This is a genomic window from Streptomyces sp. NPDC051104 (genome assembly GCF_040682835.1).
In the GTDB taxonomy this organism is placed as follows: Bacteria; Actinomycetota; Actinomycetes; order Streptomycetales; family Streptomycetaceae; genus Streptomyces; species Streptomyces cynarae.
In genome coordinates this window covers 1-56,164 of the sequence record NZ_JBFBBS010000032.1, presented here as the reverse complement: position 1 = coordinate 56,164, position 56,164 = coordinate 1, and the positions used below count along the sequence as shown (strand labels likewise).

Below are 56,164 nucleotides of genomic sequence, written 5' to 3'. Positions count from 1 at the left end.
GAGCAGCAGATCGAAGGCGACCGTGCCCAGCCCCAGCCACAGCGTCCGGTAGGAGGAGGCGAAGGGCAGCACCACGTCCAGCAGCGTGACGTTCACATAGGTGTCCGCGACGGTGGTCAGGACGTGCAGGACGAGGAACGCCAGCGTGAGCAGCGAGAGGTTGCGGTGCAGCGCGCTGATCTCGAACCTGGCGATCCGTTTCGGCGCGTACTGCCCGCCGACGGTGATGCCCAGCACCACGGTCGCCGTGAGCAGGATGAGGGCGATGGTGCCGCCCGCCCGCGTGGCGAACCACAGGGGGCTGGGGCCCGCGGCGAGAAAGGTGGCGGTTGGGTGCATGCTCAGTCTCCGGGTTCGGGATCGGGCGGCCAGCCGCCGAGGGTGAGCACGCTGCCGTCGGTCCGTACCAGCCGGGCGGGCAGCCGGTGGTGGCGCAGCCAGTCGGGCGCCCCCTGCGCGCGGACGATCGCGGCGGTGGCCGCGGTGTTGGCGTCCACGCAGCTGGCCGCGGCGACGCTGACGGTGCGCCAGACGGGCGGTGGGACGTCGCCGGTGGCCGGATCGACGAGGTGGTGCAGGGTACGGCCGCCGCGCCGCCAGGTACGGGTGGTGACACCGGAGGTGGCCAGGCCGCCGCCTCGTACGGCGACGACCGGCGCGTCCGGATGCCAGGGCCCGGCGTGGTCGTCGGCGATCCCCACCTGCCAGCCCTGCTCCGGGGGTTCACCCGCCACCGACAGGTCTCCGCCCAGGCTGACCAGCACACCGCAGCCGACGGCGCGGGCGGCACGCGCCGCGGCGCGGTCCGCGCACAGCGCCTTGGCCGTCGCGCCCAGGTCGAGGCCGGCCCCGACGGGAAGCCGAAGCCGCCGCTCGCCCGGATCCCACTGGACGCTGCGCCAGCCGGCCGGCCGGACCACGGCCGCCGGCCGGACGTCCTCGGGGCGCACACTTGCGAAGGTCCGGTCGTAGCCGAGGGCCGACACCGCGGGCCCCACGGTGGGATCGACTGTGCCATCGGAGAGTTCGGCGGCACGGAAGGCCGTCTGAAGCGCCTCGGCGAACAACAGGCTCACGGTCACCTCGCGGCCCGCAGCGGCGTTGGCCCGCGACAACTCGGAGTCGTCGCGGAAGCGGCTACAGGCCAGATCGATCGCGGCCAGCTCGGTCTCCAGCACCCGCCGCGCGTTGTCCAGCGCGGCGGGATCAGTGACCAGCAGCACCGCGGTCGTGCCCAGGGCCGGGAAGCTGACCGTCGCCGGAGCGGCGGCGGTGATGGTCATGAGTTGCCGGAGGTGACGGGCGGTGCGGCCGGCGCGGGCTGGGCAGGCACGGCGGTGGGGGGCTGCGCGGGCCGGCGCAGCTTGTGGGGCGAGGTGCCCTGCCGGGTGTGGTCGGAGTTCGGGTCGGCCGAGCGTGCCGACGGCTGCTGCGCGCCGTCGTGCCCGGTCGTTGGCGAGGTGGCGGCGGGACGCTGGGCCGGGACGCTCGCCGCGGTCGGCACCGACTGGGCGTAGCCGGTGCCCAGGGCGAGGGAGCCGGCGGCGGCCGCGACCGAGACGCCGATGGTGGTGAGACCGACGCGCCGCAGGCCTTGGCTTCGCTTGTGCTCGGCGCGGACCCCGGATACTCGCTCGTGCTGCGACATGCGTGGTGCTCCTTCGGAAGGGCATCAAGGGGACCTGTCTGCACACCAGCGTCCGGCATGGCCCGTCGAGGACCCGTTCAGAAAGTCTTCAAAACCGGTAAAGGCATGCATCGCCCCAGGTGGGGGCCATATCCGGGTACGAACGAGGAGCCCACGGACCCACCGGGCCCACGCATCGCGGGCGCACAAAAAGGGCAATCCGGATGTGGCTACTGAGCCTGCCCGTCGCCGCGGGTATGGGCGCGGCGGAACGGGGGCAGTTCCACGACGACGGTCAGACCGCCTCCCGACGTCTCCGCCAGCTGGACGGATCCGCCGTTCGCGGTGACCAGGCGGTGAACGATGGCCAGCCCGAGACCGCTCCCCTTCGCCTCGGGATTGCCGAAACGGCGGAACGCCGCCGCGCGTGCCGCCGTACTCATGCCGGGCCCGTCGTCGATCACGCTGATCCGCACCATGGTGCGCTGTCCGGCCGAGCCGGGCGCGGTGGTGCCCTCGATGCGCACCCGGCCGCCGACGGGGACGGCGTCCACGGCATTGGCGATGAGGTTGTCCAGCACCTGCTCCAGATCCCCGGCGCCGACGAAGGCACTCAGGTCCGCGCCGCACCGGGTGGTCAGTGTCACCCGGCGTTCGCGGGCCACCGGCTCCCACGCCCCGCGCCGCTCGGCCACCACCTCGTCCACCCGGACCCGCACGGGCCGGGGTACCGCGCTCTCCGCACGGGCCACCGCGAGCAGCCCGTCCACCAGCCGGGACAGCCGCGCGATCTCCTCCTGCGCACCGGCCAACTCCGCGGCCGTCTCGACGTCCTCGGTCTCCTCGGCCAGCACGTCCAGGCGCAGCCGCAGCGCGGCCAGCGGGGTGCGCAGCTGATGCGAGACATCGGCGATCACCGTGCGGTGACCGTGGACGAGTCCCTCCATCCGGCCCGCCATCGTGTTGAAGGACGCCGCCAGCCGGCGCACTTCCTGCGGCCCGCGTCCCACCGGCGCGCGCACCTCCAACGAGCCCTCACCCAGTCGCTGAGCGGTTTCGTCCACCGCCTTCAACGGGCTCCCCACCCAGCGGGCCAGCCGGACCGAGACGAAAGCCCCCGCCGCGAGTACCACGGCGGCGGTTCCGGCCAGCCAGCCCCACACGGCGAAGATGCGGTCGTGGAGCGGGTCGAGGGAGCGGCTCAGCACCACCGCGCCCGCGGGGTCGTCGGTGTCGCCGACGGACGTGCCCACCACCAGCCGGTCCGCCGCCTCGGCCACATGGGTGCCGGGATCGGCGAGCGATTCCCGGATCAGGGAAGCCACCTCGTGGGCGGGGACCGCGACAGGGCACGAGGTCGTGGCGATCACCCGGCCCGCGGAGTCGTAGACCGCCGCGCACTCCCTGTCCTGATGGGCCTCGTGGAGCTGACGGTCCATCGAACCCGCCGGCTTTCCGTCGGACATGTGCTCCTCTGCAGCGGCGGACACGGAGCGCGCACTGGCCTCCAGGGCGCTCCTGAACGAGTCGTCCTCCCGGTCCGTCAGCAGCACGCCCAGCGGCACCACGGCGCTCACCAGCAGTACGGTGATCAGCGCCAGGACAGTCAGCGCGATACGGCGGGTCACGCTCGGTCGACCCCACCGGCCGGCTCACCGAGCCGGAACCCGCGCCCGTAGACCGTCTCCACCAAACCCGGCACGCCCAGCTTGCGGCGCAGCGCGGCGACGTGCACGTCCAGCACCTTCGTCGGGCCGTACCAATGCGCGTCCCACACCCGTTCCAGGATCTGCTGGCGGGTGACCACCCGGCCCGGGTCAGTGGCCAGGCACTCCAGGATGTCGAACTCTTTGGGTGTGAGCGTGACGTCTACGCCGTCGACCGTGACCTTGCGGGTCCGCAGATCGACAGCGAGCGGGCCGTGCTGCAGCACTTCGGGCGCGGCCGGCCGGGTGCGGCGCAGCACCGCCCGCATGCGTGCCATCAGCTCCGCGAGTCCGAACGGCTTGACCAGGTAGTCGTCGGCGCCCTCGTCCAGCGCCGAGACCCGGTCGCCTTCCTCACCGCGGGCCGTGATGACGATGATGGCCACGTCGGAGCGCCGGCGCAGGGCCCGGCAGACCTCGACACCGTCCGTGTCCGGCAGTCCGAGGTCCAGCAGGACGACGTCCGGCACCGGCTCGGCGGCGAGCGCCCCGCTGCCGGTGTCCACGCCGGCGGCGGCGTATCCAGCCCGCGTCAGCCCGCGCATCAAGGAGCGGGCGATACCAGGGTCGTCCTCGACCACGAGCACCCGCACGGCATCGCCGCCTGGTCCCCCGTCGCCTATCGCCTCTGTCCGCATGACCTCAGCGTAACGGCGCGGCGCTCAGGCACCGCCGGTCAGCGAGCCGGCGCACCAGAGGGTGTGCCCGGCATCACCGCCCGACGGGACCGCCGCGCCCATGGGAACGCCATGGGAACGGAAGGCCGGGTAAAGGCAGGGAACGATCAGGCAGGGACGGAAGACTGCAACCCGCTGAACGGCAGGAACGGGGAAGTCAGGGAAAGGCCGGCACAGACGGGTGAGGCCATGGGGTCTCTCCTGAAGCGGGTGTCGCAGGTTCGAATCCTGCCGGGGGCGCACTGCCTGACCAGGTCAGGCGGTGTGCCCCTCGTGCGGGTCGTCTGCTGAGGCCGTGTCCATGAGCCGTTCGGCTTCCGCCTCCGTTGCGGCCGGTGGCACGACGAGCAGGTCCCAGCGGCCGTGTCCCGGGGCGAGCAGGCAGACGGTGTGTTCGGCTCGTGGCGTGTCCGTCCGGCGCAGGTGCACCATCTGGTCCGCGACGAGCATCCCGTCGCCGGGCAGCGACCACATCGGCCCGTTCACGAGGACACTGCTGATGTGTCCCCAGTGGTGCGGCAGCCCGGCGAGCAGTCCGGGGAGTTCGACAGTCAGGTCGTACGACCTCGGCCACCAGGCCCCGTCGATACGCCGGGCCGAGCCGCCCTGGCGAGGCTCCGCTTCCAGCCGCAGCCGGGCGGCAGACGGGTGGAGCGAAGAGGTGGTCGTCATGAGGGCTCCTGGCTGGTGCGGACGGGAGACCCGCCACGGTCTGGGATTCGGCGGGCGGTGGCCGGTCCGGCGGGCGCCGGCCGCAGCCCGGCAGGGGCACGCGTCACGCGGTCTCGCCCGGATGCGTCCGGTCGACGGGCGGTCTGCTGGCGTCCAGCCAGGAGCGGAGGGGGCCGGCGTCCCGCGCGGGATCGAGCGTGAGGTGCAGACGCGTCCCTCTCCCCGACGTGAACGCCGGATAGCTGCGCTGCTCGTCCCCGGCGAACAGCAACCGGAGAGCGTCCGCGACGTGCCGGGCCGCTTCCGCATCCATGGAGACGATGCGCACCTCGACCGTGCCCTCGGCGGGAACGTCGTCCGGAAAGTTTTCGGTCAAGGGTGAGTGCGACTGCAGGGATTCGGTGGTCATGAGCGCCCCTGCCCCGGGCCGTGCACGGCTCGTGTCGTGTCACGCGGCCCTACCGTGCCGCGCGCCGAGGACGAGACCAGTCCTGTCACCGGTGTACGAAATACCCTCGACACTCCCCACCGTACTCCTGGCAGGCCCGGCGCAGCCGCTTCCAGTCGCGGGCGGCGTACGGTTGGAACACCGAGGGCATCACGCACTCCGGCCGCCACGCCGGGTCGTCCTCGGCGAGAGAGGAACCCCGAGCCACCCCAGCGGGCGGCGCGGAGACGGGTCGGCATCATGTCCGCCGCAGTCGAAGCAACTCCACGCAAGCTCGTCATGGCCGCCCGCGTACCGCGTACCCGTACCGGCCCGCGCTTCTGCCGAGGGGAGGCGTGATGGTCCTTTCCCGGCTGGACATCCACCGGCGGAACCAAGGGGAGGGGGCACTCGTCACGCTCGCCGGTGAGATCGGACCGGCCACGACGCCGCTGCTGCGGGCCGCACTGGAGCAGTGTCTGCGCGACGGCGTCACCGTCATCGACGTCGACCTGACCACGGTCGGCTCCTGCGATGCCAGGGGCCTGGACGTCTTCCTGTCGATGTCACGGCGCGCCGGCCGGGTGCACACTTTCCTGCGGTTGCACCACCCGTGCGCGCAGATCACCCGGCTCCTCGCCGTCACCGGCTCCACCCCCCTGCTCCTCGCGGCCCCCACGGATCCCGTGCCGCCCGCGCTGCCCCGCCACCTCTTGGAAGCAGCCTCCTCGGGTCCGTCGGCCGACGGGACGCGGACGCCTGAGGACACCGCTCGCGCACCGGTCCTCAAGGGCGGAATCCGCCTGCGTCGGCTGACCCGTTGGCAGACCGAGGGAGTGGAGGAGGACATCGCGGACCTGGCCATGGCGTCCGTCACGGACACTCCCGGTGCTTCGTTCCACGACCGGGGAGAGTTCCTGCGCCACCTGGCCGTCAGTGCCAGGCACCCCGGCTTCGCGCTGCTGGTCGCCGAGACGACGGTGCTGGTCGGTTGTGCCTACGGCTTTCCGCTGGGCCCGGACGGCTCCGGGCGGCGAGAGTTCGACCGATTGCTGCAGGAGAGCATCCAACGGCTCACCACCTGCGCACGGTTCGTCGTCCTCACACAGGTCGTCGCCCATCCGCACGCTCAGCGCCGGGACATCGCCCGCCGACTGCAACAGCGCCTGCTCACCGACCGGCACACCGCCCTCGGAGTCACCCTGCTCCATCCGGCCGACCAGGCCGGACATGCCGCATTCGAGTCCTGGGGCTGGCAGAACCTGGGACAGGTCGTCGGGCTGCCCGGCCCTGTCGCCCCCTGCGTGTTGACCCTCCCCCTGGAAATCCCCTCACCGGCAGGCCGGTGATCAAACTGCTGTGGTCGACGAGCCGGCGGGCCGTACCAGCCGCGGTGGTCATGCCACCCGTCGTCTGCGGTACGGATGCGCCCTCCGCACGGCGGTTGCGCCCCACGCCGTCCGCCACGCCCGGGAGTACCCTGGCACTCACCGAGAGCTTTTCGGCCGCACGACCACGGCGAGGCCGTTCCCGGCGAGTGACAGACGCGGGCAGCCGAAAGCCGCCCGGGACGGGATCGCACGATGGACGCCATCACAAAGCCCGCCGAAGGCACACAACCAGGTGACGCGCACAGCTACCGGATGCCCTTGCCCCGTCTCAGTCTCACGCCGGGCGTCAGCCACGGCCCGCTGGACGGAGCGTGGTGGCCGCGCTGCGACGCGCTGGAACTGGAGTTGCCCGCGCTGGTCGGCTCACTGGACCCGGCCGTCGGCACCGTCACCCGGGTCACCGTGGACCCCGCGTCCTGGCCCGATGCCCCGCAGAAGGTGATGGCGCCCGGTCACGTGATCGAGGTGGTCCAGAGCGACCCGGCCGCCGAAGCGCATGCCATCACCCTGGACTGCAGCACCACGGGGCGCTGGGAACTGCTGGTCATCCCACCCGACGAGCCCGCCGGAGCAGCCACCCGGCTGCTGACCGCCGCCGCCGACCCCGAAAACCCGCTGTCGGCCCCGCGCATCCTGGCACTCGCCGAGAGCGGCCTCGACGGAGAAGCCACATGGGAGTCGGAAGGAGGCCCCGGACTCAGGTGAGAGGCCCGACGAGGTCGGGCCCAGGTGCCCGGCCGGCCGGTCCGGTCGTCGAAGTCCCGGGGGGAGCCATGGCACGAGCGATCTCTTCGTCCTCCCACACCGCTGAACCGATGCGCGCGGATCATGGCGGGTGAGCGGATGATGCCCGGACGACGCACGGACCACTCCGAGAGCTTCGGGGAAGCGCTGCTGGGAGCGGTTCTCGACCGCGCGCACGAGCTTCCTCCCCATCTCATCGGGGCCTTGGTCGCTGACGTGGTGGAGCGATTGGAGGGCCGCCGTCCGCAGGTGCTGCTGCAGGACTACGGCCAGCTGACGCTCGTACCCCTGCCCGGCCAGGGCCTCGCGGGCGGGGAGCCGCAGCTGATCGACGACTCCGACGCGGGACGCTGCTTTCTCGACGCGGTCTGCGTCGAGGTGTCCGACGACGACGGCGTACGGGTCCACCTGCCGCTGCTGGACGGCGGTGACCAGGTGGGGGTCATGGCAGTGACGCTGGACAGCGTCGACGACCACGACCGCCGCCTGCTGCACAGGATCTCCGGCCTGGTGGCCGACCTGCTGGTGACCAAGCACGGCTACTCCGACCTGTTCTTCCGTGCCCGACGTGATGAGCCGATGAGCGTCGCCGCGGAGATCCAGTGGTCCCTGCTGCCACCGCTGGCGATGATCATGCCCAGGGTCGCCGTTGCCGGGATCCTGGAACCCGCCTATGACGTGGCGGGTGACAGCTTCGACTACGCGCTCAACGGAGACGTCCTCCACGTGGTCATGATCGACGCGATGGGGCACGGCCTGGACGCGGCCACGATGGCCACCGTGGCCATCGGCGCCTACCGCCACGCCCGCCGCGCCGGCATCGGGCTGTCGGAGATCTACGACTTCATGGACCGCGCGGTGGCGGAGCAGTTCGGTCCCGAGCACTTCGTCACCGCGCAGATGATGCAGCTGGACACGACGACAGGACGGGTCCAGTGGGTCAACGCAGGGCATCCGCCGCCGATCCTCGTCCGCAACCACCGCGTCGCGGGCCGCCTGGCCGCCCCGACGACCCTCCCTGTCGGCCTGGGCGGTTCGGAGCCACGGATCAGCGAGCTGGGACTGCAGCGCGGGGACCGCGTCCTCTGCTTCACCGATGGACTGGTCGAGGAGCACAAGACGGGCAGGGAGGAGTTCGGGGAGGACCAGTTGATCAACTGTGTGAACCAGCTGGAGAGAACCGGCCGCGGGGTCCGGGCGGTGACGCGCGCCCTGTCCCACACGCTCAAGCGGGAGCGGGGCGGACACACCACGGATGACGCGACGCTGCTCATGGTGGAGTGGCGTGGCTGACCTCACCACTGTCGTCCGCCGGCCTCAGCCGAGGGACGGCTCGTCAGTCGGACGGCCCGTACCCGCTCCCGGTGTCGATGAGGATCTGTTCCGCCTGGGTGATGTTGTCGGCCCGGACGGCCTGGGCCATCGCGGCATGTGCGGCCTCTGGTGTCGCGTGCGGCGGGACCACCAGCAGTGAGAACACGTCCTGGTCGCCCCGGGTGATCAGGACGGTGCCATCGCCCACCGGGAAGGAGTCGATGTGCACCACCCGGTCGTCGACGACGATCCGCGTCGGGAGCCCTTCCCAGGCCGCGGCGTCCAGCCCGACGCGCGTCACGGGGCCGAGATGTGCGGTGAGGGCGCTCAGCAGCGCGGGCAGCTCGGCACCGATGTCGCGCGACTGCGGCCACCACGCACCGTCCAGGACGCCTTCACGCGACTCCGTCGTCTCCAGCCGGAGCAGCGCACAGCCCGGCCGCACGGCCGCGTGAACGCCACTCGGCAGATGCCGGGAAACAGGGGGTGAATCGTAGCCGGTCATAAGGGTCCACCCGCCTTCCGGAACCGGTGCGAACACGGGGACTCGCGTCGCCCCTCCCACGCTACTCCGCGTAGCCCCGGGGAGCCGGAATCTCCGGGATCGGCCCGACCCCGGTGTGTGCTTCGACGGTAGGAACCACAGTCGCGGCTTTACGCTTCAGGAAAGGGGCGTACGCGCAAGCTCGGCGGCACCCGGACGCCGGACGTTCCGGGCGGTGGCCGCATATGTCCTCAGCGCCACCGCCCGCAGGAGGTACGCGTGGATGACAACGATCGGCCTCCGTGGGCAACGCCTGGATACCGCCTCCTCGCGGCGACTCAGGAGGCCGCTCTTGGCGTCGCCGAGGTGGTGCGTCGCCGCTCACCTCGACCGAGCAGCGCAGCTGACCCGTCGGCGGCGAAGGGACGGCCCGTCTCCGTCCCACCATCGACCGGCAGACACGCCTCACAGCCCGCACAGTCCTGGCTGGCATCCAGCGGATCAGCCCCCGTCAGAGCCCGCACCGTCGGCCACGAGCCCGAGAGCGACAGCCATGGCGACACTCCGTGAACGCAAGACCTACCGCAAAGCAATTCTCCGAACCCTGTACGGGGCAGTCGAACGCAACAGTCCCGAGGTCAGCGGAGCGACACTCCGTGACGAGGTCCGTCTTCCCGACGCGGACCTCTACGCAGCGTGCGCCTACCTGGCCGACGCGGGCCTGATCACCGTCGACTGGACATCGCACAAGACTCCCGCCACCGCCTCGCTGACCCATGAGGGCATCCGCTTCATGGAGGAGGAAGAAGATTCGGCTGCACCCACTCAGGGTGACTGACGTGGCGCCCGGTCGCTCCACCGAGGCCATCCGGGAGCCACGTGGGAGCCATGGGCTCTCGATACCCCTCGGGGCCACACGAGCCCCGTGCGGATCACGCCGGATCGGGCCTCCGGCCTCGACGGCGACCGCTCGCAGGAGGTCGCCCGTCCGTCCCGAGGAGGAAGAGGAAACGCACCGCGACAGCCCACTCCGCCGCCCCCCGTCCCGCCCCGGCCCCCGGACGAACATGGTCGGTACCTTGCACCGTGGGGGCCGCGTCATGTGCCGCCAGCGCGGCCAAGGCCCAGGTCGGAGAACCGGGCCTTCTTGCTGTCCAGCGTGATCAGCTGCGCGCCCCACGGTCGGCGTGTTCAGACCGTGGGGCGGCGCCGGCGGACTGCCGCCTCCTCCGGCAGGTGGCCTGTGCCGCCCAGGACGATCACCTGGAAGGCGGCACCGACGTAGACGGTCACGAAGCGGGAGATCCTGCGGGTGCTGCGCATGGTGGGTCACCTGCCTGCTCGGGTTTGTGGGCTGGTTCTCGAGCGCGCGCTCAGCGTCACCAGTTGATGGCGTCGTCCATCGACTGCTGCCAGTACGTGACCTTGAGCGAGTCGTCGACGTAGACGCCCTTCGCGGGCAGCGACGGGTGAGCGCCCGCGCCGACGCTCTCGTTGCCGGAGCGGCCGCGGAAGGAGACGGTCAGCGAGTTCACGGTGCGGCCGTTCGAGCCGCTGCCGTCGGTGGCGGACAGGCTCACCGAGGCGTAGCCGGACTGGCCCGGCTCGAGCGTGACGACTGCCTGCGGCTGCGAGTCCTGGATGACCGGAGGCACGGCCTGGGCCTCGCCGAAACGGACGGCCGGGTAGCCGTAGAGGAAGCAGCTCTTGCTACCGGTGTTGGTCACCGTGAGCAGCATGTGGTTCACCGAGCGGTTCAACGGAGCCGCGACGGTCTTGGTGTTGGACCCCTCGCAGGTGACGGGCTTGCTGGACGAGACGGGCGCCTTCGACGCCGAGGTGTCCGCGGCGGGCCTGGTGGTGCCGGTGGCGGGCCTGGTGGTGCCGGTGGCGGGCCCGGTGGTGCCGGTGGCGGGCCCGGCCTCCGGGGAGGAGGAGTCGGAGTTGGAGCCGGAGGACGAAGCTCCGGATGAAGGTCCCGCACCGGAGTCGGCGACCCCCAGGCAGGGCAGACCGACAACCTCGACAGCATCACCGCCGTGGTCCTCGGCGGCACCAGCCTCTTCGGTGGACGCGGGTCGGTGCTCGGCACGTTCATCGGCGTCCTCATCGTCGGCGTCTTCCGCAACGGCCTGCAACTGATGGGCGTCGCCTCCATCTACCAGACCCTGATCACCGGAGTCCTGGTGATCCTCGCGGTGACCGTCGACCAGATCTCCCGGAAGAAGGCCCGATGACCGCCACCACTCCCACCCCCGTTCTGCAGGCCCGCGGCCTGGTCAAGCGCTACGGCCACGTCACCGCCATCGACGGCGCCGACTTCGACCTGCTGCCCGGCGAGGTCCTCGCGGTCATCGGCGACAACGGCGCCGGCAAGACCAGCCTCATCAAGGCCCTCACCGGCGCAGTGATCCCGGACGCGGGCGAGATACGCCTGAACGGCGAACCCGTCACCTTCTCCGGTCCGCAGAGCGCCCGCGCCCACGGCATCGAAACCGTCTACCAGGACCTTGCCGTGGCCGCCTCCATGGACATCGCCTCCAACATGTTCCTCGGCCGCGAACTGCGCCGCCCCGGCCTCCTCGGCAGCGCGTTCCGCATGCTCGACAAGAAGCGGATGCGCCAGGAGGCCGCCGAGCACATGGCCGACCTGAAGATCGGGCTGCGGTCGCTCACCCAGGCGGTCGAGACCCTCTCCGGCGGCCAGCGCCAGGCCGTGGCCGTCGCCCGCGCGGTCGCCTGGGCCCGTACCGTCGTCGTCATGGACGAACCCACCGCCGCCCTCGGCGTCAAGGAGTCCGGCCAGGTCCTGGACCTCATCCGCCGCGTCCGCGACAAGGGCATGCCGGTCGTCCTGATCAGCCACAACATGCCGCATGTCTTCGACATCGCCGACCGGATCCACGTCCACCGGCTGGGCAAGCGGGCCGCCCTGATCAAGCCCTCCGACTACTCCATGGCGGAGGTCGTCGCCATCATGACCGGCGCGCTCACCCTCGATGAGGCCGGCGGTACCGTCGTAGCGGACTCCGAGGCGGCCAAGGCCGTCGGCGTCCAGGCCAACTGACTTGAACGTCTCATGGGTTCCGGCCGGCCGAGCGGCCGGAACCGACGAGCCCACACGGAACGGTCCTCCATGGCAGCGAACCGCCGACCCACCCTGGCCGACGTCGCCCGAGAAGTCGGCGTCAGCGCCAAGACGGTCTCCCGTGTCCTCAACGAGGACGGACCCGTCTCGGAACGGACCAGGGCACAGGTGCTCGCCGCCGTGGCCAGGCTCGGCTTCCAGCCGAACCTCATGGCACGCAACATCCGGGTCGGCGGACCCGACACCACCATCGGACTGGTCGTCCCCGACCTCGGCAACCCGTTCTTCGGGGCCGTGGCCGGCGGCATAGAGGACACGGTGCGCGACCGCGGTCTGACCCTGCTGATGGGTTCCTCCGCGGACGATCCCGACCGCGAGCACGCGTTGACGGACCAGTTCCTCGCCCGCCGCGTCAGCGTCCTGATGGTGGTGCCGTCCGTCGGCGCCGACCACTCCCACCTCAAGGCCCACCGTGCCGCGGGGCTGCCCGTGGTCTTCGTCGACCGTCCGGGGGCGGGCCTGGCCACGGACAGCGTCGTCAGCTCCAACCGTGCGGGCGCCCAAGAGGGCGTCGCCCATCTGATCGCCCACGGCCACCGGCGCATCGGTTTCATCGGCGACCTGCCCGTCAAGCTGTACACGCGCCGCGAACGCCTGGCCGGATACCGCTCGGCCCTGCAGGAAGCCGGCCTCGCCTACGACCGCGCCCTGGTCACCAGCGCCCACGACCCCCAGGCGGCCGCCACCGCGACCTCGCATCTGCTCGACCTGGCGGGCCCCCCCCACGGCTCTGTTCGCGGGCAACAACTTCGCCGCCCTGGGGATCGTCGCCGAACTCTCCCGCGGCAAACGGAAGGACGTGGCGGTCGTCGCCTTCGACGACCTGCCGCTCGCCGAGGCACTGGAGCCGGCCCTCACCGTCGTCGCCCAGGACCCCGAAGAAATCGGCAGGGCGGCCGCGGCCACCGCCCTGGTACGACTCGAAGGCGACCGCTCCCGCGCCCGCACCGACACCGTTGCCACCCGGCTGATCGCCCGGGGCTCGGGCGAGTGTCCCGCCCCTGCGTTGCGGGAGGCGTGACCCTCCCGGCGGGGCGGAGGAGGCTGACGGAGGCGCCCAGGGGCCCGGGCTGCGCCGGAGAGCCGTGCCCGAGAAGCGTGCCGGAGCCGAACCCGAGCTCAGCCGGTGAAGAACCGCCTGTCGAGCGCGACGGCCACCAGCTGATCCATGCTCAGCGCCGGCTGCGGTCGCGTCACCGGAGCGCTCTCGGCGTACGAGTTGACCTCCCGCACAGCCACTCGGCGACCGTCCTTCCGCAAGGTGTCGACGAGCCACACCGCGGCCGAACCGCCCTTCTCCGAGTGGCCCTTGACCTTCTTCACCTTGGTGCCGTCGGCCAGAGTGGTGGCCTCGCACTCACCGGAGACATCGGCGCAACCCATGAGCCCGGCCAGGTCTTTGGTCTGGTCGTACTGCACGTCGACCTCCACCATGTTCTTCCCGTGGCCGTCGTCGTAGACCAGCTGGACCAGCGCGTCATCGGCGTTCACGTCGGACACGGTCCCGCCCCGGGGCAGGTGTGAATTCAGCACCTCGGTCAAGCGTGCGCCCGGTACCCGCTTGTCGCCGGTGGAGGGAGTGGCGGAGGGGGCCTCCTCCGGCGCCGGCAACGCGGCGATCGCCTTGTTCCAGGCCGGGCTGCGCACGATGGAGGTCAGCTGGGCGATCGACAGCAGAGGGTCGGCCCCGGAGGCCGAGCCCTTCTCACCGCCACCGCCGAACTCCTGCACCGTCAGCTGCGCCCCGTCGCGGGTGGTGAGGACCACGTACCAGCGCTTCTGCCCGGTGTCGCTGCTGGGGTAGGTGAACGACTTGGTGGTGTTGAGCACCGCGCCGCCCGGGAGCTTCTGGGTGGTGCACTTGTCGTACGGGCGCACCTCCACCGGAAGGCAGCCGCCCTGTCCCTGCCGGCCGGCGGCGCCGGAATCCAGCCGCGCGACGGCGATGTCGATGCCGGAGGACCCGTTGGCGGTGGAGTAGGTGAGCTTGGCGGTCGGCCAGACGACGGGACCGCCCCCGTCGGAACCCCTGCCCGAGGCGGCGGAGACGGTGCCGCCGGGCGGCAGCAGGCTCTTCAGCGTGCGAACCATCTCCTCCCCGCTGATGGACGACGGTGCCCGGGACGGCGGCTGCTCGGTGGAATGCACGGGCCCGCCGGGCCTCAACTGCTCGGGCGCGCCACCGCCCCCGCTGCCGAAGGTGTCCGTGACCATCAGGGTGCCGCCCGCGGCGACCACCGCGAAGGCGGCCGCCGCGGCGGCGACCTGCGTGGCGCGGATCAGCCGCATCCGCCGGCCCCGGGCGACGGAACGCCGCACCAGGTCGGCGGAGTGGGGCGGGAACTCGCTGGTGGCGCGGCTCATGGCGCGCGTCAGCCGTTCCTCGAAGTCCTCGTTGAGTGACATGGGCGATCTCCGTTCGTCTGGGGCGTCGTTCGGACCCGGGGCGGGGCGGGGAGTGCGCGCCGCCGGGCCGTGCTGGTCATGCGGCCAGGTCGGCCAGCTGATCGCCGAGCAGGGCGCGCAGCCGCTGCAAGGCCCGCATGCTCTGGGCGCGCACGGCTCCCGGCGACAGCTGGAGCACCTGTGCGGTCTCCTCCACCGAGCGGTCCTCCCAGTAGCGGAGCACCAGCACGGCACGGTCCTTGGCCGTCATCCGGGCCAGGCCGTCCAGCAGGGCCATGCGCAGCTCCGCGTCCTGCGCCGGGCCGGCCGCGTCGGGCAGGCGGTCGCTGGGGCGCTCGGTGGAGCTGCGGCGGCGGCGCTGGGAGAGGAAGGTCCGCACCAGCACGGTGTCGGCGTAGGCCACCGGGGAGTCCACCCGGCTGATCCGCCGCCAGGAGCGGTACATCTTGGCGAGGGTCTCCTGAACCAGGTCCTCGGCGAGGTGCCAGTCGCCCGCGAGCAGGCAGGCGGTCCGGAACAGAGGCCCGCTCCGGGCGGCTGCGAACTCCAGGTAGTCCGCGGGTGCTTCCCTCACCGTGTGTCCTTTCGTGGTCGGACGTCACCTCTTACACGCGGTGGGGGTGGTGGCGCGTTACGGGCCTGGCCGCATTCGGGGGCGCGGCTGTGCCGAGGGCCGTGCCGGGGCGCGCGGGCTCGGAGCGGGACCTGGCGAAAATCCGGGCCGTGCGGAAGTCGCACCCCGGAGGACTTCGACGGACGCAGACCGTCCCGAGCGCTCGGCCGCGGTGGCCGAGCGCACGGCTCAAGCGGGTGTCTTGGAGGTGACGCCCGGTGCTTGGCAAGGACCGACAACAGGTCGGCGCGCTCGCCGGTGCGGTCTGATCCCGACCTGAATACCGGAGAGCCGTCGAGGATCACGCTGCTTCTCGCGCCGCTGAGCGAGTCGCACACCCCATGCGGGCGGCGAGTCCGGACACGCCCACGCCTTCGAGCCGACGCATTCCCGGCTGGGATGACGGACATAATCAGGGTGTTCCCTCCCCAACTGCCCCTGGTTGAGACTGCGTGAAGCTCGCTGAACCGCATCGCCGGCTGCTGGCCGACGTCCTCGCCGTCGGTGCGCCGTACCCCCTGGTGCTCGCCGGTGGGGACGCGGTGCGGGCACATGGGCTGGTGGACCGGCCCAGCCGCGACGTGGACGTCGCCACGGAGAGCGCCGTCCCGATGGAGGAGATCGCATCCGCCGTCAGAGCCGGTCTGGACGAACTGGGCTGGACCGTGCGCCCACTGGGGACGGACCCCCTCGCCGCGCGGCTGGGCGTCACCGAGCCGTCCACCGGTGAGGAGTGCGAGCTGCAGGTGCTGAAGGAAGCGCTCTGGCATCCGCCGGTGGTCACCGAACTGGGGCTGACCATCTCCCTCGAAGACGTCGTCGGCATGAAGGTACGGGCCCTGGCCGACCGCGGTTTCGCCCGCGACCTCATCGACGTCCACGCCGCCTCCGACCGCTTCAGCCACCCGGAACTCGAGGAACTGGCCCGCCGCCACGCGGGTGACACCTTCGACCTCACGGATCTGCAGGCCCGCCTGACCGGCGCGGAGTGGCTCGACGACTCGCAGTTCGCGGCGTACGGCCTCGATGAGACCGCGATCGCCCAGCTCCGCCGCTGGGCCCAGCAATGGGCGGACGACATCGCGGAACGCCTCGTCGAGGGAGAGCCACCACAGGACGAGTGACACGTCTCCCGCACACGTAACGAGTGGTAGCGCGGCATGAGCATCGTGCGCCCCTTCAGTACCCCATACCGCCGCTGACGTCACGGCGTTCGCATGGCGGCAGTGACGGTTCGTGTCCACTATGGGCGCAGCGTGGATCCGGCGAACGTACGTGGATGCAGGGGGAGTTCGACAGCATGGGCATCGGTGCGAACGCCGCAGGAAGAACGCCTCCGCCATGAAGATGGTCGGCGGCCTCCTCGGCACGTTCCGGAAGGCGGCCGGCTACACGCAGCGCTCCCTCGCCCATGAGGTACTTGTGGACGAGGAGACCATCGCGTCCATCGAGCAGGGCCGACGCATGCTGAAGGAAGATCTGGCCCACGTGCTGGATGAACTGCGCGACACCAAAGGCGCTTTGGCGGTCGCCGTGGCCCACATGCCCGAGGTTGATCTGTTTCCGCGGTGGGCGGCGGAGTTCATCGATCTCGAGCGTGAGGCTCTGGCCCTGTCGTCGTACGAGAACCAGGCGTTGCCGGGCCTGCTGCAGACTCCCGCGTACGCACGTGCGGTCTTCCTCAACGAGGTCCCGGCGCTGACCCAGGATGAGATCGAGCAGCGGGTCGCGGCCCGAATGGACCGTCAGGAGATTCTTCAGCGAAAGGTGCCACCGACTGCGACCTTCATCGTCTCCGAGGTGACACTCATGGACCGCCTGGGACGGCACGAGGTGTATGTGGAGCAGGTGCGGCGCCTGCGCGAGTGGGCCGGCACGCCAGGCGTGACGCTCCAAGTCATGCCGGTGGGACGCGAGTTCCACGCAGGACTCTCCGGTCCGTTCGTGCTCATCGAAACACCTGACCACCAGCGAGTCGCCTACGTCGAAGGACAGCGAAACGGTTTGATGATCGTCGACCCCGACGAGGTGTCCCTGCTCGAACGCAAGTATGCGATGCTGCGGACGCAGGCCCTCAACTCCCACGAGGGCTTGTGGCTGTTGGACCGTTTCTTCGGAGAGCGATGACTGCCCAGTTGGAGTGGGACAAGTCCAGCTACAGCACCGAGCAAGGTGGGAACTGCCTCGAGGTCGCCCCCACCCCCCACGCCATCCACATCCGCGACTCCAAGCAAACCGCAGGCCCCGCCCTCACCGTCCCCCGAGACTCCTGGGCCGGCTTCCTCCTTCTCGCGCGGCGGGGCTGACCTCGGCCTCCGGCACGGAAGGGGGCCGTCGGCGGCGGGTCGCGGCCAGTGCCAGTGTCACCGACAGAGACGCCGCCGCCATCAAGGCCATCGCCGGGCCCGGTGACGTCAGCTGAGCCACCGTGCCCGCCAGCGTCGCGCTCACCCCCTGCATCGTGAGCATGCCCGCCGAGTGCAGGCCGAGGGCGTGGCCGCTCAGGTCCGGTGGGGTCAGGGTCATCAGGTGCTCCTGCTGGATCAGGCTCGCGGCGAAGCCGACCGATGCCAGGGCCGCGCAGGCCGCCGCCACCGGCACCGAGGGGTGCAGGGCGAACAGCAGGTACGGGGTGGCGAGGAGCAGCAGGAACGGGATGCCGAGGCGGCGGCGCAGTGCGGACGGGAGCAGGCGGCCCGTCGTCACGTCTCCGACGAACATGCCGAACGCCGCGCACGCGAACAGGGCGCCCGCGTGGTCCGGTGCGTAGGAGACGTAGAGCGATTCGCAGCCCACGACCAGACCGTTGGGGATCCACAGCAGGAGGTAGGTCGTACGACGCTCCGGTGACGACCACAGCAGCGCGTTCGTGCGCCAGGTCTGCGCGACGGAGGGGCGGCCGGAGGTGCGCGGCGCCCGGCGGGTCAGGCCGAAGCGGGCCGTCGCAGCGGCCGCCAGGTACAGCGCGGACGCCGTCAGCAGCGTCGTCCGCGGGGACAGCACCGTCAGCAGGAGGCCGCCCGTCGCGTAACCGGTGATCTGCATCAGGCCGTTCACCACGTTGAAGGCCGAACGGCCCAGTAGATAGCCGTCCTTGGCGAGGATCTCGTTGAGCAGGCCCCAGCGGACTCCACCGCCGAGCGACTGGATCAGGCCGAGGAGGAGGATCAGCGCGAAGATCGCCCCCACCGGCAGCCCGGGCGTCGCCATCGCCGCCGTGCCGACCGCGAAAGCGCTCGCGATGCCCGCCGTCGTCGCGCGCGGGGGCAGCCGGTCGGCCGCCGACAGCAGGGTCGTCGCGCCGACGACCTGGGCGAGTTGCGGGCCGAACATGCTCACCGCGGACAGCAGGGGCGAGTCGGTGGCCCGGTAGACCAGCGTGCCGAGCGCCAGGCCGCCGAGCGTCGAGGCGGCCGTCTGGAAGGCGGAGGACAGGAACAGCGGGGTGAACTCCCGTGTGCGGAAGAGGTCGGCATAGCTGCGCATGCGGGGAGTGTGGGCAGGGGTCCGGGGCGGTCGTTATTGTTTCGCGTGCGTGCGAAACGTCCCGTCCGCCGACCCCGAGTGTGAAGGCGCCCATGGGCCTCTGGTACGTCAGCGCCGACACCCTCGCCGGCAGTCGGTTCCTGCTCTCGCCGCTCGCCGAGGTGTTCGCCGCTCTGAAGCTGCTGCACGCCGGTACCGCCTCCCACCCCGGGGAACGCTCCTGGCTGGACGCCCACCTCCCCGCGTACCGGGCGCGGTTGGCCGCCGACCCCGTCACCGGGCTGCTCGTCCGCAGCGGGCTCGGCCCGGAGTGGATCGCCGACTTCCTCACGCCCACGCCCAGGGACGGGGAGACCTTCGAGGAGGGCGTGGAGCGCGTGCGGTCCGCCTCCCCCGCCGACGCCCGAGCCCACCTGACCGTATCCCTGCGCGGACCGCTCCCGGCGGCCCTCGACCGCGACGACCTGCCCGAACGCGCGGCCGACCTGCTCAGCTACGTGTGGACGCAGACCGTACGGCCGTACTGGGACCGGCGGCGGCGCGTCCTGGAGGCGGATGTCGTCGCCCGGACCGCGCAGCTGAGCCGGGGCGGCTGGGCGGCCGCGCTGGACACCCTGCGGCCGGGCCGGACCCGCTGGCTCGGCGGGAACCGGCTCCAGGTCAACCTCCACGAGTACCCGCCGCGCGAGATCTCCGGGGCCGAGCTGGTCTTCGTGCCCGTCACCCCGCAGCGGGCCGGCTGGGTGTCCTGGGAGGAGCCCGACCGGTACGCCCTCGTCTATCCGTGCGCGGGCGTGCTGGCGGACGGGGCGCGCTCGGTGGTCCCGGAGAGTCTCGGTGCGCTGCTGGGGCCCGCCCGGGCGCGGGTGCTCGTGCTGCTGGACTCCCCGATGAGCACCAGCCAGCTGGTCGCCGTGACCGGGCAGGGGCTCGGCTCGGTCGGGCGTCACCTCAAGGTGCTGCTGGACGGGCGGCTGGTGGAGCGGCGGCGTGCGGGACGGTCGGTGCTGTATTCGCGTACGGCCGCCGGTGAGGTGCTCGTCACAGCGCAGCGGGCGTGACGGGCGCATCACCTGGTGGCGGGGCGGCGGAGTTAGCATCCGCCCATGACGACTACTGACAACAGTGCGGGTGCCTCTGTCCTCGATGTCGAGATCGGTGCGCTGCAGGGCGGTTCCGCGGACCTGTCCCAGTACGCGGGCAAGGCCGTCCTCGTGGTGAACGTGGCCTCCAAGTGCGGGCTGACGCCGCAGTACGCGGGTCTGGAGCGGCTCCAGGAGCGGTACGCGCCGCTGGGCTTCACCGTGCTCGGGGTGCCCTGCAACCAGTTCCTCGGGCAGGAGCCCGGCAGTGCCGAGGAGATCGCGGAGTTCTGCTCGGCGACGTACGGCGTGACCTTCCCGATGACGGAGAAGGTCGAGGTGAACGGGGAGGGACGGCACCCGCTGTACGAGCGCCTGGTCGGCCACGCGGATGCCGAGGGGCACAGCGGGGACATCCGCTGGAACTTCGAGAAGTTCCTGATCGGGAAGGACGGCAAGGTCGTCGCCCGCTTCTCGCCGCAGACGGAGCCGGAGGCGGCCGAGGTCGTGGCGGCCATCGAGGGGCAGCTCGCGTAGGCCGGGGTCCTGAGTCCGGGGTTGACCCTGCCCTTGGGGCAGGGACGAGCGTCCTGCGTCACCGGGCGAACGGCGCCCGGTGACGCAGGCACGCGCACCGGCCGGCGGGCTCGCCCTCAGCCGCCGGACGGCTGGGCCTTGTCCTTCAGCTCCTCCGGGCACGCGGTCCCCCGCGGTAGCTGATACGGCGCCGCCAGGTGGTAGGTGCCGGGGCGGGGGGCCAGGAGTTCTGTCCACTTGTCGCCCCAGATGTCCTCGGGGGCTTCCATCAGGCAGCCGTCGACGTTGTCGTACGTCTTCGGGGTGCCCTTGGCGCGGTGCTTCGAGGCTTCCGTCTCCTGCGGGGGCTTCACGCTCTTGCCCTGGGTGTCGACCAGGCCCAGCCATGGCGAGTAGGGGACGCGGATGAGGACGCGGCCCGCCTTCTTCACCTGGATCGTCAACTCGCCCTGCTCCGCCCGGTCGACCACCGCCGGCGGATCCGCCAGCGGGGTCGGGTCCGTCACCGCGAACAGCTGCCAGTTGGCGTCGCCCCAGATCTGCTTCAGGTACGGCATGCCGCGCTGCACGAGCTCACGTTCGCGTTCGCCGCCGTCGCCGTCCGGCTCGCCCTTCGGCAGCACCACGTAGTGCACGGCCCAGCGCTGCAGCCAGGCGTGGTAGTTCGCGGAGTTGAGACTGTCGTCGTAGAAGAGCGGGTTGCGTTCCATGTCGGCCTGGCGGTTCCAGCCGCGGGCCAGGTTGACGTACGGCGCCAGCGCGGAGGCCTCGCGGTGCGAGCGCGCCGGGACCACCTCCACGCGGCCCTTCTCCGCGCCGACCACCTGGAGCTGGTGGACCAGCGGCGCCAGCTCGTGGGCCCAGGACGCCGCCGGTGTGGTGTGGATGATGTCGTCCACCGTCTTGACGCCGATCCAGACGACGAAACCGGTGAGCGCCACCACGATGGCGTACCACTTCCGGCTGCGCGGCACCGTGAACGGCAGCGCCGCGACCAGCGCCACCCCCGCGAACAGCATCGCCAGGCGCGTGATGTTGGAACCGATCTGTGAGCTGATCAGCCAGACCAGCAGGACGGACAGCGCGTACACCGCCGCCGTGATCCGTACCGTCTTCCACTCCTTGGGCACCACGACCCACACCAGGACCGCGAAGAGGAAGGGCAGGATCGTCGACGCCCACGTCATCGGTTGCGTGCCGGAGAACGGGAACAGCCATGCGGACAGGGCCACCACGGCCGCGGGGGCCAGGCCCAGCGCCCACGCACCGGGGCGGCGCTTCTGCAGGAACAGCGCCACCGCGACCAGGCCCACGAACAGGCCCGCCACCGGGGACGACATCGTGGCCAGCGCTGCCAGCGACGCCGCGGACAGCGCCTTCACCCAGCGTTTGTGACGCCAGCGGTACGGCCAGCAGAACACGGCCGCGGTCGCGCCCAGCGCGAACACCATGCCGAGGCCGAATGTGACGCGGCCCGAGATGGCGTTGCAGAGGAGTCCGAACACCCCGGCGAGGGCCGGCCACCACGGCTCGCGGACGGTACGGCTGCGGATGAGGATCAGCGTCAGCAGGCCGGCCGAGGCCGTCCCGGCGATCATCATCGTCGTACGGACGCCGAGGACCGACATCAGATACGGCGACACGACGCTGTACGACACCGGGTGCATGCCCCCGTACCAGGCGAGGTTGTACGCCGAGTCGGGGTGCCGGCCGACGAACTCCGCCCACGCGTCCTGCGCCGCGAGGTCCCCGCCACTGTTCGCGAACGTGAAGAACCAGATGAGGTGCAGCACTCCGGCGAGGGCCGTGGCGGCGAGGGCGGGATGGCGGCGGGCCAGGTCGGCCGCGCGGGAGGAACCCAGACGGGCGGCCAGGGCGCGGAGGCGCCCGGGGGGCTTCGGAGCGTCCTGGACGGGAGGCTCGGCGCCGGTGGCCGGGGCTGCGGGAACCGGGGGCGCCGGGGTCGGGGCCGTCGGCGTCGGATCCGGGGCCTGGTGGACGGGGGCCTCAGGGGCCGGTCGGACCGGTGGGTCAGGGGTGGGTGCGCCCAGCGGTATTCGCGGTCCCGGTGATCCGTCCGGGTGATGTTCCCGGCCGGCGTCGTCGGCGTGTGTCGGCTCAGCTGTGGCCACCTGAAGGCACTCCCCGTGTCCTGTCTTCCGCTCTCGGCCGCGTCCCGTTCGCTCCCGCTTCACGGCCGCGTCTCCGCGACCGGCGACCTGTCCCGATTCGTGACGCTAGCACGCACCCCGCCACGGGGCCCCGGGGTGGGGCCGCGGCGGGGTGCTGCGGGGTGCTGCGGGGTGCCACTGTGTGCGGGTGCACCCGGTTCAGCCCAGACGGGTCAGCTTGTCGGTGAAGCCCGGCTCGGCGAGGTCCTTCTGGAGAGCCACCGGGACCTTCACCGCGTGGCTGGAGCCATCACCGACCGTGAGCTCGCCGACGACCTTGCCGGCCTTCGCCTCGTGCGGAGGCGCCGTGCCGTCGTCACCGATCGACAGCTTCGTCTTCAGACCCGGCCAGCCGACCGCCGTCAGGGTCTCGGTGGCGACCACCGGCGTCCTCCCGCCGAGCTGGTCGTCCAGGTATCCGACGACGTCGCCCTTCTTCACCACGGTGGCGGTGGTCAGGCTCTGCTGGATGGTGTTGATGAGCTTCTGGCTGTTGGTCAGCGCGAGTTGCAGGCTGTCCCAGACACGGCCGGTGTGGGCGTCCTGGTTGAGGACAGCGCCGTAGATCGTCCGCGTCCTGCCGTCGACCACCTTCGTCGCCGCCCACACCAGGTTGCCGCCGGCCGGGGTGGAGGAGCCGGTCTTCAGGCCGATCACGCCGACCTGCCTCACCAGCAGGTCGTTGTTGTTGTATATCGGCTTGTCCAGGCCGGGGACGTCCGCCTTGGCCATCGCGACGATGCTGCGGAACACCTCGTTCTGCATGACGGCCTCGGCCAGCTTCAGCTGGTCGACGGCCGTGCTGACGGTCGTCTTGTCCAGGCCGCTCGGGTCCGTGTACGTGGTGTGCGTCATGCCGAGCTTCTTCGCGGCGGCGTTCATCTTGCGGACGAAGGTGCTGTTGTCGGAGTCCCAGCGGGCCAGCAGCCGCGCGACGTTGTTCCCCGACGGGATCATCAGCATCTGCAGCATCTGCCGCTCGGAGAACTTCTGGCCCTTCTTCATGGCCGCCGTCGACTCGTCCTCCTTCTTCGAGTCGTCCTCTGCCTGCTGGTCGGCGGTGATGGTCGGGCCGCCCTGGTTCCCCTTGAGCGGGTGCTCCTGGAGCGTGACGTACGCCGTCATGATCTTGGCGACGCTCGCGATCGGCTTCGGGCTCTGCTGCCCTTCGGTGCCGATCATGCCGACGCCTTCGACCTCTATGGCCGACTGGCCCTGACCCGGCCAGGGCAGGTCGAGCTTCCCGCCCTTGAAGGTGTACGTCGCGTCGGCCGTCAGTGCGAGGGTCGGGGTCGGCAGCGGACGGACCGCCTGCACGATCGCAAAGATGATCACCAGCAGGACGACCAGCGGCGACCAGATCTTGATGCGCCGCAGAACGGTGCGGACCGGGGTCTCCGGGGGCGGCGGGGTGTTCGTCAGCTCAGCGAGCAGATCCAGCGGCGGCTTGGGCGGGATCGGCTGCTGGGCGGTGCGCTCGGGGCCGACCTGGGGCATGGCGGTGGTCGCGTCGGCGGGACCCGCGGCGGGCTTCGACTCCGTGGACGCCGACTGCGTGGACTTGGCCTGCGTGGGCTTGGCCTGCGGACGCTCGGCCTGCGGACGCTCGGCCGGGGTGGGCCGGGGCTCGTCCAGCGACTTCAACGGGACGAACTTGCTGGTGCGTTCGGCGTCGGACTCGGGCTTGTCCGCCTTGTCCGCCCAGGAGGGGCCGGACTTGTCGGAGGGCTTGGCGTCGCCCGCCTTGAGCATGGTGGTGGGCTGGTCGACGGCGGGCGGCCGTACGGCCTTGAAGACGGCGGTGGGCTGGTCTACGGGGGGTTCGGGGTCCTTCTTGTCCTCGGAGTCGGAGTCGCCCTCTCCTTCCGAATCCTCCCCTTCCTCCCCTAGGCCCCTTTGTTCCGCCTCTTCTTCGTCTTGCTGCTCTTCGTGCTTTGCTTGCTCTTCTTCCGACTTGGGGGAGTCTTCAGGCTCGTTCTTGGCTTCCGAGGCCGCAGGCTCGACGTCGGCAGCGTCGACGTCGTCAGCGTCGGTGTCGGTGTCGGTGTCGGTGTCGGTGTCGTCAGTGCCGGCGTCGGCGTCGGTGCCGGTGTCGTCAGTGCCGGCGTCGGTGTCGTCGCCCGCTTCGGCGGCTTCCTCGGCCTCCGGCTCCGCTTCGGAAGCGTCGGCGTCGGAAGACCCGCCCTCCGGCTTCTCGGGCGACGCCTCCTCGGGCTCCGCCTCAGCCCTCTCCTCGGTCTCGTCGTCCTCAGCGCTCCGTACCCAAGAAGCCAGCGACGCACGCTCCCGCGCCTCGCTGTCGACCCCGTCGGCACCGGAGTCCGCCGCGTCCGCGGGACCCGTGCCCTCCCCGGCCTCCTCAACAGCCGTACCGGCGGAGCCGCCACGCAGCGACTTGGTCGAGAGCACCGTCGTAGCCTGGTCCACCCGCACCTTCTCGCCGGTCAGCGCGAGCCTCGGATCGCGTCCGGCCTTGGCCGGCCCCGGAACCGGAGCCCCGCTCCCCGACGTCGTTTCCGCCGACGACCCCTGCTGCTTCGACCTGTCGGGGGACTCGCCCGCCACCGATGCCTCCTCCGTGCGCCGCGCACCCACGTGCGCGCCTTGCCCAACCGTGAACCGCCGCCCGGACACCGCTGCCCGAACCATGTACCAGTGTCCTGTGTGAGGGATTGACCCCTGCGCTAGACGAGAACGACATACCTACCGGTTCCACTACATTCCGGTCACGCACCCTCGACAGACCATTGTGAGAGGGGTCACCCTGTCTCTCATCCACGCGGGGAGGCATGGATGGGCAGGAGCCGCAGAACACTTCCGGAGGAGCTTCTGCTGCTGGCACTGGACCCGGCCACGGGTACCACTGCACAGCCGCAGTCGCTCGACCTCGGTCTGGCCGGAGCACAGCTAGTGGAGCTGGCGCTGGCCGGACGGATAGCCCCAGACGGGGATCGTATCGCCGTGGTGGTACCACGGCCGACTGGAGATCCGACTTTGGACAGCGCGTTGGAGTTGCTGCGCAGGCGCGGCGCTCCCGTGCGGGCCGTCCACTGGATCGGCGGGCCCCGTCTCGGGCTCCGCCAGATCTACCTCTCGCATCTGGAGCGGTGCGGCATGGTCCAGGCCGTGCCAGGCCAGATGTGCGGGGTGCTGCCGACGACTCGCTACCAGGCGACGGACACGGCCATCAGCCGGGAGATCAGGTCACGGCTGGATTCCGCGATCCGTACCGGCGTTCCGCCGGACCCGCGGACCGCGGCGCTCGCAGCACTGGCCCACGCGGTCGGTCTCGGCAAGCACCTGTATCCGGGCAACGAGGGCCGCTCGTCCCGTTCCCGGCTGCGGGATCTGATCAGGCACGACCCCATGGGCGGCCTCGTGGCCCACGCCGTGATGGACGTCCAGAACGGCGTGGGCGCACAGCCGCGCCGCAACCCGGCCGCCGGCGCCAGGTCCGCGGCGGAACCCGCCCGCGGTGTTCCGATGCAGCCGCGTCACGGATCCATGGCGCGCGTCGTGGCCCACTGAGCCGAACCGCCACGGCCCGGGAGCACCACGGCACGCCCCCTGCCGAACCAGCGGAATCGGTACGGCAGGACAGCGGGACCGCAGTGTGCGGCGCCCGCAAGCAGTCCCGAGACCGTTCGGGAGCCGCCGGCCGCGCGGGGTGGTAAGACCGTACGTCCTTCGCGACGACACGGACTCACCGCCCCGCGCGGCCGCATGCGTACGCCACTCACGCGGTAAGGGGCATGGTGCGTACGGGATTCCGTGCGAGGGGGGCCGAACTGTTCGATATTCGGGGTGCCGTGGGCCCCACTTCGGGCCAAGGGCCACCCAAGGGACCCATGGTCGCCGCATATCCGCGGTTTCCCAGCGGTAGGAAGCACCTTGGTGGCAATCTGCTCAGCAGCAGATACGCAAAGTAGAGGCACACAGCCGGAGGTGCACGTCCGTGGCGTCGAATGTCAATCCCACCGTCCGGCGACGCCGGCTGGGCCAGGAACTGCGCCGGCTCCGGGAACTCAAGGGCATGACCGCCGAAGAGGTGGCCGAGCGACTGCTGGTGTCACAGTCGAAGATCAGCCGTCTGGAGAACGGCCGCCGCAGCATCAGCCCGCGTGACGTCCGGGACCTGTGCGGAGTCTACGAGGTCGAGGACCAGCGTGTCGTCGAATCGCTGATGGAGATGGCCCGTGACTCCCGCCAACAGGGCTGGTGGCACGCGTTCGGGGACATCCCCTACAGCGTCTACATCGGCCTGGAGACCGACGCCGAGTCGCTGCGCGTCTACGAGCCGCAGATCATCACCGGCCTGCTGCAGTCCCGTGCGTACGCCGAGGCGCTGATCCAGGGCGCGCTGCCCGAGACGTCGCCGGCCGACATCGAGAAGCGCGTCCAGGTGCGGATGCGCCGCCAGGAACGTATCTCCGCCGAGAACAACCCGCTCCGCCTGTGGGTGGTGCTGGACGAGGCGGCGCTGCGCCGGCGCGTGGGCGACAACCTGGTCATGCGGGAGCAGTTGGAGCACCTGGCGGAGATGTCCCGGCTGCCGCACGTCACCGTGCAGGTGCTGCCGTTCGAGGTGGGGGCGCATCCCGGTCTCAACGGCCAGTACGCGATCCTCGAGTTCGCCGACGCGGCCGACTCGAGCGTGGTGTACCTCGAGGGCGTCACCAGCGACCTGTACCTGGAGAAGGCGCAGGACGTGCAGAAGTACGCCGTGATGTACGAGCACCTGCGGGCGCAGGCGCTCAATGTGGAACAGTCCCGCAAGTTCATCGAGGACGCGGCCAAGAGCTACGCCTCCTGAGCCAACGGGCCAGCGAGCAGCGGATCTTACACCCGTGGATAATCCGGGCGTAAGGCCCCACTGGAATATGCCACCCGGTCGAGTGAACGGCTCCTCCGGACAGGGATGTTGCCGAGTAGCGTCGATCACGCCACCAGTCAACAAGTTGGCGCGATTAGCATCGCGGAACCCGTGAGGGGCCCACGACGCGGTCACAGCAACTCAGCAACTCGCTACCGGAGTGAACATGGCTGTTCTTCAGGGGGCCACGGCAACGTGGACCAAGTCGTCGTACTCGGCCGGAAACGGCGCCTGCGTCGAGGTCAAGTCGCCCCTTCCTTCGGCACTGTTCGTGCGGGACTCGAAGGTCACCCAAGGGCCCGTCCTGGCCTTCCCCGCCGACGCCTGGAACACGTTCGTGGCGTCGATCAAGTAGTGCCGAGCGGCCCCACCACGCCCACGACAGAGCCCTCTCGACTGGCCCGCCGTCCCGGCCGAGGGGGCTGTATCCTTCCGGCCCGAAGCGGAGCCGATCCACGTACCGGTCCGTCCCCGGCACCGTGGGAATGAACGGGGCCACCAACTCCACTCTGCCCAGCCCGCTTTCCGTGACCACCCCGTCCAGTCCCGTGACGTGTTCCTCCCAGCACTCCCGGGGATCCTCCTCCAGGAACCACAGCAGGGTCAGGCGCGTGTCCACGCCCTCCACCTGCTTCACATAGGTCATTCGGTCGCCCGGCAGCGGCGTCGGGCGGAAGACGGTCACCATGGCCGTCGGGGAGCCCGCCAGGCGCCGCGGCAGATGCCGGGCGCGCAGCCACTCCAGCAGGCCGGCGCCGGTCGGGGCCGTCCGCGTCGACCACCTGCAGGACCAGGCCCGCGTACGGGTGGTCCAGCGCGTGAACGTCGCGCGGTCCGGCCGCGCCGTCCCGGTACACCGTCGTCTCATGGTCCTGGAACGCCGTGAAGACGTGGGTACGGTCCTGGTAGACGCGTGCGTCACGGTTGAGACGCTTGTTGATGGCGACCGTCCGGCGCATGTGGTCGCCGTAGCGGCCGTCCGTGATCCAGTACGTCGACAGATGGCAGCCCGCCGTCACCGGCCGCGCGACCGCCGACTTCCCGGGGTAGCGCAGGAGTTGGAGATCGCGGGTGGCGACCCAGCGGCAGCCGGCGTACATCCACGGCATGGCCATCGCGCCGGCGTAGTAGTGGTCGTCCTCGTACCAGCGGTTGCGGTTCCACCATGGTGATCAGCGCATGGCCCGGGCGGACGCCGTAGGGACCCACGGCGGCCGGCTCCGCGTACACCTCGCCGCGCGTGTCCTCGCCGCCCTCGCTGCCTTCCCTCATGCCGCTTCCCCCTTTTCCCTTCCGTCCTCGACCGGTCGCCCATACTCTGACGTCCCGTCAGGTAAACCGCCAGAGCCGGAGCCGGGAGGGCCCCCATGTCGCTGCTCCAGGGCAGGACCGTCGTCGTGTCGGGGTCGCGCCGGGCTCGGCCAGCAAGTCGCCGCGGCCGTCGTGCGCGACGGCGGCAACGCCGTGCTCGGGGCGCGTACGGAGGCGCACCTCGCCAAGACCGCCGCCGCGCTCGACCCGGACGGCGCGCACACGGCGTACCGGGCGACCGACATCACCGACGAGGCGCAGTGCGAGGCGCTCGCGGCGCTGGCGGTGGAGCGGTTCGGGAGGATCGACGCCGTGGTCCACGTCGCGGCCTGGGACAGCCACTTCGGCGGCCTTCAGGACGCGGATTTCGCCACCTGGCAGTCGGTCATCGACGTGAACCTGCTGGGGACGCCGCGGATGACTCGGGCGTGCCTGCCGGCGCTCAGGACCTGCGGCGGCTCGGTCGTCTTCATCGGCACCCAGTCGTCGGTGGCCGCGCCCTCCCAGGTGCGGCAGGCGGCGTACGCGGCGTCGAGGGGGGCGCTGACCAGCGCGATGTACTCACTGGCGCGGGAGCTCGGCCCGTACCGGATCCGGGTCGACACGGCCCTCCGGCTGGATGTGGGGTCCGCCCGTCGAGGCGTACGTGCACTCCACCGCCCACACCGAGGGCGTACCGGAGGCGGAGGTGAGAAAGCGCCTCACCGACCGCATGGCGCTGCCCGACCCGGCCACCGACGGCGACGTGGCGGACGCCGCGGTGTTCCTGGCCTCCGACCGGGCGCGTGCGATCACGGGCCGGTCCCCGCTGGTGAACGCGGGTGAGCTGATGCGATGACCCGCGGCTTCGGGCAGCCGCCTGAACGGACATGTGCGCACTCGGCCGGAAACAGCCCTTGGTAGCCACGTACATGAACGGCTCTCAGCCAACCGAACGATTTTACCTTCCCTTGACCAGTACGCCGGTTGTCGTGCTCATGCGCCGGAACCCACCATGAGCGGGCAGTTCGGCAGGGAGGGAGGGGCACATGAACGGGTTCGACTGGGCCGTCCTGGTCGCGTACTTCGGCGTGATGACCGCGATCGGCGTCTGGTCCCACAAACGCGTGGACGACGTCAGCGACTTCTTCACCGCGGGCGGCAGGATGCCGTGGTGGCTGTCCGGCATCTCGCACCACATGTCCGGCTACAGCGCGGTGATGTTCACGGGATACGCCGGCATCGCCTACACCTACGGCATCACCTCCTACGTCACCTGGGCCCTGCCCATCGCCATCGGCGTGCTGATCGGCGCCAAGCTGTTCGCGCCGCGCCTGAACCGGCTGCGCTCACGGCTGCGCGTGGCCTCGCCGCTGGAGTATCTGAAGGATCGCTACAACGTGCCCACGCAGCAGGCGCTTGCCTGGTCCGGCATCCTGCTGAAGATCGTGGACGTGGGCGCGAAGTGGGCGGCGATCGCCACGCTGCTGAGCGTCTTCACCGGGGTCACGATCACCCAGGGCATCATCATCACCGGTGGGATCACGGCGGTGTACTGCACGATCGGCGGTCTGTGGGCGGACGCGCTGACCGAACTGGGCCAGTTCGTCATCCAGTTGCTGGCGGGTGTGGCCATGCTCGTCATCGCGCTGCACAAGATCTCGGAGCAGGGCGGTCTGTCCAAGGCGCTGGACTCGCCGAAGCTGGACGGTCACGGGCACGGGTTCGCGGGCCCGTACATGACGGTCTTCTTCATCTCCTACCTGTTCATCAAGCTGTTCGAGTACAACGGCGGCATGTGGAACCAGGCCCAGCGCTACATGGCGACGGGCAGCGCCAAGGAGGCGACGCGGTCCGCTCTGCTGTCGGCGGGCCTGTGGTTCGTCTGGCCCGTCATCCTCTTCATCCCGATGTGGCTCTCCCCGCTCCTGGTCACCGCGAAGAAGCCGGACGGCTCGGACGCGTACGGCCTGATGACCGAACAGTTGCTGCCGCACGGGCTGCTGGGCCTGGTCGTCGTGGGCTTCTTCTCGCACACGATGGCCATGTGCTCCTCCGACGCGAACGCGATCGCGGCCGTGTTCACGCGGGACGTGGTGCCGGTGCTGTCGAGGGCGGCGCGCTCGTGGAACACGCGGACGGGCCTGATCGCGGGCCGCGTGACGACGGTCGCGTTCCTCGGCCTGTCGATGGCGGTGGCGACGCAGGTCAACTCGCCCACCTTCAAGGACATCATCACGGTCGTCATCAAGTGGGTGGCCGGCCTGATGGGCCCGATCGCGATCCCGTTCATCCTCGGCCTGCTGCGGCCGTTCCGTAAGTCGGGACCGACGGCGGCGCTCGTCAGCTGGGCGGCGGGTCTGCTGGCCTTCTTCTTCGTCAACTACAACCTGGACTTCTCCCAGCGTACGAACGTGAAGGTGGAGTACCAGGTGGCCCTGCCGATGGTGGTCTCGCTGGTCCTGTACGTCCTGATCGGCCTGGTGAAGCCGGAGGACACGCCGGAGCGGGACGCGATCATCGAGAAGATCAACACCGACGACGACGGGGCGACGGTGACGGTGCCGACTCCGGGTACTGCCAGCCCGTCCGGGGTCTGAGCACGAGGACGCCGCGTCCGACGGGGGTCCGGAGGCGGAGCCCCTGGGCGGTGGCCGGCGCAACAGCGCCCTACGCCCGGGGGTACCGCTCCAGCCACCCCGGCGCGGACCCCGTGGGGCTGTGCAGCGCGGCGCCCTGCGTCATCTCCATCGCGAAGTCGTCCGCCAGGACCAGCATCGTGGGACGGCCCTCCAGCTCGGCCAGCCAGGCCGGCGGGAGGGCCGTCTCGCCGTGCAGCGCCCCCAGCAGGCCACCGGTCAGGGCCCCCGCCGCCCCTGAGGGACCCCCCTGGTTCACGGCGAGGCACAGCGCGTGCCGGACGTCCTCCCCCACCACGGTGCAGTACACGGCGACCGCCAGCACCCCGGCCGCCGTACCGTCCCCGGCCAGCTCCTCGATCCGGTCGGGTGTCGGCATGCCCTGCCGTACCGCCCCCAAAGCGTGCTGCAAGGCGTCCGCGACCTGCTGCTGCCCCGGCCGGGGGGCGAGCAGCGCCAGGGCCCGCTGCACGCCCGCGTCGGGGCCCTCCCCGCGCGCCAGCGCGTGCAGGATCACGGCGTACGCGCCCGCGGTGAGGTACGCCGTGGGGTGCCCGTGCGTCTGCGCCGCGCACTCGATCGCCAGTTGCAGCACGAGTTGCGGCTCCCACCCGACGAGCAGCCCGAACGGCGCGGAGCGCGCCGCGGCCTCGGGCCCCTGATCGCCCGGGTTCTTCGGCGCGTCCAGCGTGCCCATCGTGTCGTCGCCGAGGCCGAGCAGACAGGCCCGGGCAGGCGAGCGCCGGGCGTACAGCCACTCCTCGCGGGCCAGCCAGCCGTCCTCCTTGCGCCGCTCGTCGGGGCCCCAGTCCCGCTGGGTGGCCGCCCAGCGCAGATACGCCCGGTGCAGATCGGTCGGCGGATGCCAGGCACCCGTGTCACGGCGGACCTGGGCGCGGATGAGCCCGTCCACGGAGAACAGGGTGAGCTGCGTGCGGTGCGTGATCGCGCCACGCCGGCCGTGCCCGAACGCCAGGTCCGTCAGCCCCTGCGGCCCGTGGGCCTGCCGGATCTCCTCCAGGGTGAGCCCGTCGACCGGCGCGCCCAGGGCGTCGGCGACGGCCACACCGAGCAGCGTGCCGCGCACCCGGCTGCGGAAGTCCTGCTGCTCGGCGCGCCCCCAGACGGCACCGGCTGTCGCACCCACCCCAGGCCTCCTCACGGCACCGCACGCACCTCAGACGCGCAGCACTGTAATCGAGCGGGAGCGCGCGGCTCAGGGCTGCGGGACGTCATGCACACCACACTTCCGTGACCGCCCGAAAATCCTCTGTGAGCGGCCGAAAGCCGTCTCCATAGTTGGATCATGGCCGAAACAACGAGAAGCCCCCACACCCGGTCCGCGCTCCCCCTCGCCGCGACCCTCCTCACCGGCACGGTCGCCCTCTACATCGCGCTCGTCGCGTTCGGGAACGTCACCGACTTCGGCACCAACCAGCAGTTCGTCCGGCACGTCCTCGCGATGGACACCACCTTCAAGGACGACGACCTGATGTGGCGCGCCATCACCTCGCACGCCTGGGAGGACGCCGCGTACGTGGCGATCATCGTCTGGGAGACGGCCGCCGCCCTGATCCTGATCGCCGCGACCTACCTGTGGGCCCGCCACCACCCGCGCGCCCGGTGGTTCTCGGACATCGGCCTGCTGATGCTCCTGCTGCTCTTCGGCGCCGGGTTCGTCGCGATAGGCGGCGAGTGGTTCGCGATGTGGCAGTCCAAGACCTGGAACGGCCTGGACGCGGCCGTCCGGGTCATCGTCCTGACCGGGGTGGTGCTGCTGGTGACGCACCTGCCGGGGGCGGCGCGGGACGAGGGCTGAGCGGTCCTCGGCGAGGCCCCCGGCAGGTGACGTGCCGGGGCGCTCAGTTCTCCAGCACCGGCAGCAACTCCGGCAGATGCCCGTCGGATGCCGCCGCCGCCCGCTGCCGCTCCTCCGGGACCTCGCCGTAGACCGTCGTGCGCGGCCTGGCCGGGCGGCCCGCCGCCTCCGCGACCGCGATCAGTTCCCTGATCGACTTGTACGAGCCGTAGGACGAGCCCGCCATGCGGGAGATCGTCTCCTCCATCAGGGTGCCGCCCAGGTCGTTCGCGCCGGAGCGAAGCATCTCCGCCGCACCCTCCGTACCCAGTTTGACCCAGCTTGTCTGGATGTTGGGGATGTGGGGGTGCAGCAGGAGGCGTGCCATCGCCGTGACCGCGCGGTTGTCCCGCATCGTCGGGCCGGGACGGGAGATGCCGGCCAGGTACACCGGAGCGTTGGTGTGGATGAAGGGCAGGGTGACGAACTCCGTGAAGCCGCCCGTCCGCTGCTGGATGCCGGCGAGGGTGCGCAGATGGCCCAGCCAGTGGCGGGGCTGGTCGACGTGGCCGTACATCATCGTCGACGAGGAGCGGATGCCCAGTTCGTGCGCCGTCGTGACGACCTCGATCCAGGTCGCCGTGGGCAGCTTGCCCTTCGTCAGGACCCAGCGGACCTCGTCGTCCAGGATCTCCGCCGCCGTGCCGGGGATCGTGTCCAGGCCCGCTTCCTTCGCCGCCGTCAGCCACTCCCGGATCGACATGCCGGTGCGGGTCGCCCCGTTGACCACCTCCATCGGGGAGAAGGCGTGCACATGCATGCCGGGGACGCGGGACTTCACCGCCTTCGCGATGTCGAAGTACGCCGTCCCGGGCAGGTCCGGGTGGATGCCGCCCTGCATGCACACCTCGACCGCGCCCACGTCCCAGGCCTGCTGGGCGCGGTCCGCGACCTGCTCCAGGGAGAGCGTGTAGGCGTCCGCGTCCGTGCGGCGCTGCGCGAACGCGCAGAAGCGGCAGCCGGTGTAGCAGACGTTCGTGAAGTTGATGTTCCGGGTGACGATGTACGTCACGTCGTCGCCGACCGCCGACCTGCGCACGTCGTCCGCGATGCGGCACAGCGCGTCCAGCGCCGGGCCGTCCGCGTGCAGCAGCGCCAGCGCCTCGTCGTCCGTGAGCCGCGTCGGGTCGTCGGCCGCCGTGCGCAGCGCCGCCCGTACGTCGGCGTCGATCCGCTGCGGTGCCATACCGGGCGCCGCCGCCTCCCGCAGCACCTCCCAGTCTCCGTACACCTCGTCGAAGTCGTCCCGCCGGTCGCCCGTACGGCCGTCACTGTCGATCGTGCGGTGCAGGTCGGTGCGTCCGGCCGCGACGAACACCTTCTCGGGCTCCTGCCAGGGGTGTCCCTCGACCACCGCGTCCTCACGCGCCAGGCCCGTCTCCGGGTCCGCCAGCGCCGCCACGTGGGGGCGCAGCCGCGGGTCCAGCCAGGGCTCCCCGCGTCGGACGAACTCCGGGTACACGCACAGGCGTTCCCGCAGAGCGAAGCCCGTCGCCGCGGAACGCTCCCGCAGCCGCTCGATCTGCGGCCAGGGCCGTTCGGGGTTCACATGGTCGATGGTCAGCGGCGACACCCCGCCCCAGTCGTCGATGCCGGCGCCGATGAGCCGCTCGTACTCCCCGTCGACCAGATTCGGCGGTGCCTGCAGACAGGCGGAGGGGCCCATGATGTGCCGGGCCACGGCCACCGCCGCGACCAGCTCGTCCAGTTCGGCGTCGGGCATCCCGCGCATCGCCGTGTCCGGCTTTGCGCGGAAGTTCTGGATGATCAGCTCCTGGATGCCGTGGTAGGCGCGGGACACCTTCCGCAGCGCGAACAGCGACTCGGCGCGCTCCTCGTAGGTCTCGCCGATGCCGATGAGGAGGCCGGAGGTGAAGGGGACGGAGGAGCGGCCGGCGTCCTCCAGCACCCGCAGGCGGACCGCCGGTTCCTTGTCGGGGGATCCGTAGTGCGGGCCGCCCGGCTCCGACCACAGCCGGGTCGCCGTCGTCTCCAGCATCATGCCCATCGACGGGGCGACCGGCTTGAGCCGCTGGAAGTCGGTCCAGGACATCACACCGGGGTTGAGGTGCGGCAGCAGGCCCGTCTCCTCCAGGATCCGGATCGAGACGGCCCGTACGTAGGCGATCGTGTCGTCGTAGCCGTGCGCGTCCAGCCACTCGCGCGCCTCGGGCCAGCGGTCCTCCGGCTTGTCGCCGAGGGTGATCAGGGCCTCCTTGCAGCCCAGGGCGGCGCCCTTGCGGGCGATGTCGAGGACCTCGTCCGGGGACATGAACATCCCGTGTCCGGCGCGGCGCAGCTTGCCCGGCACGGTGACGAAGGTGCAGTAGTGGCACTTGTCGCGGCACAGGCGGGTCAGGGGGATGAAGACGCTCTTCGAGTACGTGATGACGCCGGGCCGGCCCGCGGCCTCGAGGCCCGCGTCGCGCACCCGGGCGGCGGACGCGGCGAGGTCGTCGAGGTGCGCGCCGCGGGCCTGGAGCAGCACCGCGGCTTCGGTGACGTCGAGCGCGACACCGTCTCGGGCGCGTTTGAGGGCGCGACGCATGGAGTTCTCGGTGGGGCCGGTTCCGGAGGTCGCGGAAGTCGTCATCCCTCGAGCATACGTATGCGTTGATCAGGTCATACCGGGCGTACGTCCGTCGGTGGGGCGGATCGCCCGTTACAGGGTGTCACTGGTTGCCGTGTCCATCCGCTGTTACGCCGGCACCTGGCTGCCGATCGGCTTTCCGTGCACCGGAGTTCACGGGTGAACACCACAGTGGTGTGCGCCATCCCTGCACCACCCCTGTCATCCGACACATCGGGAGCAGCAGCATGTGCGAGGACGACCACGGCACCGGCATGGGAAGACGCGCACTGTTCGTGACGGGTGCGGCCGCCGCGCTTACGTTGGGACCCGTGAGCTTCTCCGAGGGCCCCGCCGCCGAGGCGGCCGACAACCAGGAGACGAGGACGGTGCGCGGCACGCTGCCCACCGGCTCCCCCGACTTCGTGTACCTGCCCGTCGACGTCCCCGAGGGCGTCCGTGAGATCCACGTCGCCTACACCTACGACAAGCCGTCCGTCCCGGCCGGCACCCAGGGCAACGGCCTGGACATCGGCATCTTCGACGAGCGCGGCACCGAGCTGGGCGGCAAGGGCTTCCGCGGCTGGTCCGGCGGCGCGCGCAGCGAGTTCTTCGTCCGCGCGGACGACGCGACCCCCGGCTACATCCCGGGCCGCATCCGCCCCGGCACCTGGCACATCGTGCTGGGCCCGTACACGGTGGCGCCTCAGGGCCTGACGTACGAGGTCACGATCACGCTCACCCACGGCGCGCAGAGCGAGACCCCGAAGCCCGTGTACCCGCCGTCCCGGGCCAAGGGCCGGGGCCGCGCCTGGTACCGCGGGGACTGCCATCTGCACTCCTGGTACTCCGACGGCCGCCGCACGCCCGCCGAGATCGCGGCGCTGGCCCGGGCGGCCGGCCTGGACTTCATCAACAGCTCCGACCACAACACGCACTCCTCGCACGCCCACTGGGCCGGCCAGGCGGGCGACGACCTGCTGATCATGACGGGCGAGGAGGTGACGACCCGCAACGGCCACGTGGTGGCGCTGGGCACCGACCCGGGCACGTTCATCGACTGGCGCTACCGGGCCCGCGACAACCGCTGGGCCCGCTTCGCCCAGCAGATCCGCCGCGCGGGCGGCCTGGTCGTGCCGGCGCATCCGCACGCCACCTGCGTCGGCTGCGGCTGGAAGTTCGGCTTCGGCGAGGCGGACGCGGTGGAGGTGTGGAACGGCCCCTACACCCCGGACGACGAGGTGACGCTCGCCGAGTGGGACAACACGCTGGTGGCGTCGGTCCGGGAGGGCCACGGCCGGTGGCTGCCGGCGATGGGCAACAGCGACGCGCACCGCGACCCGGACGCGGTGGGCAGCCCTCAGACGGTGGTCCTCGCCGACGACCTGACCCGCGAGGCCGTCCAGGAGGGCATCCGCGCGGGCCGCTCGTACGTCGCCGAGTCGAAGAACCTCTCCCTGACCTTCACCGCCTCGGGCAGCCGCGGCGAGCACGCGGGCATCGGCGAACGCCTGGGGGTGGACCGCGACACCCCGGTCACGGTCCGCCTGGAGGTTCGGGGCGCACCGCGCTGCACGGTCCGCTTCGTCACCGACCAGGGCGTGCTGTTCACGAGCGACCCGCTGCCGGTGACCGGCTCGGGCACGGCCGAATGGCGCACGACACCGGCCTACGCGGCCTACGTCCGCGCCGAGCTGCGGCACGAGGCGGCGGCGGGCCCGGTGCCGGGGGCGCTGGCCGCGTTCACCAACCCGATCTTCCTGGGCGGGGCGTAGAGGCATCCGCGGGGCGCGCGACTGTTCTCCGCGCGCCCCGGTCCCCGGTCTGCGAGACTGCGCGGAGTGCCCAGCACTGGCCCGCCGTCAAGGAGAGCGAGGGACGATGTCGGACTTCGTCGACCGTAAGTACCGTGCCGTCACGGCGTTCCAGCGCCGGATGAACCCGGTGCTGCGCCGCCTGCCCCTCCAGACGGTCCTGGAGACGACAGGCCGCGCGTCCGGGCTGCCGCGCCAGACCCCGGTGGGCGGCCGCCGCATCGGGAGCTCCTTCTGGCTGGTGTCGGAATACGGCGAGAAGTCCCAGTACGTCCGCAACATCCAGGCGAATCCACGCGTCCGGGTGCGCATCCTGGGCCGCTGGCACACGGGCACGGCCCACCTGCTCCCGGACGACGACCCCCGGGCCCGCCTGAAGCAACTGCCGCGCATGAACAGCATGGCGGTACGGGCCCTCGGGGCGCAGCTGCTCACGGTCCGGGTGGACCTGGACGGCTAGGGCCTCTCGTTCGGATCAGGCCGGGCCAAGGCGGTGGGGAGTCGTCGGACCCCCTGGTCAGCCCGGCCACACGACGACCTGCAACTCGCTGTAGGCGTGCAGGGCGTAGGAGCCCACGTCGCGGCCCACCCCGCTCTTCTTGAAGCCGCCGAACGGCGCCTCCATGTTGCGGCCGACCGTGTTCACACCGACGCCGCCCGCGCGCAGCCGGCGCGCCACACGGAAGGCGCGGGCCACGTCGCCCGACCAGACGTAGTCGATCAGGCCGTAGTCGGAGGCGTTGGCCAGGTCGATGCCCTCCTCCTCCCCGTCGAAGGGGACCACCACGACCACCGGGCCGAAGATCTGGGGATGAGGGTGAGGGGTATGAGGCGTCCGCGCGCCTCGGGCCCGCACCACTCCTCCACCATCCAGTCGTTGTACGCCCTGATGGACAGCAGTCCGAGCTCGCGGTCCTTGGCCTCGGTGAAGGTCTGTCCGCAAAAGCGCGGGAAGGTGGGGAAGCAGAGGGCGGACTGGACGTGGTTGACGTCCATGCCGGCGAGGCGCCGGGGGACGTCGTACGAGCCCGGGCGCATCTGCTCGTAGGTGATCACCTCGAGCCTGATCTCGTCCCTGCTGCAGCCGACGGCGGTGTCGAGGCGGGTCAGGGGCCGGTGCAGGTCCTCGTACACCCACCAGTCGCCGAGCGGGCCCTCGTCGCCGGGGGTGCCCATGACCGGGGCGAACCTGCCGCCCAGGAACGTCATTTCCTTCAGGGGCGCGCGGACGATGCGCGGACCGATGCCGCGGTACTTCGCCGGGAGGCGGTCCTGCCAGACGTTCGGGGGCTCCACGGTGTGGTCGTCGACGGAGATGATCTTCGGGAAGGCGGTTCCGGTGCCGGTCGCTGAGGTCTCCATGTCGGTCAAGGCAGCACTGATCTGACGGTACGTCAGCTACTGTGGACCGAGCGGCGCTCGGGACAGGGGGAGACGGGGCGCTTCGGATATGCGAAGAGCGTGTGGGAACCTTGTGACGCACCGCACAGTGGCCTGTGATCGCCGTCTCCCACGGCTGACGCATCCGCCATGAACAAGGCAAACTGGCCTCTTGGTCGTGGACGGTTCGGCAGGGGGCCAGGGGGCAACGATGGACGGTGTGCCGCGAGTACCTGAGCAGCGGGGTCCCGAGGATTCGGCGACACTGCGCTTCGGTGTGCTCGGACCGGTGCGCGCCTGGCGCGGGGAGGAGCTGCTGGCCACGGGCTCGCCGCAGCAGCGCGCCCTGCTGGCCGCGTTGCTGATGCGCGAGGGCCGTACGGCGACGGCGTCCGAACTGATCGACGCGCTCTGGGGCGACGACCCGCCCCCGCGGGCGCTGGCGGCGGTCCGCACCTACGCCTCCCGTCTGCGCAAAGTGCTCTCACCGGGCGTCCTGCTCAGCGAGTCGGGCGGCTACGCGGTGCGGCTGGGCGAGCCCCGCTCCCTGGACCTGGCCGCCGCCCAGGAGCTGGCCGCGGAGGCGGAGAAGGCGAAGAGCTCCGGAGACCTGCGCCATGCCCGGCAGGTCCTGAACGAGGCGTTCGCGCTGTGGGACGGGGAGCCGCTGGCCGGCGTGCCCGGCCCGTACGCGGAGGCGCAGCGGGCCCGTCTGGAGGAGTGGCGCCTGCAACTCCTCGAGTCCCGCCTCGACATGGACCTGGAACAGGGCTGCCACGCGGAGGCGGTCTCCGAGCTCACGGCCCTGACGGCGGCGCACCCCCTGCGCGAGCGCCTGCGGGAGCTGCTGATGCTGGCGCTGTACCGCTCCGGCCGCCAGGCCGAGGCTCTCGCGGTCTACGCGGACACGCGCCGCCTGCTGGCCGACGAACTCGGAGTGGACCCCCGCCCCGGCCTGAAGGAACTCCAGCAGCGCATCCTCCAGGCGGACCCGACCCTCGCGGAACCATCGGCACCGGCGCCCGAACCCTCCGCCGCCCCCGTACGCCCGGCGCAGCTCCCGGCCACCGTCCCGGACTTCACGGGCCGTGCCGCCTTCGTCGCCGAACTCAGCGAGGTGCTGGCGTCGGCGGAGGGCAGGGTGATGGCGGTGTCGGCGCTGGCGGGCATCGGAGGCGTGGGCAAGACGACGTTGGCCGTGCACGTGGCCCACCAGGCCCGGTCGGCCTTCCCGGACGGCCAGCTGTACGTGGACCTGCAGGGCGCGGGCCCGCGAGCGGCGGAACCGGAGACGGTCCTCGGCTCCTTCCTGCGCGCCCTGGGCACGGCGGACTCGGCGATCCCGGACTCGCTGGAGGAACGCTCGGCCCTGTACCGCTCGGTGCTGGACGGCCGCCGGGTGCTGGTCCTGCTGGACAACGCGCGCGACGCCGCCCAGGTACGCCCGCTGCTGCCGGGCACGGAGGGCTGCGCGGCGCTCGTGACGTCACGGGTCCGTATGGTCGACCTGGCGGGCGCGCACCTGGTGGACCTGGACGTGATGTCGCCCGACGAGGCCTTGTCGTTGTTCACGAAGATCGTGGGCGAGGAAAGGGTGGCCTCGGAACGGGAGGCGGCGCTGGACGTGGTGGCGGCGTGCGGCTTCCTGCCGCTGGCGATCCGCATCGCCGCGTCCCGCCTGGCGGCGCGCCGCACCTGGACGGTCTCGGTCCTGGCCGCGAAGCTGGCGGACGAGCGACGCCGCCTGGACGAACTCCAGGCGGGCGACCTGGCGGTGAAGGCGACGTTCGAGCTGGGCTACGGCCAGTTGGAGCCTGCGCAGGCGCGGGCGTTCCGGCTGCTGGGCTTGGCGGACGGCCCGGACATCTCCCTGGCGGCCGCCGCGGCTGTCCTGGACCTCCCGCTGGAGGAGACGGAGGGCCTGCTGGAGTCCCTCGTCGACACCTCTCTGCTGGAGTCGGCTGCACCCGGCCGCTACCGCTACCACGACCTGGTCCGACTCTACGCGCGTGCGTGCGCGGAACGGGACGAACATCCGCCGAGCGAGCGGGATGCGGCGATGTCGCGGTTGCTGGACTTTTACCTGGCCACGGCGGCGGGGGTGTACGCGATCGAGCGGCCGGGGGATCGGCTGGTGGATCACCTGGAGAAGACCCGGACGGCCGGCCTGGTCTTTCCGGACCGGCGCGCGGCCCAGGACTGGCTCTACTCGGAAGCCGTCTCGCTGCTCGCCTGTGTCCGCCAGTCGTCCGACGGCGCCCGGCTCAGGCGCGCGGTCGACCTGTTGTGGGCAGCGGTGGATCTGGCGGAGTCCGGGGCGAACTTCAAGGAGTACGAGGCGGCAGCCACTGCCCTGCGTGATGCCGCGCGTGCGGCGTCGGACGACCGTTCGGAGGGCCGGGCCAACCTTGTCCTGGCCAACGCCCGCCACTGGTCCGGTTACTTCGACCAGGCGGATCAGGAGGCACGGGAGGCCCTGAGGCTGTGCGAGGCCGCAGGGGATCCGCTGCCCTGCTGCTGGGCGGCAAACATCCTCGGGGCCTTCGCCTTCTACCAGAGCCGCTACGGGGACGCCGAGGACTACCTCGAGCGGGCCATCGAGGACTTTCGCGCCTGCGGTGACCTGCCGGGCACGGCGACCGCCCTGTGCAACCTCTCCCGCTTGCACCTAGCGACAGACCGTGCCGACAGCGCGATCAACCTCGCTCGGCAGGGCACTGAGATGTACGAGGAACTCGGACACACGCTCAAGGCCGCGAACGGTCACTACGCGCTTGGCCTGGCCTTGAGCAAGAACGGCCAGCAGTCCGATGCCTCCGACCGCCTCATGCAGGCCCTCCAGGTCTTCCGCGCCAGTCGCCAGCGACTGTGGGAGGGCATGACCCTGTTCCGTCTCGCCGAGGTGGATCTCCTGGCCCAGCGCCCCGCGCAGGCCGCCGCCAACGCCGAGATGGCGCTCGCCATGCTCAGGGGGATCGGTGGGGAATGGCGACGGGGAAACGTGCTCACCGTCCTCGGCAAAGCACTGACCCGACTGGGGCAGTCCGGACGGGCCCAAGTCTGCTGGCGAGAAGCCCTCGAAATCTACGAGGGGCTGCACTCCCCGGAGGCCGCCGAAGTGCAGGCGTTGTTGGCTCCCGCAGCAGCCGCGTAACGCACGACACGGACGTTCATCGTTCGTTTATCGCCGCCAGGCACTCTCTTGTTTGTCGATCCGTCGCGTCGGGGGGCAGACGGAACGCCGGTGAGGTCGCCTGACTCGCAGTCTAGGGTGGGCGACTTGAACGGCCCGTCCGGCCACCCTCGGGGGAGTGGCCGGACGGGCCGACGACAGTCCGACAGCAACAACCAAGGGGAGGCACCAGCATGAGCGACACCACCAAGGACGAGCCGGTCGTCAAGCCGGACAACACGCACATCACCGACGCCGAGGCCGGCACCGAGGTTCAGCCGCTCAACACGCACATCACCGATGTCAACGACGGCGAGGCCACCCCGGACAACACGCACATCACGTCGGACCCCAGCTAAGACCTTCTCCCACACGGGGATCGGCCGCGACGGCGCGGAGGGGGAGCCGTCGCGGCAGAAGTCTGTCCAGCCTCGACTCCATCCCTTCACAGCTCCTCGATCAGTCCGGCCGCACGGATCACCGCGGCCAACGCGTCTCCGTTCCCGGTGCGCCGGTGGACCTCGAGGCAGGTGTCGGCGAGTTTGATGACGTGTTCGTCGCCGTGGTGGACGGCCAGGGCGAAGACCTCCTCCGCCGACTCGGGGGCCGTGGGGAGGCTGTGCCGGGGTGCGGGTGCGGCGGGGGTGTAGGCCGCGGTCACCGCGGCGCTCGCCGCCCAGGCCGCGTGCAGGCTCGTCGCCCACTGGGAGCGCGGCACGGCGGGCAGGGTGCGCAGGACGGCCATGGGGGCGGTCGCGGCGTGGACCAGCATGACGGCCGAGCCGTGGGCGTTGGCGAGGTAGTGCACGGCCGCGGCGGTCGTCAGGTCGGCCAGGCGGTCCCGGGCCTGGCCGGACTCGGTGGCGGGTCGCAGCGCGGCCAGCGCGGTGGGCCAGTCGGGCAGGTCGGTGAGCTGGTCGAGCCGGTGGTTGATGCCCGCGGTCTGGTCGGGCACGCGCGGGACAGCGGCGAGCGCGGACGCCGGGTCGGCGGTTCCGGCGGGGGTGCTGAACGGGACCCATTGCCAGCGCGCCGCCCAGTAGCCGAGGGCTTGGGCCAGTTCGGTCAGGCGCGGCCCGTCCTCGTGGTCCAGCAGGGCGTGGACCGCGTGGCCGGTGCGGATCACGCCGTGGGTGGCGCCGGCCGCGATGCCCGGCAGCAGCCTTGGCCACCATGTCGCCAGCACCGTACGCCAGGGTCGTTCCGTCACCTCACGGCCGAAGAACGCCAGCCAGTCGCCGAGACGACGCGGGTCCCCGAGCGCCGTGCGCCAGTCGTCGGCCGTGATGGGCGAGGTGCCGCGCGGCAGATCGTCCAGCCGGCGTGTGTAGAGGTCCAACCAGCGGTGCACCTGGCGCGCGTGGCCGTGTCTGACCATGGCTTCCACCGCCATGCCACATGGGGGCCGTGGTTGCTCAGCCAGCCCTCGAACTCCGGTCCCGTCCGGTGCAGCCGTTCGTACGCCTCGTCGAGTGTGCCGTCGATGTCCATGGGCCTGACGGTATGTGCGCGCCGGCCTTTCATCATCGGGCTGCGGATCGAGACGCACCCCTTCTTCGGCACCCCTCCGTCGGGCCTACGTCGTCCCCGGGCCCTGTCGCGTGCGCCCGCGCAACTCCCCCTTCACCACCTTCCCGCTCGCGTTCCTCGGAAGGGCCTCGCCGAACTCCACCTCCCTCGGGACCTTGTAGTTCGCCATTCGCGGCGCGACCACGCGATCAGGTCGTCGGACGTCACCACCGCCCCCGGCCTGCGCACCACGTACGCCTTCCCCACCTCCCCCAGCCGTGCGTCCGGCACGCCGATCACCGCCGCCTCCGCCACGTCCGGGTGCAGGGCCGGCAGTTGCTCTGTCTCCGCCGGGTACGCGTTGAAGCCGCCCACGATGAACATGTCCTTGATGCGGTCCGTGATGCGGAGGTTGCCCCCCGGGTCCAGTACTCCGACGTCGCCCGTGCGGAGCCGCCGTCCGGGGTCAGGGTTTCCGCCGTGGCCGTCTCGTCCGCGAAGTAGCCCCGCATGACGTTGAAGCCCCGGACCAGGATCTCCCCCGGAACTCCCGCGCCGAGCGGTTCTCCCTCCGCGTCCACCACCCGTACCTGCACTCCCGGGATCGGGCGGCCCGATGTCGTCGCTATCACCTCCGGCGGATCACTCCTGCGGCACATCGAGGCCGCCCGGATGGCGCTGATGGGGACCGCCGAGCGTATCTCGGCGCGGCGGGCGTACGAGATCGGACTCGTGTCCGAACTCACCCCGCCAGGCGGCGCCTTGGACGCCGCGGTGCGCTGTGCCGCCGTCGTCGCCTCCTGTCCGCCGGAGGGCGTGCAGGGCACCGTACGGGCGCTGTGGGCGGCGAAGGAGGCGGCAGGGGCGCAGGCACCGGCGCTGATCGCGCTCGGGAACCTGCCGCCGGAGCGGCAGGCGGAGCTGTTCGCGGCTGGCGGAGGGATGGGTTCCGGGTGCGGTGAGGCACCGTTCGGCCCCCTGCGGTCGACACGGTATGGCACGTCCCGACCACAGCGCGTAGCGTCAGGGGTGACGGCCGCCGTCCCGAGCCCCTTCCGTCCGGTCCGGTGCGACGGCCGTCTCGGCCCGCCCAGGGCCTCTCGTTTGGATCATGCCGGCCTCGCGGGGCCTGGCACGCACTCCCCCACTGCCTTGACGGCGTGGGGGCACCCCCAGCGGCGTTGTCGTCGGTCGCCGACTCCCCCACGCTCGAACACGCTCGGCGGGGGGACCCCCATCGCGTTGCCCGCCGCGGTAGCGGCTGATGTCACAGCCTCCTCCGCCTCGCAGCTGCACGCACCAGGCCCCGCTCCCTGATCCGGCCTGATCCGAACGAAAGACCCCAGTGGCTCAGGACGTGCGGGACGTCCCCGTGCCCTTCTCCGCGTCCAGTGCGTACACGCAGCGGTCCTTGCTGCACGCGTACACCACGCCGTCCTTCACCACCGGGGCGCCGGTGATCTCGCCGCCGGTGGCCAGCTTCCAGCGCAGGCGGCCGTCATCGGCCTTCAGCGTGTACAGCAGGTGGTCCGTGGAGCCGAAGTGGATGCGGCCCTCCGCGACCGCCGGGGAGCCCACGATGTCTCCGCCCGCCTGAAAGCGCCACTTGGGGGTGCCGGTGACCGCGTCGAGGGTGTACAGGCCCTTGCCGCTGCCCACGTGGACGTGCCCGGCGGCCACCAGCACCGGGTCGATCGCCGCCCGGGACTCGGTGGCGATGCGCCAGCGGTCGCGGCCGTCCGCCGCGTCGAGGGCGTACACCGTGCCGAGGTAGTCCGCGAGGTAGACGCCGCCGCCCGTCACCGCCGGACCCGGTGCGAAGGCGGGCGGGCTCAGGAAGACCGCCGGCGCCTCGAAGTGCCAGCGCGGCATGCCGCTCGCCACCTCCAGGGCCAGGACCCGGGTGCCGGCACAGACGTACACACAGCCGCCCGTCGCGTGGGCCAGGCGTACCGGGACCCCGCCGCAGGAGGCCGCGTCGCCGATGGGGTACGCCCAGCGCTCCTCGCCGCTGCGGGCGTCCAGGGCGCGCAGCCGGGCGTCCTGCCACACGTACACCGTGCCGTCATGGAGCGCCGGACCCGCCTCCGGGGTCTCGAACTCGGTCTGCGCGCCGGTGAGCTCCCACAGCTTCCGGCCGTCGGACGCCTCCCACGCCTGGAGGCCGCCGCCACGGGTGGCGGTGACGACCGTGCCGCGGTCGGCCTTGAGGGAGTACACCCAGCCGTCCATCTGGAGCCGCCACAGATCGGTGCCCTCGCGGGCGTCCAGGGCGAACAGGGTGGGCCCGTCGGAGGCGTGGACACGGCCGTCCGCGACCGCCATGGACCACGCGACGTCGCGGGTCTTGAAGCGGCGGCGGCCGGTCGCCACGTCCAGGGCGTGCACCTCGAAGGAGGTGACGTAGACCAGGTCGTCGGCGACCGCGGGCGTGCCCCACACGTCGTTCGACATGCGGAAGCGCCACGGGCGCCAGCCGGAGGCGGCCTCCGGGGGCGCGGGCGGCGCGGGGACCGCGGGCGCGGCTCCGGGCGCGCCGTTGACCCCGGCGCCCGGACGGGACCAGGACGCGGCGAGCGCGGCGTGAGGCGGCGGCGCCTTGAGCGCGGCGGCCCGGGCGTCGGCGACCCGCGGCCCGGGTCCGATCGGCACGGAGGCGCCCGCGAGCCGCACCGGCCCGGAGTCGGGCGCGCCGACCGGCATCGGTACCGGGTCGTGGAACGGCGGCGGCACCGGGTCGTGGGAGGGCGGGGGCGGCACCGCGGGGCGCGCGCCGCCGCCGCTGCGGTTGCCGGAGGTGGAGGGCTTGGTGGCGGGGCGCCCGCCCCGGCGGGCCTCGATCAGGGTGACCGCCCTCTCGGGCAGCCACGCCGACGCCGTACCGCTGTCGTCGGAGCCGGAGCCGAACAGGTGCGGGGCGAGCTGGGCCTGGAGGTCGGCCGGGTTGGGGCGGGCGGTGGGGTCCATCTGCATGCACGACTCGATGAGCGGGCGCAGCTCGTCCGGCAGCCCGGACAGGTCCGGGCCCTCGCGCAGCAGCATGAAGACGGTCTCGACGGGGTTGGCGCCGTGGAAGGGGGGATGCCCGGTGGCCGCGAAGACGAGCATCGAGCCGAGCGAGAACACATCGCTGGCACCGGTGACGCTGCGCGAGTCCTTGGCCTGTTCGGGGGACATGTAGGCGGGCGTACCGACGGCCACATTGGTCATGGTCAGACGGGTGTTCGATACGCCGGAGGCGATTCCGAAGTCGATCACCCGGGGGCCGTCCTCGACGACGAGGACGTTCGACGGCTTCAGGTCCCGGTGGACCAGGCCCGCCCCGTGGATGGACTGCAGCGCCTCGGCCACGCCCGCCGCGAGCCAGCGCACCGCCTGGGCCGGCAACGGGCCGCACTCGGTCACTATCTCCTCGAGGGAGGGCGCGGGCACATAGGCGGTGGCGAGCCAGGGCACGGCCGCCCGCGGGTCGGCGTCGACCACGGCGGCGGTGTAGAAGCCGGAGACCGCCCGGGCGGCCTCCACCTCGCGGGTGAAGCGCACCCGGAACAGCTGGTCCTCGGCCAGTTCCGTGCGCACCGTCTTGATCGCCACGCGCCGGCCCGACGCCGAGCGCGCGAGATAGACCAGCCCCATGCCGCCGGCACCCAGCCGTCCCAGCACCTCGAACGGCCCGATCCGCCGCGGATCGTGCTGCGTCAGCTGATCCACCACTTGCCTGCCACCTCCCCGTACGGGTCGCGTCATCCGCCTTGTGCACGCGACCCCGTGCAGCGTCTCACCACCGCACCGCCATGGCGGCACGCACCCCGATTCTTCCTGTCCGGGCGTGTGGAAGCTAACCCGAGGGCGGAACAGGGTGTCTCAGGACAAAAGCATGACGCACGGGGAGACGGGAAGCGGGCGCCCGCATGGTGGAACGGGAGGCCTGCGGGGGCCGTCAGCGCTGGAGAAGCGCGAAACTCGCCCCCTGGTCGTCACTGACCACCGCCACCCGTCCGTACGAGGTCTCGAACGCCGGTACCTGTACGCGCCCGCCCAGCCGGGCCACCGCGCCGAGCGCCGCCGCGCCGTCCCGGACGCCGAAGTGGACGAGGAAGTGCGGCGGCATCTCGGCGGGGAAGACGTCCTCGAGCGGGGCCCGCCCGAAGTCGGGGACGGCGCCGGGGCCGAACAGGGCGTCGTGGAAGAGGCCCGTGTAGAAGGTGTTCGCGGCGGCGGTGTCCCGCGTGTACAGCTCGGCCCAGGTGAAGGAGCCGGGCTCGTGCCGCTTGCCGAAGCCCGCGTGCGCCCCGGCCTGCCAGAGCCCGAACACGGCGCCCTGGGGGTCGGCTGCCAGCGCCGCGGTGCCGAGGCCGTCAACGGGCTCGGGCAGGGCGACGACCTGTCCGCCGGCCGCCAGGACCCGCCGGGCGAGCGCGGTGGCGTCGGGGGTGGCGAAGTACACCGTCCAGACGGTGGGCATCCGCCCGTCGACCTTGCGGGTCAGCGCGGCCACCGGTTCGCCGCCGAGGTGCGCCCACACGGACGAGCCGGGCGCCTCCTCGAAGCTCCACCCGAAGAGCTCACCGTAGAACCGCTTGCCCGCCTCGACGTCGGGCAACTGCGCGTCGATCCAGCACGGAACGCCCTCGGGGAAGGGGCCGCCGTGCGAAGACGATGGCGGATTTTCGGCCATGCTGCCAAGCTAACGTGCACGACCCGTGGAGCGCTCGCGGGCGTACTCCCTTTTCACCGCCCCCGAAGCGGGTGCAGGCCCCTGTACTCCCCATTTGCAGTCGGCCGAATCGCGCTTCGATCACCCCTCGGTAAGCTGACGGCATGACAGGACAAGTGCGTACCGTCGACGGCCGCGTGGCCGGTCGACGCGGGCAGGCGACGCGGCAGAAGCTGCTCGACTGCCTCAGCGAGATGCTCAGCTCCTCGCCTTACCGCGACGTCAAAGTCATTGATGTCGCCCGGAAGGCGGGGACGTCACCGGCGACCTTCTACCAGTACTTCCCGGACGTCGAGGGCGCCGTCCTCGAGATCGCGGGCCAAATGGCCGCGGAGAGCGCCGGGTTGACCCAGCTGCTGGAAGGCCGCTCCTGGGCCGGGAAGGCCGGCTGGCAGACCGCGCAGGAACTCGTGGAAGGTTTCCTGGAGTTCTGGCGCAAACACGACGCCATCCTGCGCGTGGTGGACCTCGGCGCGGCCGAGGGCGACAAGCGCTTCTACAAGATCCGCATGAAGATCCTGAACTCGGTGAACAACTCCCTCGCGGACTCGATCGCCGAGCTCCAGTCCAAGGGCAGGGTCGACAAGGACGTGAACCCGGCGGCCATGGCGGGCGCGCTCGTGGCGATGCTCGCGTCCGTGTCCTCCCACCAGAAGGGCTTCACGTCCTGGGGCGTCAAGCAGGCCGAACTGAAGCCGAACCTCGCGCTGTTGGTGTACCTGGGCGTCACCGGCAGGAAGCCGACGAAGTAGCCCCCGGGCACGGCACTCGCCGCGACGGCGCCAAGTCCTGTCACCCAGGCGGTGTTTCACCCGAGTGGACCACCGCCTGTCGCGCCGTCCGGCCCACCGTGCCAGTGCCCCTCTGCGCGCCCGACGCGCCTGGACGCCACCGGCGCGTCCGCCGCCCGCCCAGTCGCCCTGGTTGTCCTCGGTGAGGGCGAGGGCGGTGGCGAGGGCGGTCCCCGGGACGGCGAGGGAGGCGGTCAGCTCCCCGGCGGCGATCCGGGGCAGCAGTGCGGCGCGCTGGGCGTCGGTGCCCAGGGCGAGCAAGCAGGGGCGCGGCGAGGACCGCGGCGGCGAGCAGCGGGGAGGGAGCGAGGGCCCGGCCCACCTCTTCACAGGCGAGGGCGAGTTCGGTCGTGCCGCAACCCGCACCGCCGTAGGCCTCGGGGAGCGCCAGCCCCGGCAGGCCGAGCTGCCCACCGAGGGTGGCCCACAGGGCGGGGTCGTACCCGGCGGCGGTCCGGGCGGCGGCGCGCACGTCCTCGGGCCCGCGACGCTTGGCCAGCACCTCGCGCGCCGTACGGCGGATCTCGTCCTGTTCGGCGGTGAAGCGGGTGTCCATACGCGACCGCCCCTTTCGCCATCTGATGGAGCGTCATATTAGGGCCGAGCGGCCTTCGCACGCACAGACTCCGGCGACCTCTTATCTGATGTCCCGTCAGCTTATGACTTCCAGGCCCGGTCAACGCGCCGCGATCCGGTGGTGCTGGGGCGGGGGTGAGGGCGGCAGGGACGGCGTTCCCGGGTGGCGGATACTCGGGGCATGGCAACGGATCTTCATGAGCTGCTCAGGTCCCTGCGGGTGTGGGACCCGGAGACCACCGAGCTGCCCGTCTTCGACCCGGCGGCGGCGCCCGGGGAGCCGCTCGCGCTGTTCACGGAGTGGTTCGCGCAGGCGGTGGCGGCGGGGCAGACCGAGCCGCACACCATGTCGCTGGCGACGGCGGACGCGGACGGCACACCCGACGTGCGGATCGTGATGCTGCACGGCGCGGACGCGGACGGCTGGTCGTTCGCGACGCACGCGGGCAGCCGCAAGGGCCGGCAGCTGGCGACCCGGCCGTATGCCGCCCTCGGCTTCTACTGGCCCGTGCAGGGCCGCCAGATCCGGGTGCGCGGCCCGGTCACGGCCGCGCCGTCGCAGGAGGGGCAGGCGGATCTGCACGCCCGCTCGACCGGGGCGCTGGCGGCGGCACTCACGGGCCGCCAGAGCGAAGTACTGGGCTCCACCGAGGAATTGGCACGGGCGTCGGAGCAGGCCTGGGAGCAGGCGCAGCGACAGCCGGACGCCCCGGTCCCGTCCTGGACGCTGTACCGCCTCCGGCCCGAGGAGGTGGAGTTCTTCCAGGGGGACGCGAGGCGCCGGCACGTGCGGCTCCGCTACCACCGTACGGAGGCCGGCTGGGCGACGGAACTGCTGTGGCCGTGAGGGAGCGTCACGCGTCCCCGAACTCGTACATCGCGAAATCCGCCACCGGCCGGTAGCCGAGCCTCTGGTAGAGGCCGTTGCTGCTGGGGTTCGCGAGGTCGGTGAACAGCAGGACCTCCTTGGCGCCCGCGTCGAGCGCGGCCTGGCTGACCGCTGCGGTGGCGCCCCCGGCGTAGCCGCGGCCGCGCAGCGGGGCGGGGGTGTAGACGGTGGCGACGCGGATCTGCCCGGCGACCTCGGGGGTGACGCTCGCCAGGGCCACGGGTGTGCCGTCGGGGAGCTCCCAGAGCGTGACGCCACCGTGTGCGAGCCTTCCCTCGGCCCATCGGTCGGGATCCTGCACCGCCTCCCCGACGTCCGCGCAGAACGCGGCGTACCACCGCGCGACCAGTTCGTGGTCGTCCGCCGCGGCGACGCGGGCGCGACCGGGCGGCGCGGGGTCGGGCGGGGTGAGGGTGCCGAGGCGGTAGAGCCGCTGGCGCATCCCGAGGCGGGCGGGTGCACCGCTGCGGCGCGCCCAGGCGGCGATGAACGCGGCTACCGCCTCCGCCGGTCCCATGACGGACGGCACCGCTCGCCCGTCCTCGGCCAGCCGTGCCGCCAGCGCCTCGGCGGCCCCCTCGGTGAGCGCCGTCAGGTTGAGCGGGTAGGGCGGTGTCCGGAAGACGGTGGCCCGTACGGCGCCGTTGCCGTCCACGAGTCGGCCGAAGTACGGCGCCTCCTCGCCGAACGAGGCGGGTCCGTCCGTCCGCAGCCTGTCGGTGACCGTCAGCTGGACGGTGTGCAGCGCGGGCTCGGACCACAGGAACGCCCCGGCCCGGTCGAGGAAATCCTCGAGGTCATCGGTGAACTGCCAGTCGTACGCGTCTGAGGCCATACGCCACGATCCCGTGAACCACCGTGCCCCGCATGCGATTTACGCCTCCTGGCGGGGAAGTGTCGGCTCCGGGTCGCTCGCGATCCTGGCGTGCAGATGCACGTCCCGGAACGCGTCGTGCCGTCCCGCTGCGAACATCGCGTCGCGCAGCGTCCCCTCGTACCGGAAGCCGCACCGCTCGGCGATACGGCAGGACGCCTCGTGGCCGAGGGCGTGGCCGAGTTCCAGGCGGTGCAGGCCGAGGTCGGTGAGGGCCCAGTGGGCGGCGAGCGCGAGCGCTCGGGTCGCGACGCCGTGGCCACGGGCCTCGGGCAGCACCCAGTAGCCGACGCGGGCCAGGCTCAGGACACGGTCGATCTCGTTGACGCCGATGTGCCCCAGTGTCGTACCGTTCGCCGCGTCCGTGATCCGGAACGACACGCTGCTCCCGTTCGCCGTGCCCTCCGCCTTCAACCGCAGCGACTGGGCCGCGTCGGCCCTGTCCCGCACGATCTTCAGCGGCGTGTTCCACTGCGTGAAATCCGGGTCGGTCAGCCCCCGGAACCATGCCTCGAGGTGGGCGTCTGACCCCGGGTCCCAGAAACTCAACCGCAGACCGTGGCCCTGGAGTTCGGGAACGGGGTGGCTGAGGGTCCTCTCGCGTATGTCGGCCATCGGGCCATTCAATCAATCCAGGCCGGATGCGATCACCGGTTCTCCCCCGGCCGGAATGCGCCCGCTCACCGGAACAGCCGCAACGCGCCGTCCACCGACCAGGTCTGCCACGACATCCCGAACAGCGCCACCACCGAGATCAGCGCCATCATCGAGTTCTGCCCCTGCTCGGCCCAGAAAGAGGATGACCCACCGCTCCGCCACAACCGGTCCGCCTGCGCCACTGGTCCCACCCCCTCCTCCTACAGCCGTGATCAATTCGCAACCGATTCCGGTCTTGACCGAGACCCATCAACGCGGCGCGTGGTTACGCTCCCGCTCATGGCCGACTCGTCTTCCGCTTCACCACATACCGTGGTGCCCGCCCACGAGGACCGACCGGTGTACGTCGTCGGCGGCGGCCCGGGCGGGCTGGCCGCCGCGTACGCGTTGCGCGCCCAGGGCGTACGGGCCGTCGTACTGGAGAAGTCCGACCGGGTCGGAGCGTCCTGGCGGCGCCACTACGACCGGCTGCACCTGCACACCACGCGGCGCCTGTCCGCCCTGCCCGGGCTGCCGATGCCGCGGTCCTTCGGGCGGTGGGTGTCACGCGACGACGTGGTGCGCTACCTGGAGAAGTACGCCGAGCACCACCAGCTGGAGATAGTCACCGGCGTCGAGGTCTCCCGCATCGATCCCGCCCCCGACGGCACCGGCTGGCTGCTGCACGCCACCGGCGGCCGTGAGCTGACCGGCAGCGCGGTCGTCGTCGCCACCGGCTACAACCACACCCCGCGCGTGCCCGACTGGCCCGGCCGCGACGCCTTCACCGGCGAGCTCCTGCACGCCGGCGAGTACCGCAACGCGAAGCCGTACTCCGGCCGTGAGGTCCTCGTCGTCGGCGCCGGCAACACCGGCGCCGAGATCGCCGTCGACCTGGTGGAGGGCGGCGCCTCGCGGGTGCGGCTGTCGGTGCGGACGGCGCCCCACATCCTGCGGCGCTCGACCGCCGGGTGGGCCACCCAGTACACGGGCGTGCTCGTACGGCGGCTGCCGGTGGGGCTCGTCGACCGGCTGGCCCGGCCGGTGACGAGGCTGAGCGTGCCGGACCTGTCGGCGTACGGGCTGCCCCGGCCCGGCACCGGGCTGTACAGCAGGGTCAAGGACGGCTCGATCCCCGTGCAGGACGTCGGGCTCATCGACGCCGTGCGCAAGCGGCGGGTCGAGGTGGTGGCGGCCGTCGAGGGCTTCGAGGGCGGCAAGGTCGTCCTCGCCGACGGCAACCGGATCGAGCCGGACGCCGTGATCGCCGCGACCGGGTACGTCCGCGCCCTGGAGGGCCTGGTCGGGCACCTCGGTGTCCTCGATGCTCGCGGCAGACCGGTCGTCCACGGCGCCCGCACCCCGGACACCGCCCGCGGCCTGTACTTCACCGGCTTCACCAATCCGATCAGCGGGATGCTCCGCGAACTGGCCCTCGACGCACAGAAGATCGCGAAGGCCGTCGCCCGCCAGGTGGAGCGGACACGCGCCGCAGGCTGACATCGACCGGGCGGGGCCGGCACGGGGGCCGCCAGGCGGCGGGGACGACAGGCCGCTGCTGTTCCACAAGGGGCGGTTCCTCTAGGGCCATGCCCAGGACGATCAGCCGGCCGGGTCACGCCAGTGCCGGTGCTCCCGCCGGGCGGCGCCGGATCACCAGGGCCATCAGGGCCGCCGCCGCGCACAGCGCCCCCGCCGCGTACCAGACCACGTCGTACGAGCCGAAGGTGTCCCGTGCCACGCCGCCGAGGAAGGCGACCAGGGCCGCGCCGACCTGGTGGGAGGCCAGGACCCAGCCGAAGACGATGGCGCTGTCCTCGCCGTACTGCTCCCGGCACAGCGCCAGCGTGGGCGGGACCGTGGCGACCCAGTCCAGGCCGTAGAAGACGATGAAGAAGATCATCGGCGGATGGACGGACGGGGCCAGCAGCATGGGCAGGAACAGCAGCGAGGTGCCGCGCAGGGCGTAGTACACGGCGAGCAGGCGGCGCGGCTCGAAGCGGTCCGTGAACCAGCCCGAGGCGATCGTGCCCACCACGTCGAAGACACCGATGACCGCGAGCAGCGAAGCCGCCGCCGTGATCGGCATTCCGTGGTCGTGCGCCGCCGGGACGAAGTGGGTCTGGATCAGGCCGTTGGTGGAGGCGCCGCAGATCGCGAAGGTACCGGCCAGCAGCCAGAACGGGCCCGTGCGCACCGCCGAGAACAGCACGGTGACGGCGCGGCGGGCGGCGCCCCGCGCGGGTTCCGGCTTCGGCACGAACTCCTCCGCGCCGTACGGCTTCAGGCCCGCGTCCGCCGGGTGGTCGCGCAGCAGCAGCCAGACGAAGGGGACGACCGCGAGGGCGGCGAGGGCCACCGTCACCGCGGCCGGGCGCCAGCCGTGGTCCTCCACCATCCAGGACAGCAGGGGCAGGAAGATCAGCTGCCCGGAGGCCGAGCCCGCGGTGAGGATGCCGCTCACCAGACCGCGCCGCGTGGTGAACCAGCGGTTGGTGACCGTCGCCGCGAAGGCCAGCGCCATCGAACCGGAGCCCAGGCCCACCAGCAGGCCCCAGCACAGCAGGAGCTGCCACGGCGCCGTCATCCACACGGTCGCGCCCGAGCCGAGTGCGATCACCACGAGGGCCACGGCGACCACCCTGCGGATGCCGAAGCGGTCCATCAGGGCGGCGGCGAACGGGGCGGTCAGACCGTACAGCGCGAGGTTGATCGACACCGCCGCGCCGATCGTGCCGCGCGACCAGTGGAACTCCTGGTGCAGCGGGTCGATCAGCAGGCCCGGCAGCGAACGGAAGGCCGCGGCGCCGATGATCGTCACGAAGGTGACGGCGGCGACGAACCAGGCGCGGTGGATGCGGGTCGTCCGGGTCGGGTGGGGTTCCTCGACAGTGGGTGCGGTGGCGGTTGTCTGGGTCACGTCATAGATCTTCGGGCCTGACCTCTTTCCGATCGAGTGGCCTGAGGGACAGCATTCGCTAGGATCGGGCCATGACCCGTGAGTCCACGTTCCGGCCGCACCGCGTCGTCGTCCTCGCCCTCGACGGGCTGCTCCCCTTCGAACTGGGCATCCCGCACCGGATCTTCGGGCGTCCCAAGGACGCCGAAGGCCGGCATCTGTACGAGGTCGTCACCTGCTCCGTCCGGCCACCGGGCCCGGTCGAGACGGACGCCGACTTCTCCATCCACGTCGAGAACGGCCCGGAGGCCCTGGCCACCGCAGACACCGTGATCGTCCCGGCGTCCTACGAGCTGGGCCCGGTCTTCGACGAGGGCGTGCTGACCGACGAGCTGGCCGCCGCGCTCGCCCGTATCCGGCCCGGCACCCGGCTCGCCTCCATCTGCACCGGCGTCTACGTCTTCGCCGCCGCCGGCCTTCTCGACGGGCGTCCCGCCACCACGCACTGGGCCGAGGCGGAGCACCTCCAGCGGCTCTTTCCCCGGATCAAGGTCGATCCGGACGTCCTGTTCATCGACGACGGCGACATCCTGACCTCCGCGGGCGTCGCAGCCGGGATCGACCTGTGCCTGCACATGGTGCGCCGCGACCACGGCAGCGCCGTCGCCAACGACGTGGCCCGCCGCACGGTCGTCCCGCCTCACCGCGACGGCGGCCAGGCGCAGTACATCCACCGCCCGGTACCCGAGACGCAGCCGGCGACCACCACCGCCGCCCGCGCCTGGGCGCTCGGCCGCCTCCACGAACCCATCCAGCTGCGCGACATGGCGGAGCAGGAGGCCATGTCCGTACGCACCTTCACACGCCGTTTCCGCGAGGAGGTCGGCATGAGCCCGGGCCAGTGGCTCACCCAGCAGCGGGTCGAACGGGCCCGCCATCTGCTGGAGTCCACCGACCTGTCGATGGACCAGGTGGCGCGGGACGCCGGTTTCGGCACCTCCCAGTCGATGCGCCAGCACCTCCAGGCGGCCCTCGGCGTCACGCCCACCACATACCGGCGCACCTTCCGCATGGGGGCCGCCGACCCGGTCGTCACTCCCTAGTCCCGTTCTTCGCACATGGTTTTCTGATGCCCGCCGGTGACCGGCGCTGGGCTGGCTCGTTGGTTGCGGTATGGCTGTCATATCGGGTCA

44 protein-coding genes and 12 pseudogenes (1 of these 56 cut by a window edge) are annotated in these 56,164 nt (G+C 71.6%); 27 read left to right on the top strand and 29 right to left on the bottom strand.

Going from position 1 to position 56,164, the window contains the following annotated elements:
* From AB0N14_RS30630 to AB0N14_RS30600, 7 genes are all read right to left on the bottom strand, one after another.
* Nucleotides 1–339 carry the beginning of a ferric reductase-like transmembrane domain-containing protein gene (locus AB0N14_RS30630; protein ID WP_366028942.1) on the bottom strand. It extends 405 nt beyond the left edge of the window, so 339 of the gene's 744 nt are visible here — the first part of the coding sequence; its start codon is at nt 337–339; its stop codon lies beyond the left edge, outside the window.
* A gap of 2 nt (nt 340–341) precedes the next feature.
* Nucleotides 342–1,283, bottom strand: coding sequence for an FAD:protein FMN transferase (locus AB0N14_RS30625; protein ID WP_366028940.1), 942 nt, complete (start codon nt 1,281–1,283; stop codon nt 342–344).
* Entirely contained in the window at nt 1,280–1,648 is a 369-nt protein-coding gene (locus AB0N14_RS30620) for a hypothetical protein (RefSeq protein WP_366028939.1), read from the bottom strand. Before AB0N14_RS30620 ends, AB0N14_RS30625 begins: the two co-directional genes overlap by 4 nt.
* A gap of 209 nt (nt 1,649–1,857) precedes the next feature.
* Entirely contained in the window at nt 1,858–3,255 is a 1,398-nt protein-coding gene (locus tag AB0N14_RS30615; protein WP_366028938.1) for a HAMP domain-containing sensor histidine kinase, read from the bottom strand.
* On the bottom strand, nt 3,252–3,971 hold the full coding sequence (locus tag AB0N14_RS30610) for a response regulator transcription factor (RefSeq protein WP_366028937.1): 720 nt from the start codon (nt 3,969–3,971) through the stop codon (nt 3,252–3,254). The genes AB0N14_RS30615 and AB0N14_RS30610 overlap by 4 nt, the downstream gene beginning before the upstream one ends.
* A gap of 294 nt (nt 3,972–4,265) precedes the next feature.
* Nucleotides 4,266–4,682 carry a DUF5994 family protein gene (locus AB0N14_RS30605; protein ID WP_366028936.1) on the bottom strand — a complete coding sequence of 139 codons (417 nt, stop codon included), beginning with the start codon at nt 4,680–4,682 and terminating at the stop codon, nt 4,266–4,268.
* Nucleotides 4,683–4,785: 103 nt separating this feature from the next.
* Nucleotides 4,786–5,091, bottom strand: a complete 306-nt coding sequence (locus AB0N14_RS30600) for a hypothetical protein (protein ID WP_366028935.1) — start codon at nt 5,089–5,091, stop codon at nt 4,786–4,788.
* A 377-nt stretch (nt 5,092–5,468) separates the two neighbouring features.
* Here AB0N14_RS30600 and AB0N14_RS30595 point away from each other — a divergent pair, with 377 nt between their 5' ends.
* The 3 genes from AB0N14_RS30595 to AB0N14_RS30585 all read left to right on the top strand — a co-directional run bounded on the left by AB0N14_RS30595 (nt 5,469) and on the right by AB0N14_RS30585 (nt 8,537).
* Complete coding sequence (locus AB0N14_RS30595; RefSeq protein WP_366028934.1) at nt 5,469–6,458, top strand: STAS domain-containing protein; 990 nt, start codon at nt 5,469–5,471, stop codon at nt 6,456–6,458.
* 234 nt (nt 6,459–6,692) lie between these two features.
* The gene (locus AB0N14_RS30590; protein WP_366028933.1) at nt 6,693–7,205 is read left to right on the top strand and encodes a DUF5994 family protein; all 513 of its coding nucleotides are present in this window, start codon (nt 6,693–6,695) and stop codon (nt 7,203–7,205) included.
* Nucleotides 7,206–7,343: 138 nt separating this feature from the next.
* The gene (locus tag AB0N14_RS30585; RefSeq protein WP_366028932.1) at nt 7,344–8,537 is read left to right on the top strand and encodes a GAF domain-containing SpoIIE family protein phosphatase; all 1,194 of its coding nucleotides are present in this window, start codon (nt 7,344–7,346) and stop codon (nt 8,535–8,537) included.
* Nucleotides 8,538–8,580: 43 nt separating this feature from the next.
* Here the strand turns inward: AB0N14_RS30585 and AB0N14_RS30580 are convergent, their stop codons facing one another.
* Nucleotides 8,581–9,063, bottom strand: coding sequence for a DUF5994 family protein (locus AB0N14_RS30580; protein ID WP_366028931.1), 483 nt, complete (start codon nt 9,061–9,063; stop codon nt 8,581–8,583).
* Nucleotides 9,064–9,595: 532 nt separating this feature from the next.
* Here AB0N14_RS30580 and AB0N14_RS30575 point away from each other — a divergent pair.
* Nucleotides 9,596–9,880 carry a hypothetical protein gene (locus AB0N14_RS30575; protein ID WP_366028930.1) on the top strand — a complete coding sequence of 95 codons (285 nt, stop codon included), beginning with the start codon at nt 9,596–9,598 and terminating at the stop codon, nt 9,878–9,880.
* 353 nt (nt 9,881–10,233) lie between these two features.
* Here AB0N14_RS30575 and AB0N14_RS30570 read toward each other — a convergent pair whose 3' ends face one another.
* Entirely contained in the window at nt 10,234–10,365 is a 132-nt protein-coding gene (locus AB0N14_RS30570; protein WP_366028929.1) for a hypothetical protein, read from the bottom strand.
* A gap of 56 nt (nt 10,366–10,421) precedes the next feature.
* Nucleotides 10,422–11,018: pseudogene (locus tag AB0N14_RS30565) on the bottom strand (DUF4232 domain-containing protein); the annotation flags it as partial.
* Between AB0N14_RS30565 and AB0N14_RS30560 the strand changes: the two are divergent.
* From AB0N14_RS30560 to AB0N14_RS30550, 3 genes and pseudogenes are all read left to right on the top strand, one after another.
* Nucleotides 11,019–11,279: pseudogene (locus tag AB0N14_RS30560) on the top strand (ABC transporter permease); the annotation flags it as partial.
* Entirely contained in the window at nt 11,276–12,109 is an 834-nt protein-coding gene (locus tag AB0N14_RS30555) for an ATP-binding cassette domain-containing protein (RefSeq protein ID WP_366028928.1), read from the top strand. The pseudogene AB0N14_RS30560 and the gene AB0N14_RS30555, both read left to right, overlap by 4 nt.
* Before the next feature lie 69 nt (nt 12,110–12,178).
* Nucleotides 12,179–13,211: pseudogene (locus AB0N14_RS30550) on the top strand (LacI family DNA-binding transcriptional regulator).
* A 98-nt stretch (nt 13,212–13,309) separates the two neighbouring features.
* Here AB0N14_RS30550 and AB0N14_RS30545 read toward each other — a convergent pair.
* Both AB0N14_RS30545 and AB0N14_RS30540 read right to left on the bottom strand, forming a co-directional pair.
* Nucleotides 13,310–14,596 carry a hypothetical protein gene (locus AB0N14_RS30545; RefSeq protein WP_366028927.1) on the bottom strand — a complete coding sequence of 429 codons (1,287 nt, stop codon included), beginning with the start codon at nt 14,594–14,596 and terminating at the stop codon, nt 13,310–13,312.
* 76 nt (nt 14,597–14,672) lie between these two features.
* Complete coding sequence (locus tag AB0N14_RS30540) at nt 14,673–15,170, bottom strand: SigE family RNA polymerase sigma factor (protein ID WP_366028926.1); 498 nt, start codon at nt 15,168–15,170, stop codon at nt 14,673–14,675.
* A 491-nt stretch (nt 15,171–15,661) separates the two neighbouring features.
* Between AB0N14_RS30540 and AB0N14_RS30535 the strand changes: the two genes are divergently transcribed.
* The 3 genes from AB0N14_RS30535 to AB0N14_RS30525 all read left to right on the top strand — a co-directional run bounded on the left by AB0N14_RS30535 (nt 15,662) and on the right by AB0N14_RS30525 (nt 17,515).
* Nucleotides 15,662–16,333: a nucleotidyl transferase AbiEii/AbiGii toxin family protein gene (locus AB0N14_RS30535; protein ID WP_366028925.1), complete on the top strand. Its 672-nt coding sequence runs from the start codon at nt 15,662–15,664 to the stop codon at nt 16,331–16,333.
* A gap of 217 nt (nt 16,334–16,550) precedes the next feature.
* Nucleotides 16,551–17,336 carry a helix-turn-helix transcriptional regulator gene (locus AB0N14_RS30530; RefSeq protein WP_366028924.1) on the top strand — a complete coding sequence of 262 codons (786 nt, stop codon included), beginning with the start codon at nt 16,551–16,553 and terminating at the stop codon, nt 17,334–17,336.
* Nucleotides 17,333–17,515: a DUF397 domain-containing protein gene (locus tag AB0N14_RS30525; RefSeq protein ID WP_366028923.1), complete on the top strand. Its 183-nt coding sequence runs from the start codon at nt 17,333–17,335 to the stop codon at nt 17,513–17,515. The genes AB0N14_RS30530 and AB0N14_RS30525 overlap by 4 nt, the downstream gene beginning before the upstream one ends.
* On the opposite strand, the gene AB0N14_RS30520 is transcribed toward AB0N14_RS30525, so the two are convergent.
* The gene (locus AB0N14_RS30520; RefSeq protein ID WP_366028922.1) at nt 17,460–18,695 is read right to left on the bottom strand and encodes an MFS transporter; all 1,236 of its coding nucleotides are present in this window, start codon (nt 18,693–18,695) and stop codon (nt 17,460–17,462) included. The two genes, AB0N14_RS30525 and AB0N14_RS30520, sit on opposite strands and share 56 nt — an antisense overlap.
* A 92-nt stretch (nt 18,696–18,787) precedes the next feature.
* Here AB0N14_RS30520 and AB0N14_RS30515 point away from each other — a divergent pair, with 92 nt between their 5' ends.
* Both AB0N14_RS30515 and AB0N14_RS30510 read left to right on the top strand, forming a co-directional pair.
* Nucleotides 18,788–19,756, top strand: a complete 969-nt coding sequence (locus AB0N14_RS30515; RefSeq protein WP_366028921.1) for a winged helix-turn-helix domain-containing protein — start codon at nt 18,788–18,790, stop codon at nt 19,754–19,756.
* A 45-nt stretch (nt 19,757–19,801) separates the two neighbouring features.
* Nucleotides 19,802–20,314, top strand: a complete 513-nt coding sequence (locus tag AB0N14_RS30510; protein WP_366028920.1) for a glutathione peroxidase — start codon at nt 19,802–19,804, stop codon at nt 20,312–20,314.
* A 116-nt stretch (nt 20,315–20,430) separates the two neighbouring features.
* Here the strand turns inward: AB0N14_RS30510 and AB0N14_RS30505 are convergent, their stop codons facing one another.
* Nucleotides 20,431–22,176, bottom strand: a complete 1,746-nt coding sequence (locus tag AB0N14_RS30505; RefSeq protein ID WP_366028964.1) for an MFS transporter — start codon at nt 22,174–22,176, stop codon at nt 20,431–20,433.
* Between the two features lie 468 nt (nt 22,177–22,644).
* Nucleotides 22,645–25,080 (bottom strand): D-alanyl-D-alanine carboxypeptidase, encoded by a 2,436-nt coding sequence (locus AB0N14_RS30500; protein ID WP_366028919.1) that lies wholly within the window; start codon nt 25,078–25,080, stop codon nt 22,645–22,647.
* A gap of 198 nt (nt 25,081–25,278) precedes the next feature.
* Here AB0N14_RS30500 and AB0N14_RS30495 point away from each other — a divergent pair, with 198 nt between their 5' ends.
* The 3 genes from AB0N14_RS30495 to AB0N14_RS30485 all read left to right on the top strand — a co-directional run bounded on the left by AB0N14_RS30495 (nt 25,279) and on the right by AB0N14_RS30485 (nt 27,713).
* A complete protein-coding gene (locus AB0N14_RS30495; RefSeq protein WP_366028918.1) occupies nt 25,279–26,013 on the top strand; it encodes a GPP34 family phosphoprotein in 735 nt (244 codons plus the stop codon).
* 427 nt (nt 26,014–26,440) lie between these two features.
* Nucleotides 26,441–27,298, top strand: a complete 858-nt coding sequence (locus tag AB0N14_RS30490) for a helix-turn-helix transcriptional regulator (RefSeq protein ID WP_366028917.1) — start codon at nt 26,441–26,443, stop codon at nt 27,296–27,298.
* Nucleotides 27,299–27,524: 226 nt separating this feature from the next.
* Entirely contained in the window at nt 27,525–27,713 is a 189-nt protein-coding gene (locus AB0N14_RS30485) for a DUF397 domain-containing protein (protein ID WP_366028963.1), read from the top strand.
* Between the two features lie 87 nt (nt 27,714–27,800).
* Here AB0N14_RS30485 and AB0N14_RS30480 read toward each other — a convergent pair.
* Nucleotides 27,801–28,630, bottom strand: a pseudogene (locus AB0N14_RS30480) (hypothetical protein); the annotation flags it as partial.
* Nucleotides 28,631–28,725: 95 nt separating this feature from the next.
* On the opposite strand from AB0N14_RS30480, the pseudogene AB0N14_RS30475 reads away from it, so the two are divergent.
* A pseudogene (locus AB0N14_RS30475) lies at nt 28,726–29,507 on the top strand (SDR family oxidoreductase).
* A gap of 190 nt (nt 29,508–29,697) precedes the next feature.
* A complete protein-coding gene (locus AB0N14_RS30470) occupies nt 29,698–31,248 on the top strand; it encodes a sodium:solute symporter family protein (protein ID WP_366028916.1) in 1,551 nt (516 codons plus the stop codon).
* 70 nt (nt 31,249–31,318) lie between these two features.
* On the opposite strand, the gene AB0N14_RS30465 is transcribed toward AB0N14_RS30470, so the two are convergent.
* Nucleotides 31,319–32,434, bottom strand: coding sequence for an ADP-ribosylglycohydrolase family protein (locus AB0N14_RS30465; RefSeq protein WP_366028915.1), 1,116 nt, complete (start codon nt 32,432–32,434; stop codon nt 31,319–31,321).
* Nucleotides 32,435–32,593: 159 nt separating this feature from the next.
* Between AB0N14_RS30465 and AB0N14_RS30460 the strand changes: the two genes are divergently transcribed.
* Nucleotides 32,594–33,106, top strand: a complete 513-nt coding sequence (locus AB0N14_RS30460) for a DUF2165 domain-containing protein (RefSeq protein ID WP_366028914.1) — start codon at nt 32,594–32,596, stop codon at nt 33,104–33,106.
* Nucleotides 33,107–33,149: 43 nt separating this feature from the next.
* On the opposite strand, the gene AB0N14_RS30455 is transcribed toward AB0N14_RS30460, so the two are convergent.
* A complete protein-coding gene (locus tag AB0N14_RS30455) occupies nt 33,150–35,738 on the bottom strand; it encodes a bifunctional FO biosynthesis protein CofGH (protein WP_366028913.1) in 2,589 nt (862 codons plus the stop codon).
* 224 nt (nt 35,739–35,962) lie between these two features.
* Here AB0N14_RS30455 and AB0N14_RS30450 point away from each other — a divergent pair, with 224 nt between their 5' ends.
* On the top strand, nt 35,963–37,489 hold the full coding sequence (locus AB0N14_RS30450; RefSeq protein WP_366028912.1) for a CehA/McbA family metallohydrolase: 1,527 nt from the start codon (nt 35,963–35,965) through the stop codon (nt 37,487–37,489).
* 106 nt (nt 37,490–37,595) lie between these two features.
* Nucleotides 37,596–37,988 carry a nitroreductase/quinone reductase family protein gene (locus AB0N14_RS30445; protein WP_366028911.1) on the top strand — a complete coding sequence of 131 codons (393 nt, stop codon included), beginning with the start codon at nt 37,596–37,598 and terminating at the stop codon, nt 37,986–37,988.
* A 57-nt stretch (nt 37,989–38,045) separates the two neighbouring features.
* Here AB0N14_RS30445 and AB0N14_RS30440 read toward each other — a convergent pair.
* Together AB0N14_RS30440 and AB0N14_RS30435 are read right to left on the bottom strand one after the other, a co-directional pair.
* A pseudogene (locus tag AB0N14_RS30440) lies at nt 38,046–38,336 on the bottom strand (aldehyde dehydrogenase family protein); the annotation flags it as partial.
* Nucleotides 38,336–38,890, bottom strand: a pseudogene (locus AB0N14_RS30435) (amidohydrolase); the annotation flags it as partial. The pseudogenes AB0N14_RS30435 and AB0N14_RS30440, both read right to left, overlap by 1 nt.
* Nucleotides 38,891–39,119: 229 nt before the next feature.
* Here AB0N14_RS30435 and AB0N14_RS30430 point away from each other — a divergent pair.
* On the top strand, nt 39,120–42,062 hold the full coding sequence (locus AB0N14_RS30430; RefSeq protein WP_366028910.1) for a BTAD domain-containing putative transcriptional regulator: 2,943 nt from the start codon (nt 39,120–39,122) through the stop codon (nt 42,060–42,062).
* Nucleotides 42,063–42,274: 212 nt separating this feature from the next.
* A complete protein-coding gene (locus AB0N14_RS30425) occupies nt 42,275–42,439 on the top strand; it encodes a hypothetical protein (RefSeq protein ID WP_263230536.1) in 165 nt (54 codons plus the stop codon).
* Nucleotides 42,440–42,525: 86 nt separating this feature from the next.
* Here the strand turns inward: AB0N14_RS30425 and AB0N14_RS30420 are convergent.
* Both AB0N14_RS30420 and AB0N14_RS30415 read right to left on the bottom strand, forming a co-directional pair.
* A pseudogene (locus AB0N14_RS30420) lies at nt 42,526–43,571 on the bottom strand (questin oxidase family protein).
* Nucleotides 43,572–43,656: 85 nt separating this feature from the next.
* Nucleotides 43,657–44,251: pseudogene (locus AB0N14_RS30415) on the bottom strand (AMP-binding protein); the annotation flags it as partial.
* On the opposite strand from AB0N14_RS30415, the pseudogene AB0N14_RS30410 reads away from it, so the two are divergent.
* Nucleotides 44,238–44,540, top strand: a pseudogene (locus AB0N14_RS30410) (enoyl-CoA hydratase/isomerase family protein); the annotation flags it as partial. The pseudogenes AB0N14_RS30415 and AB0N14_RS30410 sit on opposite strands and share 14 nt — an antisense overlap.
* Nucleotides 44,541–44,939: 399 nt before the next feature.
* Here AB0N14_RS30410 and AB0N14_RS30405 read toward each other — a convergent pair.
* Complete coding sequence (locus tag AB0N14_RS30405) at nt 44,940–47,303, bottom strand: serine/threonine-protein kinase (RefSeq protein ID WP_366028909.1); 2,364 nt, start codon at nt 47,301–47,303, stop codon at nt 44,940–44,942.
* A 226-nt stretch (nt 47,304–47,529) separates the two neighbouring features.
* On the bottom strand, nt 47,530–48,267 hold the full coding sequence (locus AB0N14_RS30400) for a VOC family protein (protein WP_366028908.1): 738 nt from the start codon (nt 48,265–48,267) through the stop codon (nt 47,530–47,532).
* Between the two features lie 155 nt (nt 48,268–48,422).
* Between AB0N14_RS30400 and AB0N14_RS30395 the strand changes: the two genes are divergently transcribed.
* On the top strand, nt 48,423–49,058 hold the full coding sequence (locus AB0N14_RS30395; protein WP_366028962.1) for a TetR family transcriptional regulator: 636 nt from the start codon (nt 48,423–48,425) through the stop codon (nt 49,056–49,058).
* Nucleotides 49,059–49,178: 120 nt separating this feature from the next.
* On the opposite strand, the pseudogene AB0N14_RS30390 reads toward AB0N14_RS30395, so the two are convergent.
* Nucleotides 49,179–49,653, bottom strand: a pseudogene (locus AB0N14_RS30390) (acyl-CoA dehydrogenase family protein); the annotation flags it as partial.
* A gap of 201 nt (nt 49,654–49,854) precedes the next feature.
* Here AB0N14_RS30390 and AB0N14_RS30385 point away from each other — a divergent pair.
* Nucleotides 49,855–50,520 (top strand): pyridoxal 5'-phosphate synthase, encoded by a 666-nt coding sequence (locus AB0N14_RS30385; protein WP_366028907.1) that lies wholly within the window; start codon nt 49,855–49,857, stop codon nt 50,518–50,520.
* 7 nt (nt 50,521–50,527) lie between these two features.
* Here AB0N14_RS30385 and AB0N14_RS30380 read toward each other — a convergent pair whose 3' ends face one another.
* From AB0N14_RS30380 to AB0N14_RS30370, 3 genes and pseudogenes are all read right to left on the bottom strand, one after another.
* Entirely contained in the window at nt 50,528–51,397 is an 870-nt protein-coding gene (locus tag AB0N14_RS30380) for a GNAT family N-acetyltransferase (RefSeq protein WP_366028906.1), read from the bottom strand.
* Between the two features lie 39 nt (nt 51,398–51,436).
* The gene (locus tag AB0N14_RS30375; protein WP_366028905.1) at nt 51,437–52,051 is read right to left on the bottom strand and encodes a GNAT family protein; all 615 of its coding nucleotides are present in this window, start codon (nt 52,049–52,051) and stop codon (nt 51,437–51,439) included.
* 65 nt (nt 52,052–52,116) lie between these two features.
* Nucleotides 52,117–52,227: pseudogene (locus AB0N14_RS30370) on the bottom strand (DoxX family protein); the annotation flags it as partial.
* Nucleotides 52,228–52,372: 145 nt separating this feature from the next.
* Between AB0N14_RS30370 and AB0N14_RS30365 the strand changes: the two are divergent.
* Nucleotides 52,373–53,572, top strand: a complete 1,200-nt coding sequence (locus AB0N14_RS30365) for an NAD(P)/FAD-dependent oxidoreductase (protein WP_366028904.1) — start codon at nt 52,373–52,375, stop codon at nt 53,570–53,572.
* Between the two features lie 115 nt (nt 53,573–53,687).
* Here the strand turns inward: AB0N14_RS30365 and AB0N14_RS30360 are convergent, their stop codons facing one another.
* A complete protein-coding gene (locus AB0N14_RS30360) occupies nt 53,688–54,992 on the bottom strand; it encodes an MFS transporter (protein ID WP_366028903.1) in 1,305 nt (434 codons plus the stop codon).
* Nucleotides 54,993–55,063: 71 nt separating this feature from the next.
* On the opposite strand from AB0N14_RS30360, the gene AB0N14_RS30355 reads away from it, so the two are divergent.
* Entirely contained in the window at nt 55,064–56,074 is a 1,011-nt protein-coding gene (locus tag AB0N14_RS30355; protein WP_366028902.1) for a helix-turn-helix domain-containing protein, read from the top strand.
* Nucleotides 56,075–56,164: the final 90 nt, after the last annotated feature.

What these genes read in the sequence shown, in the direction of transcription:
- AB0N14_RS30625 (WP_366028940.1), bottom strand. Translation starts at nt 1,283, where the DNA reads ATGACCATCACCGCCGCCGCTCCGGCGACGGTCAGCTTCCCGGCCCTG.
- AB0N14_RS30620 (WP_366028939.1), bottom strand. Translation starts at nt 1,648, where the DNA reads ATGTCGCAGCACGAGCGAGTATCCGGGGTCCGCGCCGAGCACAAGCGA.
- AB0N14_RS30610 (WP_366028937.1), bottom strand. Translation starts at nt 3,971, where the DNA reads ATGCGGACAGAGGCGATAGGCGACGGGGGACCAGGCGGCGATGCCGTG.
- AB0N14_RS30605 (WP_366028936.1), bottom strand. Translation starts at nt 4,682, where the DNA reads ATGACGACCACCTCTTCGCTCCACCCGTCTGCCGCCCGGCTGCGGCTG.
- AB0N14_RS30600 (WP_366028935.1), bottom strand. Translation starts at nt 5,091, where the DNA reads ATGACCACCGAATCCCTGCAGTCGCACTCACCCTTGACCGAAAACTTT.
- AB0N14_RS30595 (WP_366028934.1), top strand. Translation starts at nt 5,469, where the DNA reads ATGGTCCTTTCCCGGCTGGACATCCACCGGCGGAACCAAGGGGAGGGG.
- AB0N14_RS30590 (WP_366028933.1), top strand. Translation starts at nt 6,693, where the DNA reads ATGGACGCCATCACAAAGCCCGCCGAAGGCACACAACCAGGTGACGCG.
- AB0N14_RS30585 (WP_366028932.1), top strand. Translation starts at nt 7,344, where the DNA reads ATGATGCCCGGACGACGCACGGACCACTCCGAGAGCTTCGGGGAAGCG.
- AB0N14_RS30580 (WP_366028931.1), bottom strand. Translation starts at nt 9,063, where the DNA reads ATGACCGGCTACGATTCACCCCCTGTTTCCCGGCATCTGCCGAGTGGC.
- AB0N14_RS30575 (WP_366028930.1), top strand. Translation starts at nt 9,596, where the DNA reads ATGGCGACACTCCGTGAACGCAAGACCTACCGCAAAGCAATTCTCCGA.
- AB0N14_RS30570 (WP_366028929.1), bottom strand. Translation starts at nt 10,365, where the DNA reads ATGCGCAGCACCCGCAGGATCTCCCGCTTCGTGACCGTCTACGTCGGT.
- AB0N14_RS30555 (WP_366028928.1), top strand. Translation starts at nt 11,276, where the DNA reads ATGACCGCCACCACTCCCACCCCCGTTCTGCAGGCCCGCGGCCTGGTC.
- AB0N14_RS30545 (WP_366028927.1), bottom strand. Translation starts at nt 14,596, where the DNA reads ATGTCACTCAACGAGGACTTCGAGGAACGGCTGACGCGCGCCATGAGC.
- AB0N14_RS30530 (WP_366028924.1), top strand. Translation starts at nt 16,551, where the DNA reads ATGAAGATGGTCGGCGGCCTCCTCGGCACGTTCCGGAAGGCGGCCGGC.
- AB0N14_RS30525 (WP_366028923.1), top strand. Translation starts at nt 17,333, where the DNA reads ATGACTGCCCAGTTGGAGTGGGACAAGTCCAGCTACAGCACCGAGCAA.
- AB0N14_RS30520 (WP_366028922.1), bottom strand. Translation starts at nt 18,695, where the DNA reads ATGCGCAGCTATGCCGACCTCTTCCGCACACGGGAGTTCACCCCGCTG.
- AB0N14_RS30515 (WP_366028921.1), top strand. Translation starts at nt 18,788, where the DNA reads ATGGGCCTCTGGTACGTCAGCGCCGACACCCTCGCCGGCAGTCGGTTC.
- AB0N14_RS30510 (WP_366028920.1), top strand. Translation starts at nt 19,802, where the DNA reads ATGACGACTACTGACAACAGTGCGGGTGCCTCTGTCCTCGATGTCGAG.
- AB0N14_RS30495 (WP_366028918.1), top strand. Translation starts at nt 25,279, where the DNA reads ATGGGCAGGAGCCGCAGAACACTTCCGGAGGAGCTTCTGCTGCTGGCA.
- AB0N14_RS30485 (WP_366028963.1), top strand. Translation starts at nt 27,525, where the DNA reads ATGGCTGTTCTTCAGGGGGCCACGGCAACGTGGACCAAGTCGTCGTAC.
- AB0N14_RS30470 (WP_366028916.1), top strand. Translation starts at nt 29,698, where the DNA reads ATGAACGGGTTCGACTGGGCCGTCCTGGTCGCGTACTTCGGCGTGATG.
- AB0N14_RS30460 (WP_366028914.1), top strand. Translation starts at nt 32,594, where the DNA reads ATGGCCGAAACAACGAGAAGCCCCCACACCCGGTCCGCGCTCCCCCTC.
- AB0N14_RS30455 (WP_366028913.1), bottom strand. Translation starts at nt 35,738, where the DNA reads ATGACGACTTCCGCGACCTCCGGAACCGGCCCCACCGAGAACTCCATG.
- AB0N14_RS30450 (WP_366028912.1), top strand. Translation starts at nt 35,963, where the DNA reads ATGTGCGAGGACGACCACGGCACCGGCATGGGAAGACGCGCACTGTTC.
- AB0N14_RS30445 (WP_366028911.1), top strand. Translation starts at nt 37,596, where the DNA reads ATGTCGGACTTCGTCGACCGTAAGTACCGTGCCGTCACGGCGTTCCAG.
- AB0N14_RS30430 (WP_366028910.1), top strand. Translation starts at nt 39,120, where the DNA reads ATGGACGGTGTGCCGCGAGTACCTGAGCAGCGGGGTCCCGAGGATTCG.
- AB0N14_RS30425 (WP_263230536.1), top strand. Translation starts at nt 42,275, where the DNA reads ATGAGCGACACCACCAAGGACGAGCCGGTCGTCAAGCCGGACAACACG.
- AB0N14_RS30400 (WP_366028908.1), bottom strand. Translation starts at nt 48,267, where the DNA reads ATGGCCGAAAATCCGCCATCGTCTTCGCACGGCGGCCCCTTCCCCGAG.
- AB0N14_RS30385 (WP_366028907.1), top strand. Translation starts at nt 49,855, where the DNA reads ATGGCAACGGATCTTCATGAGCTGCTCAGGTCCCTGCGGGTGTGGGAC.
- AB0N14_RS30380 (WP_366028906.1), bottom strand. Translation starts at nt 51,397, where the DNA reads ATGGCCTCAGACGCGTACGACTGGCAGTTCACCGATGACCTCGAGGAT.
- AB0N14_RS30375 (WP_366028905.1), bottom strand. Translation starts at nt 52,051, where the DNA reads ATGGCCGACATACGCGAGAGGACCCTCAGCCACCCCGTTCCCGAACTC.
- AB0N14_RS30365 (WP_366028904.1), top strand. Translation starts at nt 52,373, where the DNA reads ATGGCCGACTCGTCTTCCGCTTCACCACATACCGTGGTGCCCGCCCAC.
- AB0N14_RS30355 (WP_366028902.1), top strand. Translation starts at nt 55,064, where the DNA reads ATGACCCGTGAGTCCACGTTCCGGCCGCACCGCGTCGTCGTCCTCGCC.